Below are 56,076 nucleotides of genomic sequence, written 5' to 3'. Positions count from 1 at the left end.
AGGCCGTCGCCGCCCTGGAGTCCTCGACCGCCCGCGCCGTGCGGCGCGGGCGGATCACCGAGGAGGAGCGGGGCGAGGTCCTCGCCCGGTTCCGTACCTTCGCCGGCCTCCGGGCCGCCGCTGAGGCGGAACTGGTCATCGAGGTCGTTCCCGAGTCGTACGAGATCAAGCAGCAGGTCTTCCGGGAGCTCGACGGGATCGTCTCCCCCACCGCGATCCTGGCGACCGGCACCAACGCCCTGTCGGTGACCCGGCTGGCCGCCGAATCGCTGCACCCCGAGCGCGTGCTCGGTCTGCACTTCTTCAACCCGGCACCGGCGATGAAGCTGGTCGAGGTGGTCTCCTCGGTACTGACCGCGCCGCCGGCCGTCGAGGCCGTCACCGCGCTCGCCCGCAGCCTGGGCAAGGAGCCGGTCGCGGTCGGCGACCGCCCGGGCTTCGTCGCCGACGGACTGCTGTTCGGCTACCTCAACCAGGCCGCCGCGATGTACGAGGCGAACTACGCCTCCCGGGAGGACATCGACGCGGCGATGAAGCTCGGCTGCGGCCTGCCGATGGGCCCGCTCGCCCTGCTCGACCTGATCGGGATCGACACCGCCCGCACCGTCCTGGAGGCCATGTACGCCGAGACGCACGACCGGCTGCACGCCCCGGCCCCGGTGCTCCGGCAGCTCAGCGAGGCGGGGCTGACCGGCCGCAAGTCGGGACGCGGCTTCTACACGTACGTGGCGGCCGGGAGCCAGACCGTGGTGCCGGACGCGCTGACCCCGGGGGACGACGGGTCGGCGGTGGCCGGGCGCACGGTGCGTTCGGTGGGTGTCGCGGGTTCCGGGACGATGGCCTCGGGGATCGCCGAGGTCTTCGCCAAGGCCGGGTACGACGTGGTGCTCGCCGCCCGCGGTCAGGAGAAGGCGGACACCGCGAAGGGCCGGATCGCCAAGTCGCTGGAGCGTTCCGTCACCAAGGGGCGGCTGACGGCCGAGGCCCGGGACGGGGCCCTGGCCCGGATCACCGCGGCCGGTTCGCTGGACGCCTTCGCCGATGTCGATCTCGCGGTGGAGGCCGTCGCCGAGGACCTGGCGGTCAAGCAGCAGCTGTTCGGGACCCTGGACAAGGTGTGCAAGCCGGGTGCCGTCCTCGCCACCACCACCTCGTCGCTGCCGGTCGTGGCGATCGCGCGGGCCACCGCGCGCCCGCAGGACGTGATCGGGATGCACTTCTTCAACCCGGCGCCGGCGATGAAGCTGGTCGAGGTGGTCCGTACGGTACTCACCGCCGACGACGTCCACGCCACCGTCCGCGAGGTGTGCGGCACGGTCCGCAAGCACCCGGTGGACTGCGGCGACCGGGCCGGTTTCATCGTGAACGCGCTGCTGTTCCCGTACCTCAACAACGCGATCAAGATGGTCGAGGAGCACTACGCGACGCTCGACGACATCGACGCCGCGATGAAGCTGGGCGGCGGCTACCCGATGGGCCCGTTCGAGCTGCTCGACGTCGTCGGGCTCGATGTCTCGCTGGCCATCGAGAAGGTGCTGCACAGCGAGTTCCGCGACCCGGGCCTGGCCCCGGCCCCGCTGCTCGAACATCTGGTGGCCGCCGGCTGCCTCGGCCGCAAGACGGGGCGCGGCTTCCGCGAATATGCCCGGCGCTGAGCCGGGAGCCGGCTGGGGAGGGCTGCTCGATCCCTCGGGCGGCCCTCCCCCACGGGCGCACTCCCCCGACCTCATGCAGTACGTTCACACCATGTCCCAGCCCGCCAGGTCCCCCCGTGTCTCCGCCGCGCCCGACGCCCAGGAAAGTGCCGCAGGCACGCGCGCCGCCGCCCAACGGCTCAAAATGCGCCGTGAACTGGCCGCCGCGGCGATGGAACTCTTCGCCACGAAGGGGTACGAGGCGACGACGGTCGACGAGATCGCGGGCGCCGCCGGAGTCGCCCGGCGGACCTTCTTCCGCCACTTCCGCTCCAAGGAGGAGGCGATCTTCCCGGACCACGACGACACCCTCGTCAGGGCCGAGGCCGTCCTCAATGCCGCACCGGCGCACGAGCACCCCCTCGACACCGTCTGCCGCGGCATCAAGGAAGTCATGAAGATGTACGCGGCGAAGCCCGCGGTCTCCGTGGCCCGTTACAAACTGACCCGCGAGGTCCCCACCCTGCGCGAGGCGGAGATCGCCTCGGTGGCCCGCTACGAGCGGCTGTTCACCCGCTATCTGCTGGGCCACTTCGACGAGCGCGACCACCATGTCGGCAACGACGACCCGCTGCTGGCGGAGGTCGCCGCGTCCGCCGTCGTCACCGCGCACAACCATGTGCTGCGCCGCTGGCTGCGGGCGGGCGGCGAGGGCGATGTGGAGACGCAGCTCGACCACGCCTTCGCGATCGTCCGCGACACCTTCGGGACCGGCATCGGGGCCGGCCGCACCGTCGGCGCCGAGCCCGCGAAGCAGCCGGCCGCCTCGGTGTCGTCCCAGGGCGAGGTGCTGGTCGCCGTGGCGCGCACGGACGCACCGCTCGACGAAGTGATGCGGACGATCCAGCAGGCGCTCCAGGACCGCTGACCGGTGGGGGCGTGCCGTCGGCACGCCCCCACCGAAACCTGGTTGCCGCGCCTGCGCACCGGTGCTGTGGTGGGCGGATGAATCATGACCCCGAAGCACTGCTGGCCCTCTTCGACCGCGAGATGCGCGAGCACGCCCGCCCCGACGGTCCCGGCGTCCGGATCGAGCGCACCGGCGACGTCGTACGGCAGGTCGGCGCGGCCGACGACTGGAACGCCGTCGTCTGGTCGGCCCCGGAGCTGGACCCCGCGCGGGCCGACGCCGTGATCGCTGCCCAGGTGGCGCACTACACAGCGCTCGGGCACGGCGAGTTCGAGTGGAAGCTGTACGCGCACGACCGCCCGGCCGATCTGGCGCACCGGCTGCTGGCGGCCGGTTTCGAGGCGGAGGAGCCGGAGACCCTGGTGGTCGCCCCCGTCGAGGAGCTCTCGACGACGGTGGAGCTGCCCGAGGGCGTGCGCCTGCGCACCGTGCGGGACGCGGACGACGTGGAGCTGATGGCCCGTGCCCATGAGCTGGCGTTCGGCTCGGACTGGTCGCGGCTGCGGCATCAGGTGCTGGCCAGGCTGGCCGAGGACCCGGACGGCTTCGTCGGCGTCCTCGCCATGGTGGGCGACGAGCCGGTGAGCTCGGCCCGGATGGAGCTGTACCCGGGCACGGGCTTCGCGGGGCTCTGGGGCGGCGGAACGGTCGAGGCGTGGCGCGGGAAGGGCATCTACCGGGCACTGGTGGCCTTCCGTGCCCGGATCGCGGCGGAGCGCGGATACCGCTACCTTCAGGTCGATGCCTCCGACATGAGCAGCCCCATCCTCCGGCGGCTCGGATTCGTGGCCCTGAGCACCACGACCCCCTATGTGTACCGGTCGCGCTGATCGATCATTCGCGGTTCCTTCCGGGGCATATCCCCATAGAACAGCCCCTGCGCCGCTCATCGGTGCCCCGTGGGTGACAAGTGAGAGAAATTGTTGGCACCGAGTGCCTTGCCAGGTGTCACGGAGTGCCATACGTTGAAGTTGTCCGGGCGGCCGGCGTGCCGAGATCTCACGTACGCCGGCTGTCCCCGCAAGCGATGTGCCTGCGCGCCCGGACGCCTGCGTCACAGGCGAACCCTTCCGCTCCACAGAGCAAGCCGAAGCTTTGACAGCCGAACCGACGGCACCACCTCCACACCACACCGCCCCCTCTTGCTCGCAGGGACTCCCAAGCGATCCCGCAGCGCCCCCATCCGCCGGAGGCACACCGTGAAGGAAATCCTGGACGCGATCCAATCGCCGGACAGCACAGCCGCGGACTTCGCGGCCCTGCCCATTCCCGAGTCGTACCGCGCGGTGACCGTGCACAAGGACGAGACCGAGATGTTCCACGGGCTCGCCACTCGCGACAAGGACCCCCGCAAGTCACTGCACCTCGACGAGGTCCCGGTGCCCGAACTCGGGCCGGGCGAGGCCCTGGTCGCCGTCATGGCGAGCTCGGTGAACTACAACTCGGTCTGGACCTCGATCTTCGAGCCGATGTCCACCTTCGGCTTCCTGGAGCGCTACGGAAAGCTCAGCGAGCTCACCAGGCGCCACGACCTGCCGTACCACGTCATCGGCTCGGACCTGGCGGGCGTCGTCCTGCGCACCGGTCCCGGCGTCAACGCCTGGCACCCCGGCGACGAGGTCGTCGCGCACTGCCTCTCGGTCGAACTGGAGTCCTCGGACGGCCACAACGACACGATGCTCGACCCCGAGCAGCGCATCTGGGGCTTCGAGACCAACTTCGGCGGCCTCGCCGAGATCGCGCTCGTCAAGTCCAACCAGCTGATGCCCAAGCCGCAACACCTCAGCTGGGAGGAGGCCGCCGCCCCGGGCCTGGTCAACTCCACCGCCTACCGCCAGCTCGTCTCGCGCAACGGCGCGGGCATGAAGCAGGGCGACAACGTGCTGATCTGGGGCGCCAGCGGCGGACTCGGCTCCTACGCCACGCAGTTCGCCCTGGCCGGCGGCGCCAACCCGATCTGTGTCGTCTCCAGCGAGCAGAAGGCCGACATCTGCCGGAGGATGGGCGCCGAGGCGATCATCGACCGCAACGCCGAGGGCTACACGTTCTGGAAGGACGAGCACAACCAGGACCCCCGCGAGTGGAAGCGGTTCGGCAAGCGCATCCGTGAACTGACCGACGGCGAGGACGTGGACATCGTCTTCGAGCACCCGGGCCGCGAGACCTTCGGCGCCTCGGTGTACGTGACCCGCAAGGGCGGCACGATCGTCACCTGCGCCTCCACCTCCGGCTACAACCACGAGTACGACAACCGCTACCTGTGGATGTCGCTCAAGAAGATCGTGGGCTCGCACTTCGCCAACTACCGCGAGGCGTGGGAGGCCAACCGGCTGATCGCCAAGGGGCGGATCCACCCCACGCTGTCGAAGGTCTACTCCCTGGAGGAGACCGGCCAGGCCGCGTACGACGTCCATCGCAACCTCCACCAGGGCAAGGTCGGCGTGCTGGCACTGGCACCGCGCGAAGGGCTGGGCGTGCGCAACGAGGAACTGCGCGAGCAGCACATCGACGCCATCAACCTGTTCCGTGACGCGCCGTCGGAGCGGACCGGCAAGCACGGCGGGAACGCCTGACATGAGCGGGCGTCAGAAGGACCGCCCGTGGCTCATGCGGACGTACGCCGGTCATTCGACGGCCGAGGCGTCCAACGAGCTCTACCGGCGCAACCTCGCCAAGGGCCAGACCGGCCTGTCGGTCGCCTTCGACCTGCCGACGCAGACCGGGTACGACCCCGACCACATCCTCGCCCGCGGCGAGGTCGGCCGGGTCGGCGTACCCGTCTCGCACCTCGGTGACATGCGCCGGCTGTTCCAGGACATCCCCCTGGAGCAGATGAACACCTCGATGACGATCAACGCCACCGCGATGTGGCTGCTGGCGCTCTACCAGGTGGTCGCCGAGGAGCAGGGCGCCGATCCCACCAGGCTCCAGGGCACCACGCAGAACGACATCGTCAAGGAGTACCTCTCGCGCGGGACGCACGTGTTCCCGCCCGGTCCCTCGCTGCGGCTGACCACCGACATGATCACGTACACGGTCAACCGCATCCCGAAGTGGAACCCGATCAACATCTGCAGTTACCACCTGCAGGAGGCGGGGGCCACTCCGGTCCAGGAGATCGCGTACGCCATGTCGACGGCGATCGCCGTGCTCGACGCGGTCCGTGACTCGGGACAGGTGCCGGAGGAAAGGTTCGGCGATGTCGTCGCCCGCATCTCCTTCTTCGTGAACGCGGGCGTCCGCTTCATCGAGGAGATGTGCAAGATGCGCGCCTTCGGCCGCATCTGGGACCAGGTCACGCGCGAGCGGTACGGCATCACCGATGCCAAGCAGCGCCGCTTCCGCTACGGCGTCCAGGTCAACTCCCTCGGGCTGACCGAGGCACAGCCGGAGAACAACGTCCAGCGCATCGTCCTGGAGATGCTGGCCGTCACGCTCTCCAAGGACGCCCGCGCCCGCGCCGTGCAGCTGCCGGCCTGGAACGAGGCGCTGGGGCTCCCCCGGCCCTGGGACCAGCAGTGGTCGCTCCGCATCCAGCAGGTACTCGCGCACGAGAGCGACCTGCTGGAGTACGAGGACATCTTCGCCGGGTCGCACGTCATCGAGGCCAAGGTCGACGAGCTGGTCGCCGAGTCGCTCGCCGAGATCGACCGGATCGAGCGGATGGGCGGCGCCATGGCGGCCGTGGAGTCCGGCTATCTGAAGTCCGAGCTGGTCTCCTCGCACGCCGCCCGCCGGGCCCGGATCGAGGGCGGCGAGGAGCGGATCGTCGGCGTCAACATCTACGAGACGACGGAGCCGAACCCGCTCACCGCGGACCTCGACGGGGCGATCATGACGGTCGACCCCGCCAACGAGGCCCGGGTCGTCGCCGCCCTGCACGACTGGCGCGACAACCGCGACGAGGCCCGCGCCACCGAGGCACTGGCGGCGCTGAAGAAGGCCGCCGCGGGCACCGACAACATGATGGAAGCGACCGTGGAGTGCGCCCGCGCGGGCGTCACCACCGGCGAGTGGTCCTGGGCGCTGCGCGACGTCTTCGGCGAGTTCCGGGCCCCGACGGGCGTCTCGTCCGCGCCGGTCGCGGTGACCGCCGAGGCGGGGACCCCGCTGGCCCTGGTCCGCGAGAAGGTCGCCCGCACCGCGGCCGACCTGGGTGCCGGACGGCTGCGGCTGCTGGTCGGCAAGCCGGGCCTGGACGGGCACTCCAACGGCGCCGAGCAGATCGCCGTACGGGCCCGCGACGCCGGCTTCGAGGTCGTCTACCAGGGGATCAGACTGACCCCCGAACAGATCGTCTCCGCCGCCCTCGCCGAGGACGTGCACTGCGTCGGTCTGTCGGTCCTGTCCGGTTCGCACGCCGAACTCGTACCGGACGTGCTCACCCGGCTGCGCGGGGCGGGCGCCGCCGACATCCCGGTCATCGCGGGCGGGATCATTCCGCCCGCCGACGCGTCGGCCCTGGTCGAAGCCGGTGTCGCCGCCGTCTTCACCCCGAAGGATTTCGGTATCACGGAGATCATCGGCCGTATCGTCGACGAGATCCGGAAAGCGAACAAGCTCGACCCTCTGGAGGTCCCCGCATGACTGCCGTCAACCGCCCGCCCGTCTCCCACCACCACCCTCAAGAGACGTCCCTGCGGGACGGCACCTCCCGCCTGCGTCCACGCCGTTCGTGTCTGGCAGTGCCCGGCTCGAACCCGCGGTTCCTGGAGAAGGCCCAGGGCCTCCCCGCCGACCAGGTCTTCCTCGACCTGGAGGACGCCTGCGCGCCGCTCGCCAAGGAGGGCGCCCGGCACACCATCGTCGACGCGCTGAACAACGGTGACTGGACGGGCAAGACCCGGGTCGTGCGGGTCAACGACTGGACCACGCACTGGACGTACCGCGATGTCATCACGGTCGTCGAGGGCGCCGGCCAGAACCTCGACTGCATCATGCTGCCCAAGGTCCAGGACGCCCAGCAGGTCGTCGCCCTCGACCTGCTGCTGACCCAGATCGAGAAGACGATGGGCTTCGAGGTCGGCAGGATCGGCATCGAGGCGCAGATCGAGAACGCCAGGGGCCTGGTGAACATCGACGACATCGCCGCCGCCTCGCCCCGCCTGGAGACGCTGATCTTCGGCCCGGCCGACTTCATGGCGTCGATCAACATGAAGACCCTGGTCGTCGGTCAGCAGCCGCCCGGGTACGGCGCGGACGCGTACCACTACATCCTGATGCGCATTCTGATGGCGGCCCGTACGCACGACCTCCAGGCGATCGACGGCCCCTTCCTGCAGATCCGCGACGTGGACGCGTACCGCGAGGTCGCGGGCCGGGCGGCGGCGCTGGGCTTCGACGGCAAGTGGGTGCTGCACCCGGGCCAGGTGGACGCGGCCAATGAGGTGTTCTCGCCCTCGCAGGAGGACTACGACCACGCGGAGCTGATCCTCGACGCGTACGAGTGGTGCACCTCGGAGGAGGGCGGCAAGAAGGGCTCGGCGATGCTCGGCGACGAGATGATCGACGAGGCGAGCCGCAAGATGGCCCTCGTCATCGCGGGCAAGGGCCGCGCGGCCGGCATGCAGCGCACCTCCAAGTTCGAAGCTCCGGAGGCCTGACCATGCAGTTCGGACGCACATACGAGGAGTTCGAGGTCGGTGCGGTCTACAAGCATTGGCCCGGGAAGACGGTCACCGAGTACGACGACCACCTCTTCTGCCTGCTGACCATGAATCATCACCCGTTGCACATGGACAGCAACTACGCGGAGCGCACGACCGATTTCGGGAAGAACGTTGTCGTCGGCAACTACATCTACTCGCTGCTGCTCGGCATGTCCGTCCCGGACGTCTCCGGAAAGGCGATCGCCAATCTGGAGGTCGAGTCGCTGAAGCATGTCGCCCCGACCTTCCACGGCGACACGGTCTACGGCGAGACGACGGTTCTGGACAAGACCCCGTCAAAGTCCAAGAGCGACCGCGGAATCGTTCACGTGGAGACCAAGGGGTACAAGCAGGACGGAACGCTGGTCTGCGTGTTCCGCCGCAAGGTGATGGTCCCCACCGAGACGTACATCAAGGAGCGCGGCGGCGAGCAGCCCGGCCGTCCCGAGCTGAACCAGCCTTCCCAGAAGAACGCGGAGAAGTAGCCATGACGCGACTCGCCCAGACCGCCGGCCTCAACGACGTCCAGCGGGAAATCCTCTCCACGGTCCGGGATTTCGTCGACAAGGAGATCATTCCGGTCGCGACCCGGCTGGAGCACCGCGACGAGTACCCCACCGAGATCGTCGAGGGACTCAAGGAGCTCGGCCTGTTCGGACTGATGATCCCCGAGGAGTACGGGGGGCTGGGTGAGTCGCTTCTCACATACGCGCTGTGCGTGGAGGAAATCGCCCGCGGCTGGATGAGCGTGTCGGGAATCATCAACACGCACTTCATCGTGGCGTACATGCTCAAGCAGCACGGCACCCAGGAGCAGAAGGACACCTTCCTGCCGCGCATGGCGCTGGGCGAGGTCCGGGGCGCGTTCTCGATGTCGGAGCCGGCGCTGGGTTCGGACGTCTCGGCGATCACCTCCAAGGGCGTCAGGGACGGCGACGAGTACGTCCTGAACGGGCAGAAGATGTGGCTGACGAACGGCGGCACGTCCTCCCTCGTCGCCGTTCTGTGCCGGAGTGACGAAGGCCACCCCGAGGGCACCGCCCCGCACAAGTCGATGACCACATTCCTGGTCGAGAAGAAGCCCGGTTTCGGCGAGGTCCGCCCCGGACTCACCATTCCCGGCAAAATCGACAAAATGGGTTACAAGGGCGTCGACACGACCGAACTCATCATGGACGGGCTGCGAATTCCGGCCAATCGAGTACTGGGCGGCACGACCGGCCGAGGGTTTTACCAAATGATGGACGGAGTCGAGGTCGGCCGGGTGAATGTGGCCGCCCGTGGCTGCGGTGTCGCACAGCGTGCATTCGAGCTGGGTGTTTCCTATGCCCAGCAGCGCCAGACCTTCGGAAAGCCGATCGCTCAGCACCAGGCGATCCAGTTCAAGCTGGCCGAAATGGCCACCAAGGTCGAAGCCGCCCATGCGATGATGGTAAATGCGGCACGCAAAAAGGACTCCGGGGAGCGAAACGACCTGGAGGCAGGGATGGCGAAGTACCTCGCCTCCGAATACTGCAAGGAAGTCGTCGAGGACGCCTTCCGTATCCACGGCGGTTACGGCTTCTCCAAGGAGTACGAGATCGAGCGCCTCTACCGGGAGGCACCGATGCTGCTGATCGGTGAAGGTACCGCCGAGATCCAGAAAATGATCATCGGGCGCCGACTCCTCGAGGAGTACCGGTTCCAGGGGTGATTGTCCCTTTCGAGGCGATTTAGCCGCGAAGAAGATCACACCCTGTCATCCTCGGCCGGTGCCTTCAAGCCGTCCGACTCGGCTGCTGGCTTGCCCAGTTGTTGCTCGCAACCGATAACATCGCCGGAAAAGCCGCCGTCCCCCGTTGCCAGCGCGGCATCATCCGCTACGAAGGTCATCCATGCCCGACAGCCAAACCTCTGCATCACGCGGCGGGGTCCGCCTTGCGCGCGGAGCTTCGCCGTGGCTCCTCCCGACCGTCGCCACCGCGGCGCTCAGCCTCACCCGGGCCCGCAGGTCCGGACGCTGGGCCGCGGTAGCCGTGCCCACCACCGCGCTCGCGGCGGGCATGCTGTGGTTCTTCCGCGACCCAGAGCGCGAGATCACCCAGGGCCGGGTCATTTCGCCGGCCGACGGCGTGGTGCAGAGCATCATGCCGTGGAAGGACGGACGCACCCGCGTCGCGATCTTCATGAGCCCGCTGAATGTCCACGTCAACCGTGCGCCCCTGGCCGGCACGGTGACCTCGGTCGAGCACGTCCCCGGTGGGTTCGTTCCGGCGTTCAACAAGGAGAGCGAGAACAACGAGCGCGTTGTCTGGCACTTCGACACCGAGCTCGGCGACATCGAGATGGTGCAGATCGCGGGTGCGGTCGCCCGGCGCATCGTCCCGTACATCCCGCAGGGCACGAAGGTGGAACAGGGCGAGCGCATCGGTCTGATCCGATTCGGCTCGCGGGTCGACATCTACCTTCCGGAAGGTGTCGAGGTCGCGGTCGAGGTCGGCCAGGCCACCACCGCGGGGGTGACTCGAATTGACCGTGATTGATCCTGATACACAGGCAGGCTGGGTGCCCGAGTCGGAGTCCGAGGAGGACGCCGGCGAGGACATGCCGCTCTCTCTGCGGCTGTCGATAGCGGACACCCTCACTCTCGGTAACGCCACGTGCGGTTTCATGGCGGTGTACTTCACCACCACCGGAATCCTCATCCCGCACCTCACGGGCAGCGACGAGAGCGGCATGGCCCGGCACTCCGCGGCCACCGCCGTGATCCTGATGCTCCTGGCGGCGGTCTTCGACCTGTTCGACGGGCTCGTGGCGCGCAAGCTCCGCTCCTCGCCGATGGGTGCCGAGCTGGACAACCTCTCGGACCTGATCAGCTTCGGGCTCGCCCCGGCGTACTTCGTGCTGGTGTACGGCATGGTCGCGGACGACGCGCACCAGCGAGTGTCGGCGCTGGCGGCGATCGTGGTGCTGCTGGCGGTGGTGCTCAGGCTTGCGAGATTCTCCTGCGTGACCATGAAGGACGGCATGTTCCAGGGCATGCCGAGCCCCTTCGGAGCGCTCACGGTCGTCTCGATCGTGCTCCTGGAGCTGCCCTTCGTGCCGACGCTGCTCGCGATCGTCGGGGTGGCGTGGCTGATGGTCAGCCGGGTCGAGTACCCGAAGCCGCGGGGTGTCCTCGCGGTGGCGATGCTCAGCTGGATCGTGGCCGCGATGGGGCTCCTCGCCGCGTGGGCGTTCGACGCCCCGGGCGGTCAGCTGCTCCTGCAGACCGGCTGTGCGCTTCAGGTGGTCCTGGGGGCGGTCATCCCGCTCTTCGCGACCGCCCGGCGGGTGAACACCTTCCGCGACAACCGGCGCGAGGCACGGACGGCACAGCTTCCGTAGCGGTACGCAGAACACACGAGAAGGACCCGGGTGCTCCCCAGCACCCGGGTCCTTCCGCGTACGGCGGCCTAGGCAGGGAAACGGGCCACCGGGCCACCGCGCGGACGGCCGGTCCCGGGCTCTCGCATGATCTTCATCCGGCGCGGCCTCGTGAGCTTGATCTGCTCCGGCACGGTCCACGACACTGGGTGCTCTTCGGCCCAGTCCATGGGAGCGCCGTCCGCGGACCCGGCCCCGGTCGCGTCCGGCCGTGGACGCGACCGGGGCCGGGTCCACGGCCGGCTCCCGGCCTCGGACGCACCCGGACCAGGGTCCACCGCTCGTGGCCAACTCGCCGACCGGGTAACGGCTTTGGACCGACGGAGACCATGACGACGAAGGACTCGGAACCTCGATGACAGACAACTCGGACATGATCGGCTTCGTTCGGGAACGCCTCGCCGAGGAGGAGCGCATCGCTCAGGCGGCGGGCGGCGACAGCTGGCGGTGTCCGGCCGATGTGCCCGGCGAGGTCCACGACCGGTCGGGGGCCATCGCGTTCAGTGTGCGGAATCTCGGTTTCGACCAGCACATCGTCCTCCAGGACCCCGCGCGCACACTGCGCCGTATCGAGACGAACCGGGTACTCCTCGACGAGTACGCGGAGATCGCGCATCTGGACACCGACCGGCCCGAGCACGACTTCGGGTCCGGCCGGGCCGTGGGGCTGGGGTTCGCCGTACGGCAGCTGGCCGCGGAACACGCCGGCCACCCCGGGTACCGGGCCAGGTGGCTCCCGCGGTTCATCCAGTAGCGGCCCGGTGCGGTCGGTGCCCGCCCGCGTGGGCACCGGCCACACCCCTCAGCGCCGTGCGCCCCGGGAAGTGCCCCGGAGTCCGACCGCCGCGACGGCGGCTCCCAGGAGACAGCGGACGCGGTGACGAGCACGGCGGTGCGCACACCGTTCTGGAATGCCCGGCCGCCGCCCGCCGGGACCGCTTCCCCGAGCCCGGCGGGCATCCCGGACGAGGACGGGTGCCGATGCCCATGGAGGCCCCGTGGGGGACGGCGGTGCGGCACGCTGCCTCTGGGCCGCCCCTCCCGATCCACGCCGAGACGACCGGGGCGGGCGTCCCCGCGGTTGTCGCGGCCGGGCTGGAGCGGTTCCGGGACGCGGTGGGCCGACGACGGCTCCCCGGCCTCCACGGGCGAGAGGCCGCGTGCGTACGCCCTCCTGCGGACGGCGGCAGGAGGCTAAGGTTTCAGAAGGGGCGCATCGGACCGCTCAGGGACGCCATGCACCGACACCACAAGGAACAGGACAACGCCCAGGAACTCCTCCTCACCCTCGGGCGCCTCGTCGATCAGGCCCTGGAGAACATCAGGCGCCAGCGCGCCCGGGCCGAGCTGGGCCTGGCCCTCCAGCGGCACATGCTCCCCGCCGAGCTGCCCGACTTCCCGGGCCTGCGGATCGCGGCCCGCTACTCCCCCTCGCAGGACGGCCTGGCCGTCGGCGGCGACTTCTACGACGCGTTCGCGATGCTGGACGGGGCGGCGGGGATCGCCATCGGCGACGTGCAGGGGCACGGGGTGGAGGCCGCCGCCTTCATGGGTGAGGCCCGCGCCAGCCTCAGGGCGCTCGCCAGCGTCACGGTCGACCCCGGCAGGGTGCTGGCCTGCGCCAACGATCTGCTGATCTCGCTGGGCGGCGATCTGTTCACGACCTGCTGTCTGGTGAGCTTCGTCCCGGAGAGCGGCGAGCTGTCCGTGGCACGGGCCGGGCACGTGCCCATCGTGTGGGGCACCGACGACGGCGACTCAGGCGTCTCCCTCGACGCCGGTGGCGTGCCCCTGGGCATTCTGCGCGACCAGCGGTACCCGGTGACCCGTCGGCGGCTGGGGCGGCCCGGGTACCTGGTCCTGCTGACCGACGGGGTCGTGGAGGGGCCCTCGTACCCGATCGACGAGGGACTCGCAGCAGTGTCGGAGGTGGTCGGCGCGGCGGACGGGGCCGATCCCGGCGAGCTGGCCGCGCGGGTGATCGAGGTGGCGGACCTGACCGGTCACGACGACGACGCCGCCGTGCTCGTCGTCCGTTACGACGGTGCGCCGAAGAGGTTCTGACGCGTTCCGTGCAGCGCAGCCGGTGGCGGGGCGCCACGTACCCCCGTTCGCCGACCTCATCGGCGCGGTCCCGGCGCGCCCGTCCGGACGGCGGGCGGCGGTGTGGTGTCTGATGCTGTGGTGGTGGACAGCGCACGGCTCCGGCAGCAGACGGCCAAGCTCCTGACGGTCCTCGCGGTGGCCGCCTGCTACTACGCGACGGCCCGTCTGGGGCTGCTCCAGCAACTGGTACGCGGTCAGGTCACCCCGCTGTGGCCGCCGACCGGGATCGCGTTGGCGGCGCTGCTCGTGTTCGGGCCACGGATCTGGCCAGGAATCGCTCTCGGTGCCCTAGCGGTGAACATCATGATCGGCCCCTCCGTACTGCCCGTGCTGGTCATCGCCGTCGGAAACACGGTCGCCCCGCTCTGTTCCTACTGGCTGCTGCGGCGCGCGGACTTCCGCAATGAGCTCGACCGGCTGCGGGACGCGCTGGCGCTGGTCTTCCTGGGTGCGCTGGCCGGCATGCTGATCAGCGCGACCGTGGGAACCGGCGCCCTCGTCGTCGCGGACGCGATCCCGGCCGAGGAGTTCTGGCGGACCTGGTCGGTCTGGTGGACGGGCGACGCCATGGGCGTCATGGTCGTGACGCCGTTCCTGCTCGTCGTCCGCCGGTTCCGCCGGCCGTCCGGCATCGGCCCGGCCAGGTGGGCGGAGGCCGTCGCGCTGGGGGTGTGCGCGCTGGCCGTCACCCTGCTGGCGACCGAGGCCGGGGCTTCGCTGCTCTTCCTCGTGTCCCCGTTCCTGATCTGGGCCGCCTTCCGCTTCGAGCGCGCCGGCGCCGCGTGCTGCGCACTGGGCGTGTCCACGCTCGCGATCCTCGCCGCCGGACGGATGGCGGGCCCCTTCGCCCACCACGACCTGCTCACCAACATGGTCACTCTCCAGGCCTTCAACGGCTCCACCGCGCTCACCGCCCTGCTGCTGGCCGCGGTCGTCACCGAGCGGAACAGCACATACCGCGAGATCAGGCGGCTCTGCACGCAACTCTCCGAGAAGGTGACCCGACAGGACCCATGAGTCACTCCATCGGCCCTGCGACGGGTGCGCGGACGGGCGATCCGAAGCAGGCTGATGGGCGACGGCACCGCGACGAGGGCAACCGGAAGCCGGTACTCCGGCGGATGGGTGCCGTAAGAGGTGGAGCCATGCCCCATGTGTCTGCGAATGTCCAGGTATCCCGCCCCGCCGACGAGATCTTCTCGTTCCTCCGGGATCCGCGGAACCTGGCCGAGTGGTCCTCGACCATAGACCGGGTGATCGAGGGCCCGATCGCCACCGAACTGGGTGACGAGTACACCTGCAAGTTCCCGGGCAGACGGCGGGCGCACCGCCTGAGGTGCACCGCGAGCACTCCCGTCGAGTACCTGGCCTTCCGCGGTGCGGGCATGTGGACCCCACTGGGCCGCCACTCGCCGGAGCTGGAGTTCCGGCTGAGCCCGAACCGGGAGGGCACGACGGTCACCGTTTCCGTCAAGCCCCATCTGGACGGCGGCATGATCATTCTCGCGCCGTTCGTGATGATGGCCTGGCGCCGGGACCTGCCGACGGAGCTCGGGTGCCTGGCCGATCTGCTGAGCGGCGAGGGCGGCGTCGAGGCGGATGCGGTCGATCTGGGCACCCTGCGTGACGGACGGGACACAAGGGATGCGCAGGACGCAGGGGGCGGCCAGGATGTACGAGATGTACGGGATGCCCAGGACGCGAGGGACGCCGGGGACGCGAGGGGTACGAAGGATGCGACGGGCACGAAGGATGTGAGGGACGCCCGGGACGTGAGGAACGCAGGGGGCGGGCTGGACGGGACACCCTCCATGGGCCGACCCGGCTGACCAGGGCGACCGGGACATCGGGCGAGCGAGGCGTCGGGCGAGCGAGGCGTCGGGCAGAGGTGGGTTCCGCTGCGCGGAGCCGCCCCCTGCCCACCCGTCCCCTCGACGGGGCCCGCCCCGCGGGCCCCATCGTGTCCTCGACCGCCGGATGGACCTGGTCCCCAGGAGCCGGATACCGCGGGCTACAGCAGGAAGTCGCGCGCGATCGCCTCGGAGGCCCGTTCCAGCAGCGGCCCCGCCTGGGCCATCGAGACCGCGGGATCCGGCTCCAGATCTGCCAGGGCGTACGCGCGACGGATGCCCGCCGCGGTCAGCGCCTCCGGCGGCAGGGCCAGCCGGCCGCAGACCGCCACGACCTCGATCCCCGCGGCGCGGGCCGCAGCCGCCACTCCCGCCGGAGCCTTGCCGTGGAGGGTCTGCTCGTCGAGCGAGCCCTCACCGGTGATCACCAGGGTGGCCCGGGCCAGCGCCGGGGCGAAGCCGAGGACGTCGAGCATGACCTCGATGCCGGGGCGGAAGCGGGCGCCGAGGGCGACCAGCGCCCCGTAGCCGATGCCGCCCGCGGCTCCCGCTCCGGGCAGCGCTGCGTGCTCCGGGCCGAGGACGGACGCGTAGTGGGCGAGCGCCGCGTCGAGGGCCGCGATGTCGTCCTCGGTCGCGCCCTTCTGTCTGCCGTAGACCTCCGGGGCGCCCTTCGGGCCCGTCAGCGGGTTGTCCACGTCGCTGGCGAGGATCAGGTCCACCTCGGCCAGTCGCGGATCGAGTCCGGACAGGTCCGCCTCCGCCAGCTCGGCGAGGCCGCCGCCACCGGGGCCGACCGGCTTGCCGTCCGCGTCCAGGAAGCGGGCGCCGAGCGCGGCCAGCATGCCCGCGCCGCCGTCCGTGGTCGCGCTGCCTCCGACGCCGAACACGATCGTCCGGGCACCCGCGTCGAGCGCGGCGGCGAGCAGCTCGCCGGAACCGTAGGTCGTGGCCGTGAGCGGGGCGAACACCCCCGCGGGCAGATGCTGGAGGCCCGACGCCTCGGCCATCTCCACCACCGCCGTGGTGCCGCGCACCGCGTACGCCGCGGTCACCGGGTCCCCGAGCGGGCCGGTCACCCGCGCCTCGCGGCGCTCGAATCCGGCTGCCACCGCCGCCGCCACCGTGCCGTCGCCGCCGTCCGCCACGGGCAGGGTCTCGACCCGCACGTCGGGGACGACGCGCCGCAGCCCGGCCGTCACCCGCTCCGCGACCTCCACGGCCGTGAGCGAGCCCTTGAACTTGTCCGCCGCGACGAGCACGCGTGCGGTCTCCATCACTGCTCCGTCCGCCACCTTGCATCCCTTGCTCTCGAACAGGCAGTCGCGCCGCCCCCGACCCTATCCGCAGCGGATACCCGCTGCCCAGAGCCGTCGTCGGTCCGCTTGCGCCCTCTGCCACTACGCTGCCCGCGTGACCATCACTGACTACGCCTCGTACATCGCCGGGCTTCCCCGGGTACTGGCCGCCGCGGCCACCGTGTTCCGGGACGACCGGGGCCGCGTGCTGCTCGTCGAGCCGAACTACCGGGAGGGCTGGGCACTGCCCGGCGGAACGATCGAGTCCGACGACGGCGAGGGCCCGCGACAGGCCGCACGACGCGAGACCGCCGAGGAGATCGGCCTCGATCTGCAACCCGGGCGACTGCTCGCCGTCGACTGGGCACGCGGCCCGCGGCGGCCGCCGATCACCGCGTACCTGTACGACGGCGGAGTACTGGACGAGGCCCAGTTGAAGGAGATCCGGCTCCAGGAGGAGGAACTGCTGTCCTGGAAACTGGTCGAGCCCGAGGAGATCGACCGCTATCTGCTCGGGCCTCTCGCGCTGCGCGTGAAGGCGGCGCTGGACGTGCTCGAATCCGGTGGCGGCGCGGTGGAGCTGGAGGACGGGCGCCCCGTGAACGGCTGACATACGGGGCCGGCGCCGGCCCCACGCTCCCCCCGCTCGCCGCATACAGACCGTATTCCCGTTGTGTCCCGTTGTGCTGACCTGTCGTCACCTGGTAGTCCGGTCGACGGCTGCCGGACTCGTGAGTTCATGTGCCATTGGTCCGCAGTGCACGCTCGACCGGCATCATCCGGACTCCACGACAGCGGAGGGATCATGCGTACGCACACGGGACACCTCGGCGGGCTGCCGGCCACGATCGTCGCAGCGTTCGCCTGTACGGCAGTTGTCGCCACGGCATCGACGGCGCTCGCGGAACCGGCATCGGCCCCGGCCGTACACGGCGGGCTGCCACTGTCGGTCGACGGCGGCGCCTGGCAGTCCGGCCACGTCCAGGGCATGGCCATCGACCGCCGCAAGGGCTTCATGTACTTCTCGATGACCAACCTGCTGGTCAAGACCGACCTCCGGGGCAACCCGGTCGGTTCGGTCACCGGATTCACCGGCCACCTCGGCGATCTGGACTTCAACGAGAAGGACGGCCGGGTCTACGGCTCCCTGGAGTACAAGGAGGCGAAGTCCTTCTACATCGCGATCCTCGACGTCGACCGCATCACCCGGATGGACATGGACGCCCAGTCCACGGGTGTCGTCTCGACCGTCTACCTGAAGGAGGTGGTGAAGGACTTCACCGCCGACATGAACGGCGACGGCGTCTTCGACGGCGACACGGGCAACACCCCCGACCACCGCTACGGTTGCAGCGGGATCGACGGTGTCGCGTTCGGTCCGGCCTTCGGCGACCGGCGCGGCAAGCACGCCGGGAGGAAGCTGACGGTCGCGTACGGCGTGTACGCCAACACCGCCCGCACGGACAACGACCACCAGGTGCTGCTCCAGTACGACGTCACCCGGTGGAAGAAGTACGAGCGTCCGCTGACCGAGTCCGCCCCGCACACCAGCGGACCCGCCCATGTCGACGGCAAGTTCTTCGCGTACACCGGGAACACCAACTACGGCGTGCAGAACCTGGAGTACGACGGGCACAGCGGCAACTGGCTGATGGCGGCCTACAAGGGCTCCAAGCCGGGCTTCCCCAACTACTCGGTCTTCGCGCTGGACGGTGCGCGCAAGCCGGTGCGCAGCTGGGTGCGCGGGCAGCAGCGCCCGGAGCGCGGGCTGTTGCTCCCGCTGCTGCGCGAGGGCGCGCACGACAGCACGACCGGTACGTACGGGTGGCCGGCGCCGGGCCAGTACGGGCAGTACGGCCTGGTCTCGCTCGACGACGGGCGGTTCTACGTGGCGAAGAGCGGCACCGTCCAGGACGGCGGCGTGACCAAGCAGACCGCGAGCGCCGTGCTGAACACCTGGACGGGCCTGACCCCGTCGCCGTTCACTCCGGCCGGCCCCGCGGCCTGACGTCCACCACGGGGCGGACGGCTGCCCGAGGCCTAAATGGCCTCGCCCGAGGTGTCCGGCGCTGCGTACGCTCGCGGCATGACTCTCGTCGCGATCCTCAGCGGCGCCGGCATCTCCACGGACTCCGGCATCCCCGACTACCGCGGGCCCAACGGTCTCTGGCGCAAGGACCCGGAGGCCGAGAAGCTCGTCACGTACGACTTCTACATGGCCGATCCGGAGATCCGCCGCCGCTCCTGGCAGATGCGCCGCACCACCGCGGCCCGGGCCGTCGAGCCGAACGCCGCCCACCGCGCGGTGGCGGAGCTGGAGCGGTCCGGCACCCCGGTGCGGGTGATCACGCAGAACGTCGACGGTCTGCACCAGCTCGCCGGCCTCCCCGCCCGCAAGGTCCTGGAACTGCACGGGACCGCGCGCAAAGTGGTCTGCACCCGCTGCCATGCCCGCTCCCCGATGGCCGAGGCGCTGGCCCGGGTGGAGGCGGGAGAGGCCGACCCGCCGTGCACGGTCTGCGGCGGCATCCTGAAATCGGCCACGGTCATGTTCGGTGAGCGGCTCGATCCGGCGGTGCTGGGCCAGGCGGTGTCGATCGCGAAGGCCTGTGAGGTGTTCATCGCGGTGGGTACGACCTTGCAGGTGCAGCCCGCCGCCTCGCTGGCCGGACTCGCGGTGGAGAACGGGGCACGGCTCACCGTGGTGAACGCGGAGCCGACGCCGTACGACGAGCTCGCCGAGGCAGTCGTCCGCGAACCCATCGGCACGGCGCTGCCCGCGCTGCTGCGGCGGCTGGCCGCCGGGGCGAAGTCATGACGGAGCCTTCGCCCCTCGACCTCACCCGCGCCTCGTACGACGCCGTCGCCGCCGACTACGCCGTACTGCTGGCCGACGAGCTGGCGGACAAGCCGTACGACAACGCCATGCTGGCCGCCTTCGCCGGTCTCGTGAGGGCGGGTGACGGCGGGCCGGTGGGCGATCTGGGCTGTGGTCCCGGCCGGGTGACGGCGGTTCTCCGCGACCTGGGGCTGACCGCCTTCGGCATCGATCTCTCGCCGGGCATGATCGCGGTGGCGCGCGAGACGTACCCGGACCTCGACTTCGCCGTGGGGTCGATGACCGCCCTGGACATGGCGGACGACAGTCTGGCCGGTGCGCTCGCCTGGTACTCCCTGGTCCACACCCCGCCGGAGCAACTGCCGCGGTGTTTCGCCGAGTTCCATCGCGTCCTGGCGCCCGGCGGCCATCTGCTCATGGCCTTCAAGGTCGGCGACGGGTGTGTGCGCCTGGAGCGTGCGTACGGACACGCGGTGACGCTCGACGTGCACCGGTTCGCGCCCGACGCGGTGGCCGGCATGCTCGTGAAGGCCGGATTCCGTGTGCAGGCCAGGCTGGTCCGTGAAGCGGACGAGCGGGAGAAGACCCCGCAGGCCTTCTTCCTGATGGTGAAGCCCGGGGCAGCGCGGGACAGCCCTTAGCGTTCGAGTTCCTGCTGCACGCGGCGCGAGGGGCGGAACGTGTACAGGTCGAGGATCTCCGGCGGGTCCACCAGCCCCGGACCGCCCGCCCCGACCCAGGCGACGATGTCCGTCACGGCGTCCGGGTCGTTGACCAGACCGAGCCAGACCGGGCGGCCGCCCGCACGGCGCCCCTCGGGCGAGGGCTGCACGACGATGACATTGGCCTGTTCGCAGGCGTCCAGGCACTCCACGGCGCGGACCGTGGCCGACTCGCCGAGCGAGCGCCGCAGCTCGGCGAGCTGGCCGGCGTGGTCCACGTCCGGGACCTTGGGCGTGCCGCAGCAGCAGCCGCGGCAGACGCTGACGGTGGGCCGCGGCGCCCCCTGGGCGGGGACGGCACGTCGGGTGCGGCGGCTCATGCGGGGACGCTTCCGGTGCGGGCGCGGATGATCACCAGGGGACTGTAACCGTCCCGGCCATCGGATCGAACATCTGCTCTCCCCCGTGAGTGGGTGGGGTACAGTTGATGGCTGCGAAGGGGAGTAGCCCCGCAAACCGGTCGTCGACACACTGGAACCCCCGGGTTCCCGGTGGCCGGGCCCGTGGATGACCTCGGGCGGGCGAGACCTTCGGTCAGGTATGACACGCCCGCACCCCGTGGGCGCTGACGTCATGCCGGGCCGAGTGGTCCTCCGGAAGCCCGAGTGGCACTTCGCGAAGGCCCGGGGCCCGGCTCCTACAGAAAGCCACCCGGAATGCACCTCGACCCCCTGGCGATTCTCACCGCCTTCGGGCTGATCTTCCTCGCGGAACTCCCCGACAAGACGATGTTCGCGTCGCTCGCCATGGGCACCCGCATGCGACCGCTGTACGTCTGGTTCGGCACATCGTCCGCGTTCATCGTGCACGTCGCCATCGCGGTGGGGGCCGGCAGTCTGATCGGGCTGCTGCCCGACTGGATCGTCAAGCTCGTCTCCGCCTCCCTCTTCGCGTTCGGGGCCTTCATGCTGCTGCGCTCCGGCGGCGGCGATGGCGACGACGAGGACGACGCCCCGAAGACGGTGACCGGTTTCTGGCCGGTCTACTCGACCGCGTTCATGGCCGTCTTCATCAGCGAGTGGGGCGACCTCACCCAGATCACCACGGCCAACCTCGCCGCGAGCAACGGCACCTGGTCCACGGCGATCGGCTCCGCGGCCGCCCTGATGTCCGTCTCGGCGCTGGCGCTGCTCGCCGGGCGCTTCATCGCCAAGCGCGTGCCGTTGAAGACGGTCCAGCGGATCGGCGGGCTCTGCATGCTGGGGCTGGCGATCTGGACCCTGGTGGAGATCTTCATCGGCTGACGGCGCAGCCGTACGGCACTTCGGAACGTGGGAACGGGCCGGGACCATTCGAGGTCCCGGCCCGATCTCGCGTCCGGGGGCGCGGGGCGGCGTCAGAAGAGCGCCGGGGTGTCGTTCTCCGTGCCCTTCTCGAAGGCCAGCAGCCGCTGCTTGCGGTCGAGTCCGCCGCCGTAGCCGGTGAGGCTGCCCGAGGCGCCGATGACCCGGTGGCAGGGGACGATGATGCCCACCGGGTTCTTGCCGTTGGCGAGCCCCACGGCACGTGAGGCGCCCGGTTTGCCGAGGTTCTCGGCCAGTTCGCCGTACGAGCGGGTCTCGCCGTACGGAATCAGCCGGAGCTGCGCCCAGACGCCGCGCTGGAACGGGGTGCCGTCCAGGCGCAGCGGCAGATCGAAGGTGCGCAGTTCCCCGGCGAAGTAGGCGTCGAGCTGGCGGACGGCCTCGGTGAAGGGCCGCGGGTCGCGCTCGCCGAAGGTCTCCTCGGGCGGGCGGTGCCGCTGGCCGGTCATGTAGAGGCCGGCGAGGACCCCGTCGCTGGCGACGAGGGTGAGCGGTCCGTACGGGCTGTCGACGACCGTGTGCCGCCTGGTCGTCGTAGGCGGATGTGTGGCTGTCATGGCTGGACTCTTCCCGGGCTTCCTCAGGTGGGCAGGTGGTTGATGGGGTGGTCGTCGACGGTCCACAGGTACTGGACCGCGTACGCCCGCCAGGGGCGCCAGGCGGCCGCGCGGGCGGTGAGCGCCGCCGGTGTCGAGGGGAGGCCGAGTTCCTCGGCCGCGCGCCGGATGCCGAGGTCACCGGGGAGGAAGGCGTCCGGGTCGCCGAGCGCCCGCATCGCGATCACCTCGACGGTCCAGGGGCCGAAGCCGGGGAGGGCGGTCAGTTCGGCCCGTGCCTGCTCCCAGTCGGTGTCGGTGCCCAACCGCAGCGAGCCGTCGGCGAGTGCGCCGACGAGGGTGGTGAGGGTGGTGCGGCGGCTGCGCGGCAGGGCGAGCTGTTCCGGGTCCAGTCCGGCGAGTTCCTCGGGGTCCGGGAAGAGGTGGGTGAGGCCGCCCTCCGGATCGTCGACGGGCAGGCCGTGCGCGGTGACCAGACGGGCCGCGTGGGTGCGGGCGGCGGCCGTCGAGACCTGCTGGCCGAGCACCGCCCGTACGGCGAACTCGGCGCCGTCGACGGTACGCGGCACCCGTCTGCCCGGCTCCTTGCGGACCAGGGGCGCGAGGAGCGGGTCGGCGGACAGCTGCTCGTCGACGGCCACCGGGTCGGCGTCCAGGTCGAGCAGCCAGCGGCAGCGGCTGATGGCGAGGGTGAGATCGCGTGGATCGGTGAGGGAGAGGCGGCAGGCGATGTGGTCGGGGTGCGGGGTGAGCGCGACGATGCCGTGTCCGTGCCGCAGGGAGAGCGTGCGGCGGTAGGCGCCGTCGCGCCACTCCTCGACGCCGGGGACGGCGGTCGCGGCGAGGTGGCCGAAGAGGTTGCTGGGGTTGAGCGGGGCCCGGTACGGCAGCCGCAGCGCTATCACTCCCGGCGTGACCGGCGGTTTCGCGGACCGGGCGGCGCGGCTGCGCAGCTCGCCGGGGGCGAGCGCGAAGACCGTGCGGACGGTGTCGTTGAAGGTACGGATCGAGGAGAACCCGGCGGCGAACGCGACCTCCGCCATGGGGAGTGCGGTGGTCTCGATGAGCAGCCGCGCGGTCTGGGCGCGCTGTGCGCGGGCCAGGGCGAGCGGTCCGGCGCCGAGCTCGGCGAGGAGCTGGCGCTCGATCTGCCGGGCGGAGTAGCCGAGCCGGGCGGCGAGCCCGGGGACGCCCTCGCGGTCGACGACGCCGTCCCGGATGAGCCGCATCGCTCGGGCGACGGAGTCGGCTCGGGCATTCCACTCCGGGGAGCCGGGGCTGGTGTCGGGCCGGCATCGTTTGCAGGCCCGGAATCCGGCCTGCTGACAGGCGGCGGCGCTGGGGTAGAAGGTCATGTTCTCGACCTTGGGCGGTACGGCCGGGCAGCTGGGGCGGCAGTAGATCCTGGTGGTCAGGACCGCCGTGAAGAACCAGCCGTCGAAGCGGGCGTCCTTGGACTGGACGGCCCGTACGCAGCGCTCGGTGTCGGTGTACATGGCTCAAGCATCCGCCACCCGGGGCGCGGGGGCTGGCGAGAATCCGACATGGACGTCGCGCTGCCAGGACTTCTCCCGGCCTCTGAACGGCGGGGCCCCGGTGACCGGCGGGGCCCGGTGACCGGTACGGCCACCGGGGCTCCGCCGGGTCACGTCGGCGCCGGGGTCACCAGGAGGACTTGGTGACCCCCGGCAGGAATCCGGCATGGGCCTGCTCGCGTGCACGGACGCGGGACAGACCGAACTTCCGCAGGTGACCGCGGGGCCGCCCGTCCACGCTGTCCCGATTGCGTACCCGGGTCGCACTGGCGTCGCGCGGCTGGCGCCGGAGCTCGTCCGAGGCGGCCCGGCGTTCGGCGTCCGTGGCGGAGGGCCGGCGGATGACCTCCTTCAACTCGGCACGACGGGCGGCGTACCGCTCGACGGTCGCCCGGCGCTTCTCGTTCTGCGCGATCTTGCTCCTCTTGGCCATCAGACCGTCACTCCCCTGGCGCGGATGCGGGCGACGGCCGCCTCGATCCCGATGCTGTCGACGGTCCTGATCGCCCTGGCGCTGAGCGTCAGCCGGACATGCCGGCCCTCGCTCGCCAGCCAGTACCTCTTGCGCTGGATGTTGGGGTCGAAGCGGCGCGAGGTGCGCCGGTGCGAGTGGGAGATGTTGTTGCCGAAACCCGGCCGGGCGCCGGTCAGTTGGCAATGGGCGGACATGGAGCTACCTGCTTCCCACGGAGAACCACTTGTTGGAAATGGAAATCATTGCCATATAGTAGCGGTCATGGCTCGCAACGAACTGCGCCCGGTCGTCAGGCTCCGCTCCACCGCCGGCACCGGCTACACCTACGTCACCCGCAAGAACCGCCGGAACGACCCGGAGCGGATGGTGCTGCGCAAGTACGACCCGGTCGCCCGCAGACACGTCGGCTTCCGCGAAGAACGCTGACCCGCCCCCACTTCCTCCGATCGAGAAGGAGACCTTCATGAAGCCAGGAACCCGCGCCGCGTGCGGCCCCGCCGCTCCCCGGGACGGGGCGAACTGATGCGGGGCGAGCACCGGTTGCCCGTCGTGATCGTCGGCGGGCTGCACTCCGGCGCCCGCAAGGAGGTCGTGGACCGGCTGCTGTGCACCGTCGCCGGCAGCGTCGCGCTCCACCACGATCTGACCACCGCCGCCCAGGAGGGCACCGTGCGGCGCCTCGTACGGGACGCCTCGGGCGAGCTGTCGCGCGCAAAGACCCCGCTCGTCGACGACTGCGCCTGCTGCGCGCTGCGCGAGGACCTGGTTCCGGAGCTGGTGCGGCTGGCCGCCGGCGGGACGGTCCGGCTCGCGGTCGTCGAACTGTGGGACTCCGTGGAACCCCGGTCGATGGCCGAGGTCGTCGTCGCGCACGGCGGCGACGTACTCGAACTCACCAATGTGATCACGGCCGTCGACCCCGCTCTCGTGCTGCCCTGCCTCGGGAACGGCGACGATCTGGCCGAGGCGGGCCTCGCGGCGGCCGCCACGGACCGGAGGACCGTCGGCGACACCTGGGCGCGACAGCTGGAGTACGCGCCCGTGCTCGCCGTCGTCGACGGCGGGGCGGCCGACGACGAGGACCGCGCACTGCTCGCCCAGCTCCACCCGACGGCCCGTCAGGTCCCGGCCGAATCGGCCGAACTGGGCCGGCTCGCCTTCGCCGGCTTCGACGTGGAAGCGGCGGCGGCCGCCCAGCACCCCGCGTGCGCGCTGCTGCCGCAGGAGGCGGACGAGGCGGGGGTCGCCACGCTCGTCTGGCAGCGCCGCCGTCCCTTCCACCCGGGGCGGCTCTTCCGGGCGCTGGAGGACCTGTGCTGTGCGGCCGCTCGCAGCCGGGGCCGCTTCTGGCTCGCCGACCGCCCCGACACCCTGCTGGCCTGGGACGCCGCGGGCGGTGCGCTCTGCGTGGAGAGCGCTGGCCCGTGGCTGGCCTCGCTGCCGGACGCGGCCTGGGACCTGGTGCCTCCCGTCCGCAGGGCGGCGGCCGCCCTGGACTGGGATCCCGAGCACGGCGACCGCGGCCAGCACCTCGTCTTCACCTCCCCCGGCCTCGACCGGGACGGGCTGACCGGACTTCTCGAATCCTGTCTGCTCACCGACGCCGAGTACGCCGCGGGAGCCGAGGCGTGGAAACGGCTCCCGGCCCCCTTCGGCTCGTTCCTCGACCCGATCCGCTGAACCCGGGTCAGTCGCAGTGCAGCCAGGCCAGGGCCGCGACGGCCAGAGCCTGCACTCCCGTGCTCAGAGTGGGTTCGACGAGCGGGGCGAAATACGGGGAGTGGTTGCTCGGCAAGGTGTCGATGCGGTCCTCGGCCAGGGCGGTGAGGACCGTTTCGGGTTCCAGGCCGCCCCAGAACCAGAACACGGTGGGTACGCCGATCGCCTCCCCGAACACACCCACGTCCTCGCTCGCGTTGACCTGCGGCATCGGCATGATCCGCTGCGCCCCGAAATGCTCGGTGAACGCGGCCACCGTGGTCTTCGTCGCCTCCGGTTCGCTGACGAGTGCCGGGGCCGCGCTGAACCAGGTGAGTTCGGGGTCCTCCCGCGCACCGCTCGCCCGCGCCTCGGCGGTGACCACGCGTTCGATCGCGGCACGGACCAGGGCGCGTACGGCCGGGGAGTAGGTGCGGATGTTGATGCCCAGTTCCGCGGTGTCGGGGATGATGTTGTCCTTGGTGCCGGCCTGCAGGCGGCCCACCGTCACCACCGCGGACTCGGCGGGCGGCACCTCCCGGGCGACGACGCCCTGGAGCCGGGTGACGACATTGGCCGCCATCAGCACCGGGTCGATCGAGGCCTCGGGGCGGGAGCCGTGGGCGCCGCGTCCGTGCAGCGTCACGTCGAGGGAGTCCGCGGCGGCCATCACCGTTCCGGTGCCGTAGCCGATGAACCCCGCGGGCAGCGGGGCCACATGCTGCCCCAGGACGATCCGCGGCCTGGGGAAACGCTCGAACAGTCCGTCGTCGACCATCGCCCGTGCGCCGAGCGCGAGTTCTTCGGCGGGCTGGAAGACCACCAGCAGGGTGCCGCTCCATCGGTCGCGGGTACCGGCGAGCAGGGTGGCGGCGCCCACCAGGCACGTGGCGTGCATGTCGTGCCCGCAGGCATGCATCACCGGCATCTCCCTGCCCTCGTGGTCCACCGCGCGCGCCGTGGAGGCGTAGGGCAGGCCGGTCTTCTCCTCGACCGGAAGCGCGTCGAAGTCCGCCCGGACCATCACGACCGGACCGTCCCCGTTGCGCAGCACCCCCACCACACCGGTGCCGCCGACCTGTTCGGCGACCGTGTCGAAGCCGGCGTCCCGAAGGCGTTGTGCCAGCACTCCGGCCGTCCGGGTCTCCTGCAGGGACAGCTCCGGGTGCCGGTGCAGATCCCGGTACAGACCGGCCAGGTCATCGGCCATGTCCTGCGCCGTCCTGGCGACGAACTCGATCATCAGGGGCCCTCTCCGTCCGTTGTGCTCCGCAGCCTTCGGGCATGGGACACGTACAGACTCCCCCCGGCTCCGCCCCGCCGCAAATACAGGGTGATCACCCCGCCTGTCGGCCGAGCTGCGCGACGAACGCCTCGTAGGCCCGCTCGTCGAAGAGGACGAACCTGACTTCCTCGACGGCCGTGCGGGCCGCGCGCACCGTCTCCACGGCGATGCGCGCGGCGTCGTCCAGCGGCCAGCCGTACGCACCGGCCGAGATCGCGGGGAAGGCCACGGTCCTCGCGCCGAGTTCGTCGGCGACGCGCAGGGACTCGCGGTAGCAGGACGCCAGGAGGGCGGGATCGCCGGCGGAACTCCCGTACACCGGGCCGACGGTGTGGACCACCCATCGCGCGTCCAACTGCCCGGCCGTCGTGGCGACCGCCTGGCCGGTGCGCAGGCCCTTTCCGTAGTGCGAGGCGCGCAGCTTCCGGCACTCGGCCAGGATGTCCGGGCCGCCGCGCCGGTGGATGGCGCCGTCGACGCCACCCCCGCCGAGCAGGGAGGAGTTCGCGGCGTTGACGATGACATCGGCGGACTGCCGGGTGATGTCGCCCCGGACCAGGGTGACGGTGACGCCCTCGGGTGTACGCATGACGGACATCATGCCCCGTGCCGTCTCAGGCCGCCCGCAGACGCCGCCAGACCGCCTTCGCCGCGTGGTGGCCCGACATGCCGTGCACCCCGGGGCCGGGCGGGGTGGCCGAGGAACACAGGAACACCGCCGGATGCGCCGTCGCGTACGGCACGCGGGCGAGCTTGGGCCTGAGCACCGTCTGCAGACCGGAGAACGCGCCGCAGGCGATGTCACCACCGACGTAGTTGGCGTTGCGCCTCGCGAGCTCGGGCGGTCCGGCCACCGCGCGGGCGAGCACCAGGTCGCGGAACCCGGGGGCGAAGCGCTCCAGTTGGCGCTCGATGACGTCGGTGGCGTCGCCCTCCCATCCCGACGGGACATGTCCGTACACCCAGAAGACATGACGGCCCTCGGGCGCGCGGGACGGGTCGACCAGGCTGGGCTGCGCGGCGATCAGGAACGGCACGCTCGGGTCGCGTCCCGTCACCGCGGCCGTCAGCGCGGCGTCGATCTCGCCGGCCGTGGGACCGATGTGGACCGTGCCGGCCCGGCGGGCGTCCTCGGCGGTCCAGGGGACGGGGCCCGACAGGGCGTAGTCGATCTTGAAGCAGGACGCGCCGTACCGGTAGCCGCGGTAGGCGTGGCCCAGACCGGCGATACGGGCGAGGGCGGTGGGCGAGGTGTCGAAGACGTAGGCGCGGGCGGGCGGGAGCTCGTCGAGCCGCTTGACCTCCGTGCCGGTGCGGATCGCGCCGCCCTGTTCGCGTATGTACGAGGCGAGGGCGTCGGAGATGGCCTGCGAGCCGCCGCGCGGCACGGGCCACCCCTTCTCGTGCGCCGCCAGGGCGAACAGCAGGGCGACCCCGCCGGTCGCCGGACCGCTGGTGGGTGCGATGGCGTGGGCGGCGAGCCCGGCGAACAGGCCGCGCGCCTTCGCGCCGCCGAAGCGGCGGGAGAGCAGCGAGGCGGGCTGGAGCGCGTCGAGACCGAAGCGCACCCAGCGGTAGGGGTCACGGGGCAGCCCGTCCCACGGGGTGCGCAGGAAGTCCTGGGCGAGGGTGTCCCAGTGGCCGAGGTAGGGGGCGACGAGCCTGCGGTACGCCCCCGCGTCGCGGGCGCCCAGCGACATGGCGCTCTCCCCCACCGAGCCGGTGAGCACGGCGGCCGTGCCGTCCGGGAACGGGTGGGCGAGCGCCAGCTCGGGCTGGAGCCACTCCAGACCGTGCCGGGCGAGCGGCATCGCGTCGAACGCGGGCGAGCCGATGCCCAGCGGGTGGACGGCGGAACAGGGGTCGTGGCGGAAGCCGGGAAGGGTGAGCTCCTCGGTACGGGCGCCCCCTCCGACGGTCTCCTGCGCTTCGAAGACCTCCACGGCGAAGCCCCGGCGGGCCAGTTCGGCCGCGGCGGTCAGCCCGTTGGGGCCCGCCCCCACGACGACTGCATCGAGCATCGACGGCACCTTCGGACTCCTTCGTCAGCCGGCGGCCAGGACACCCAGGATATTCCGCGGCACCGACAGCACGGTCGCGGGTAGGGTCACCCGGCGATGAACACACCGAACTCCCGCACCGCGCCGCTGACGGCCCGGGGTGCCGCCGTCCCCGCCCACATCGCCGGCATGGCGTCCCGGCTCACCGCCCTGCCCGGCGTCCGGGCCGTCGCACTCGGCGGCAGCCGGGCCCGTGGCACCCACCGCCCGGACTCCGACTGGGATCTGGGCGTGTACTACCGGGGCGCCGTCGACGTGGCCGCGCTGACCGCACTGGCGGCCGGGGTACAGGGTTCCCCCGTCGAGGTCGCCGGTCCCGGCGGGTGGGGGCCCTGGGTCGACGGCGGGGCCTGGCTGCGGGTGGACGGTGTCCCGGTGGACTGGATCCTGCGCGATCTGGATCGGGTGGAGGCGGTCTGGGCGGACTGCCGCGAGGGGCGCTTCGAGGTGGGCGTACAGCCCGGCCATCCGCTCGGCTTCTGGTCCCCCGCCTACCCCGGCGAGGTGGCGCTGGGGCGCGTTCTCTCCGACCCTCAAGGGGAGTTGACGGCACTTCGGAACGAGACCCGGACCTATCCGGAGCCGCTGCGCACCGCGCTGGTCGAGGCCGCGTGGGAGGCGGAGTTCTCGGTGGCGGCCGCCCGCAAGTCCGCTCCCGGCGGTGACACGCTCCATGTCTCCCTGTGCCTGTCACGGGCATTCGGCATCCTCGCCCAGTCCCTCCACGCCCATCACCGCACCTGGTGTCTGAACGAGAAGGGCGCGTCGGCCGCGGCGGCCGCACTGCCGGACACCCCGGCGCACTTCCTCGAACGGATCGGCGAGGCGCTGCGGGGGCTGGACGAGGAGGCGGTGGAGCTGGCCGCGGAGATCGTCCGGGACGTGAGGACGGCCTGCGGCGGGTGAGGTGAGCCTGCGGGAGGCGCGGCGGGACCCGGCGCCGCTCAGTCCCGCCCGATGGCGGTGACGCAGCGGGCGAGCAGGGCCCGCAGGGCGTCCCGCTCCTTTGGCGCGAACTCCTCGGCGAGCCGTCGCTCGATCCGTACCGCCTGCTCGTCGGCGAGCCGGAGCGTTTCGCGGCCCGCCTCGGTGAGCCGGGTCTCCAGCATCTTCCGGTGCCAGGGATGCGCCGTGCGGACGACCAGACCGCGCTCTTCGAGGTGTTTGAGTACCGACGCCATCGCCTGCGGGGTGACCAGGCAGGCCCGCGCCAACGCGGCACCCGGTATGCCGGGGTTGTCGGCGAGGGCGAACAGCGCCGCGTACTGGGCGACCGTGACCCCCGCCGCTTCCCTCAGCGCGGCGCTCTTGGCCGCCATGAGGGCCTGTTCCGTGCGCTTGATGTCCGCGCCCAGGCGTTCGTCCTCGGTCATTCCCGATCCCATGGCGGCGAGCGTACAGGCAGGGACCGGCCATCGATCAGGCGTGGATGCCATATCAAGCCCTTGATATAACTCAGTCCATGGAGACTCGACGGGATGCCGTCTTCGACAAGACCGTACTGATCACCGGTGCGACCCGGGGCATGGGCCGCCGTCTCGCACTCGACCTGGCCGGCCGGGGTGCGACGCTGCTGCTGCACGGCCGGGACCGGGCCCGCCTGGAGGAAGCCGCCGCCGAGGCCCGTGCGGCCGGGCCCGGAACCGCCGTGCGCACCTTCCTCGCGGACCTGGCGGACCTGGACCAGGTCCGGGCCATGGCCGCACGGATCAGCGAGCGGGAGCCCCGGCTCGACGTCCTGGTCAACAATGCCGTGGTGGGTGGTGGTGCCACCCCGCTCCGGCGCGAGCTGAGCCGTCAGGGCCATGAACTCCGGTTCGCGGTCAACTGCCTGGCGCCCTGTCTGCTGACCCGTGAGCTGCTGCCGCTGCTGACCGCGTCCGCGCCCGCGCGGGTGGTCAATGTGGCCTCGATGGGCCAGGCGCCCGTCGATTTCGAGGACGTCATGATGGAGCGCGGCTACGAGGGGCTGGAGGCGTACTGCCGCAGCAAGCTCGCGCTGATCATGTCGACCTTCGATCTCGCCGGCAGGACGGCGGGCAGCGGGGTCACGGTCAACGCCCTGCACCCGGCGCACCTGATGGACACCCCCGGTGTGCGGGAGTACGGACTCACGCCGGCCGTTCCGGTCGAGGAGGGCGTCCGCCCGACCGTCCGGCTGATCACCGATCCGGCCCTGTCCGGTGTCACCGGCAGATATTTCGACCGCTTCACGGACACGGCCGCCCATGAGCAGGCGTACGACCCGCGGGCCCGCGCCCGGCTGCGGGCACTGACCCGTGAGCTGCTCGCCTGATCGGGGTCCGGTCCGGTCAGGCCCCGTCGCGGAGCGCGTGCAGGACGCGTTCGGCGGTCGCCTCGTCGCGGGCCGCCGTGAACGGCAGGACGTTGCCGCCGGTGATGCGGAACGGCTCGCCGGAGAGGGTGGCCTGGGCGCCGCCCGCCTCGGTGACCAGCAGCAGGCCCGCCGCGTGGTCCCAGGCGTACTCCCAGTTGAAGGCGATCGCGTCCTGGTCGCCGCGGGCGACGCCGAGGTATTCGAGGCCCGCCGATCCGCAGGGGCGGGCCTCGATCCCCTCGGTGCGCAGGCCGAGCAGGGCGCGCTTCTGGGCGTCGGTGGTGTAGTCGGGGTGCGACATCGCCACGCTCAGGACGGACCCGGGTGCGGGCGAGCCGGAGCGTATCGGTCTGCCGTCGAGGGTGGCGCCGTGGCCGCGCACCGCGACCGCCATCTCGTCCAGGGCCGCGGCGTACGTCCATGAGGCGAGGAGTTCGCCGTGGTGGGCGAGGGCGACCAGGGTGCAGAAGCCCGGTTCGCCCCGGACGAACTGCCGGGTGCCGTCGACCGGGTCGACGATCCACACGGGCGCGTCGCCGCCCAGGGCGTCGTACACCGCCGGGTCGGCGTGGACCGCCTCCTCGCCGACGACGACCGAGCCGGGCAGGAGCGCGGTCAGGGACGCGGTGAGGTGTTCTTCGGCGAGGCGGTCGGCGGTGGTGACGAGGTCGTGCGGGCCGCTCTTCTCGACGATCTCGTGCGCGGCGAGCTGCCGGAAGCGCGGCATGATCTCGGCGGCGGCCGCTGCGCGTACCGCCGCCTCGACCTCGGTCAGGTCCCCGGTGAGGAATTCATCGGTCATGCCTCCAGCCAATCACGTCGCTCCGGGGACCCGACGACCTGGTCATGTCGGGAAAGTGGCCGCTCAGCGTCCTACGGCGTACCCCTGCATGCCCCGCGGGTTGGCGGCCGCGGACAGCACCCCGGTCTCCGGGTCGCGGGCCACGGCACACAGCCGGCCCTCGGACCACGGGTCGCCTACGGTGACGTCATGGCCTCGGCGGCGCAGTTCCGCGATGGTCTCCGGGTCCATGCCCGCCTCGACGGTGACGCTGCCGGGGCGCATCCCGCGCGGGAAGAAGGAGCCCGGGAAGCTGTCGTTGTGCCAGTTCGGGGCGTCGATGGCGCCCTGGAGGTCGAGTCCGCCGCGCACCTCGGCGCGCAGTGCCACCGCCAGGAAGAAGTGCACCTGCCACTGGTCCTGCTGGTCGCCCCCGGGCGTTCCGAACGCCATGACGGGGACGCCGTCGCGCAGGGCGAGGGACGGGGTGAGGGTGGTGCGGGGGCGGCGGCCGGGGGTGAGGGAGTTCGGCAGGCCCTCGTCCAGCCAGGCCATCTGGAGCCGGCTGCCGAGCGGGAATCCGAGCTCGGGCACGACCGGGTTGGACTGGAGCCATCCGCCGCTGGGCGTGGCGGAGACCATGTTGCCCCAGCGGTCGACCACATCGACATGGCAGGTGTCCCCACGGGTGGCGCCGTCGTCGGCCACGGTCGGCTCGCCGGCGCCCGGTGCCGGGATGTCCCTGGCGTCGGGGCCCTTCCCGCCGGAGGCGACCGCGTGGGCGTGTCCGCTGAGCACGGGGGTGCGGCCGTCCGGGCTGCCGGGGCGCAGCTCGTGCGAGGCCTCGGCGGTGATGAGGGCGCGGCGCCCGGCGTTGTACGGCCCGGAGAGCAGGGTGTCGAGTGGTACGTCCGCGGCGTCGCCGTACCAGGCCTCGCGGTCGGCCATGGCGAGCTTGCAGCCCTCGATGAGCAGATGCACGTAGTCGGCGCTGCCGTAGGGCGGCAGTTCGGCGGGGAGCAGGGCGAGCTGCTGCAGGAAGGCGGGCCCCTGGCTCCAGCCGGCCGCCTTGGCGAGCGTCCAGCCGTTCCAGTCGTACGTGGCGGGCGCCTCGTAGGACGCGGACCAGCCGGCCAGGTCGGCGGCGGTGAGGGTGCCGGTGTGGCGGGAGCCGCTGGTGTCCATGGTGGGGCGGGCGGCCTGGCGTACCAGGGCCTCGGCGATGAAGCCCTCGCGCCAGATCCGGCGGGCGGCCTCGATCTGGGCGACCCGGTCCGCGCCGCCGGTCTCCTCCGCCTCGGCGATCAGCCGGCGCCAGGTGGCGGCGAGCGCGGGGTTGCGGAACAGCCGGCCGGGCCCGGGCGATGTGCCGCCCGGCAGGTACACGTCGGCGGAGGACTGCCACTCGGTCTCGAAGAGTTCACGGACGGTCTCCACGGTCCGGCCGACCCGCTCGACGGGTGCGTGGCCGTCCTCGGCGTAACCGATCGCGTACCGCAGCACCTCGGCGAGGGTCCTGGTGCCGTGGTCGCGCAGCAGCATCATCCAGGCGTCGAAGGCGCCCGGCACGGCCGCGGCGAGCGGTCCGGTGCCGGGGACCAGGTCCAGGCCGAGGGAGCGGTAGTGGGAGATGGCCGCACCGGCGGGGGCCGGGCCCTGACCGCACAGCACCCGCACCTCGCCGTCCTTCGGCGCCAGGATCATCGGCACCTCGCCGGCCGGGCCGTTGAGGTGCGGTTCGACGACATGCAGGACGAATCCGGCGGCGACGACCGCGTCGTAGGCGTTGCCGCCGCCTTCCAGGACGGCCATCGCGGACTGCGAGGCGAGCCAGTGGGTGGAGGAGACCATCCCGAAGGTGCCCTGGAGAGTGGGACGAGTGGTGAACATGCCCTGATTCCTTGTCACTTGAAAGGATGCGGAGGCACAGCCGACGTCAGCGGCCGGCCCGGAGCAGATCCGGTCGGTCCAAAGCCGCTCCTCCGCCGCCCCGGCCATCGGGCAGACTACCGATCACCCGGCGCCGCTCCGGGCCCGCCTGCGGCACGAACCGGATGCGCGCGAACGGGCCTTGTCAGGGGCTCGGGCTGTCGGCGGGCAGGTAGCCCCGTTGTGCCGCGTGGACACCCGCCTGGAACCGGCTGCGGGCTCCCAGGTGGGACAGGAGGCTGGTGGCGATGCGACGGGCGGTCCGGGGGGAGACGCCGAGACGTTTGGCTATGGCCTCGTCCGTGTAACCGCGTGCCAGGAGCCGCAGGCTCTCGTGCTGCTGGCCGGTCAGCCGGTGGTCCTCGTCCTCCTCGGCCCGGCTGAACGGTTCGGCCCGCTCCCAGATGGTTTCGAAGAAGGCCCCCAGCGCCGTGATGAGCCACCGTCCGGTCACGACGAGCGCCCCGAGCGAGCGGTCCTGGTCGTCCAGGGCGGTCACCAGGGCGCGTCGGCGATCGGCCAGGATCATGCGGATGCCGAGGGAGGGCACCGTACGGATCTCGCCGCCGATCGAGACCAGCCAGGACATGTGCGCCACCGTGGGCGGGTCGCTGTGGATGCTGTCGAGGTGGACCGTGCGCATCCGCACCCCGCGGGCCAGCAACCGCTGACTGAGCGGACGGCCGGCGTCCAGGTCCTCCTCGGGCCGCCCGCCGCCCGCCGCGAAGGCGACGATCTCCTCCTCCGCCTCCCCGTACAGCCGGGCCGCGTAGTCCCGGATGTGGTCCACGCCGTCGAGGTGCGTGACCGGTGACTCGCCGCCGGCCGGCGGTGTGGGGGTGAGCCGGCAGAGCAGTTCGGCCACCGCGGCCTCGCCCTGCTCCAACTGCTGCCAGCGTGCGGCGAGTTCGGCTCGCTGGCGGGCCAGCAGCATCTCCAGGCCGAGCCGGGGGTTGACCACGTGCACCCGCTGCGGATCAGCGCCCTCGGCCGGGCGGATCAGCTCCATCTCCGACAACTTCGCGATGGCACGGTCCAACTGATCGGCGCTCAGCCGAAGCCGTGCGGAATGCTCCACCCGGCTCGCACAAGGGTCGCCGAGCATCGCCTGATACACGGCTTCCGTCGTGGAGTCCAGTCCCAAGGGGTCGAGCATCGTCCCTCCTCGCCCGGGGCCGTGCGCCCCGCTCAGGCCATCGCCGCAGGAAATGAAGTCCGTTCCACGACCGCTTGGTTAAGGTTCGGCAAAGATCATGGCACGGCTCGACGCCCTGGGACAGAGGGCCTTTCGGTAGCGATCATTTCGGTCCCGGCCAGGAGTTCGGAGACTGGACGGAAAGGGCCATGGCCTAATCCGTCCACGCGCCTGACCTTCACCGAAGCATCACTTCCGTACAAACTCGCCATCGTCGACTGCTCCCCAACAGTGACCGAAAAGGGCTCCCCACATGCCGCATCGTCCTGCCCGCCCCCGTCAGCCCCTCGGGACCCCGGCGCCGGCGGGGACCCTCCTCACCATCCTCACCGGGACCGCCGCGAGGACCGCACCCGCCATGCGCACGGCGGCCTCCTGCCCTGCGCCCGCCGGCGGCCCGGTCGCACCCGTGGCATCCGTCCGGACTTCGGCACCCCACGCACCGCCCGGCCGCCTCCGGCCGGCAGCAAGTGGCACGGAAGGCGCGGTACCGGGCCACCGACGGCTCGACGGACCGCGGCGGGCACACGGGGGGGGCAGACGACAGTGCGTTTTCAACTGCTCGGCCCGCTGAGCATCACGGACGGACGGAGCGTCGTGGTTCTGCCGCCCTCCAAGCCGACCGCACTGCTGGCCGCGCTGCTCATCCGCCCCGGAGCCGTGGTCTCCACCGATCACCTGCGCACCGTCGTCTGGGGCGAGAAGCAGCCCACGACCGCCAAGGCGGCGCTCCAGAGCTGTGTCCTGCGACTGCGCCGGATCTTCGCCAAGTACGGGATCGAGGACCAGGCCGTCACGGCGGTCGCCAGCGGCTATCGCATCCAGGCCGACGCCGAGACCCTCGACCTGCTGCACTTCCGGCAGCTCGTCGACCGGGCCGCCGCGTCCGGCGAGGAGTCCGAGCTGTACTCCCTGCGGGCCGCGCTCGCCCTCTGGCAGGGGCCGTTGCTCGCCAACGTCCCCTCCGACCTGCTGCACCGGGACGAGGTGCCGCGGCTGGCGGAGGAACGCCTGAGGGTTCTGGAGCGGGTCTGCGACATCGAGCTGAAGTACGGCCGTTGTCGCGAAACACTCGTTGATCTATGGGAAGTTACGCGCGTATACCCGGCACATGAACGGTTCGCTGCGCAACTGATGCTGGCGCTCTACCGGACGGGACGGCAGAGCGAGGCGCTCGCGGAGTACCGCAGGATCAAGGAACATCTGCGGGAGGAACTCGGCGTCGATCCCCGGGCCGAACTCCAGTGCCTGGAGCTGGCCATGCTGCGCGGCGACGACATCGGGCCCCCGGACACGGGCCGCGCCCCCGTCTCGCTCGCACCGGCCGCGCCGCGTACCTCCCCGGACGTCGCAGAGCCTGAGCCGGACCACCGTCCCGGAGGACCCGGAGGCCCCGGAGGCGCGGCGGCATCCGTGGCCGCGTTCCCCACCGTGCCCTCCTTCACCGGCCGGAAGCACGAAGTCGATTCACTGACAGGCCTGTTGACCTCCGGGCGGGAGTCCGGCGTACCGGATCGCGCCACGGTGGCGATGCTCTCCGGAGCGCCCGGCATCGGCAAGACGGCCCTGGCCCTGCACGTCGCGCACCTGGTGGGCAGCCACTATCCGGGCGGCTGCCTGCTGCTGCCGCTGACCCGTCCCGACGGCACCCCACGCCCGGCGCAGGAGGCCGCCGACGAGCTCCGTCGTTCCCTGCCCGCCGAATCCGGCGCAGGGCACCACCCCGCGCTTCTCGTCCTCGACGACGCCGTCCACCCCGATCAGGTTCGTCCACTGCTGACCGCCAACGCCGGCGGTGCCGCGATCGTCACCAGCCGGATGGGCCTGGCCGCGCTCGTCGCCACGCACGGCGGCACCGTCCACCGGCTCGGCGCCCTCGAACCGGAGGAGTCGCACGCCCTGCTCACCGCGGTGCTCGGCCGGGAACGGGTCGAGGCCGAGCCCTCGGCGGCGGCCCGGCTGGCCTCCGTGTGCGGGCACCATCCGCTCGCCCTGCGGATCGCCGCCGCCCGGCTGCTCACCCGGCCCCGGCTGCGGCTGGCCGACTGCACCGACTCGCTGCGACGGGACCTGCCCGCCCGGCTCAGCCTGGCCGACGATCCCCACATGTCCGTGCCGCTGACGCTGGACGAGGCCCTGACGCGACTGCCTCCGGAGCTGGCGGACGCCCATCTGCGCCTCGGGGCGACGGCTCACGGGCCCCTCACCCCCGGCCTGGCCACGGACGTACTCGGCATCCCGCCGGAGACGGCGGAAGAGGTGCTGGAACGGCTCCTGGACGCGGGCCTCCTGGAGGAGGAACGGCCGGGCGTCTTCTGGATGCACGACCTGCTGCGGGCCCACGCCAGGCGGGCGACGGCCCACCGCACCGGCCGCGGCCACGCCCTTCCGCGCCCGCCACGACATACGGAGATCCCTCCGGTGGACAGCACCAGGCCGGCCGCACTGCGGTGACGTCGAGCCGGCGGCCTCCCGGCCCGCCCGGCCTCGTCCCGATCCGGACCTTCCACCGGACACCCCGAACCGGCCCGATCCCCCGGGCCACCCGCCCCCGGAACCAGAGGTGTGAGCACGCATGACAACCACGCCGTACGCAGAGATCGCCCGAACCCGGCCGCGGGTCCGTCGCGACGTCCTGTTCACCGAGACGCCCACCGGCGTGATCTTCCACAACGCCGACGGCGGCTTCCAGCTCACCGCCAAGTCCGGCTACAGGTTCGCCACGCTCCTCGTACCCCACCTCGACGGCAGCAGATCCGTCGAGGAAATATGCGAGGGCTTCGGGGAACGCCAGAAGGCCATGGTGGGCGAACTCGTCAAGGCGCTCTACGCGCGTGACTTCGCCCGCCCGGTGCCGGATCCGCGGGAGTCGGCCGCCGCCCCGGCGACCGCTCCGGCCGCCGCCACCCGCTTCGCCCAGCAGATCGCCTACCTCGACCACTACGCCGACGACGCCGACGCCCGGTTCGCCCGCTTCCGCGCCACCCGGGTCGCCGTACTCGGCGACGGCCCGCTGGCGCGCTGGTGCGCGCTCTCCCTGATCCGGAACGGCTGCGCCACGGTCGCCGTCGACGCCGCCCTCGCGGACGGCTCCGGGAGCAGCACGGCGGAAGAGTTCGCGACGGTCCATCAGGAGGCGGCCGAACTGGCCGGGCAGGACTGCCCCGTCGAGCTGTCGGTGCTGCCGGAGCCGGGCAGCGGTCCGACGGGCTGGGCCGCTTACGAGAGGTACGACGTCGTCGTGGCCGCCGGCGGCCCCGGCGTCCCGGGCACGGTGCTGCCGCTGCTGCGGGAGGGTCTGCCGGAGGGCCGTACTCTGCTTCCGGCCTGGACGTTCGGCCGCCGGGCCGTCGTCGGTCCGGCGATGACCCCGGAATCGACGTCCTGCTGGTCCTGCGCCGCGCTGCGGCTGGGCGCCGCCGGCGGCCGGGCCGACGCGGCGGCCGCGGACCTGTGGAGCGGGCTGGCCCTGGGCACCGGCACCCCTGGTGCCCAGCCCTCGGGACCGCTCGCCGCGATGCTCGGCAATCTGCTCGGATACGAGGTGTTCCGCCTGGTCACCGGCGCACTGCCGGCCGAGACGACGGGGCGGTTGCTCATCCAGGACATGGCGTCCTTCGACGTCGGCTCCGAGCCGCTGCTCCCGCACCCCCGCTGTCCGTTCTGCACCGCCCCCGCCGGTACGCCGGAACCGGTCGACCTGGCGTCGGTCCCGCCGCGTCCGGCCTTCCTCCCGACGGTCGCCACGGCCCCCGACGACGACGCCTCCCGCGGCCCGCTCGCCGAACTCGAGCGCCGTTCCGCGCTCGTCCACCCGCACGCGGGCGTCTTCACCCGGTACGCGGACGAGCCCCTGACCCAGACCCCGCTGAAGGTGGGCTCCGTCGTGCTCGGCCTGGGGCCGGCGGGCTCGCGGACCATCACCGCCTTCGACGTCCACCACACCGCCGGGGCCCGGCTGCGGGCGCTGAACGCCGCCGCCACGGTGTACGCCGAGCACGTGGTGCCCGCCGTTCCCTCGGAGGCCTCCCTCGACGAGCTGCCCGCCGTGGTCCCGGACGCGCTCACCATCGCGTCCGGCACCGGCGGCGGCGCGGTCACCGCCTGGACCCCCGCCACCTCGCTCGTCACCAAGGAGGCGGTGCGGGTGCCCGCGGGCGCCGTTCGTCCCTTCGGGGCGGACAACGCCGACCGGCGTTTCGAACCGACGCGGGCCGGAGCGGGAGCGGGAGCGAACCTGCCGGAGGCCGCGGCCTGCGGCCTGCTGTCGGCGCTCTCCCACGCCGCCCTGCGACGGGCGGTCCGGGGCGCCGGGGACGTGACGGTCATCGGGCCCTCGGCCTTCGGTGACGACCCCGAGATGACGTTCCTGCTGCGGTCCACCACCCACCTCGGCCTCTCGGTCGAACTGCTCGACCTCGGTGAGCGGGCGCACTCCGGCGCGTCTGTCGTCCTGGCGAGGACCGTGTCCCCCGCCGCACCCGCCCGCTGGTCCGTCGGGGCCGCCCTGGACCTGGCGGCGGCCGCCGTGGACGCCGTACGGGACCTGCTCGGCGAGGCGCAGGCGTTGGCCGGGTCCGACGCGGAGACGGGCGCCCCCGACACGGGCGACCCGCTGCTGCGGGACCTGGACGCCTCGCTGATCCCGGTCACCCGCGACGAACCGGCGCAAGCGCCCGGGGAGGCCGTGGAGTGGACCCGGATCCTCGAACGGCTCGCCGCCGACGGCCGGGACGCCCTGGTGGTGCCCACGCACGCCGCCGACCTGCCCACCGCGGGCATCCACACGGCGCGCGTCCTGCTCACCCGGACGGTCACCGATGCCGGCTGAGCCCACGGCCGGGTCCGGGCGGACCGCCCGGACCGGGTGCTCCCGCCGGTTCGCCGACGCCCTGCGCCAGGCGCTCGACGAGCTCGGGTCCCTCACGGGCGGCCCGGCCCCGGCCGTGGCGGTGGCGCCGCTCGGCGTCCGGGACGCGTACACCGCCACACCCGGACACGGCGCCGGGGACACCGGGGCCGCGCGCGTGCCCGTGCACCTGTACGGGCGTCAGGTGCTGGTCGGGCCGTGGCCCGCCGCCGGCCGGGCCCCCGGGTGCGGGACCTGCCTGGAGCGCCGGTGGCAGGGCGTGCGCTCCGTGCCCCTGCGCGAGGGACTCGAACTCGGCTCGGACACCCGGGCGGTGGCCGAGTGGCCGTACGGCATCCCGTTCGCGGCCACCGCGGCGGCGGCGCTGGTGGCGGGCCTGGCCGGCGCGGAGCCGTCCCCCGGACCGTATCCGCGGGTGCACCTGCTGGACCTGGAGGCCATGACCGTACGCAGCCATCCCCTCGTACCCGACCCGGAATGCCCCGCCTGCGGTGCGCCGGAGCCGGACTCCGCCGAGGCGGCCGCGTTCGTCCCGCGGCCCGCGCCGAAGTACCGGCCGGGCGCCTTCCGGGTGCGCCGGATCGAGGACTACCGGCTGCCCGTGGACGCCTTCGCCAACCCGCACTGGGGCGCACTGGGCTCGTCGGTGATCTGCGACGTGGCCTCCACCACCACCTCGGCCACCATCGGCTGCTTCTCCACCCGCTCCGGGGAGTACCTGCGGGAGACCTTCTGGGGCGGTCACGCCGACACCTACGCGCGCAGTCAGCGCATCGGGGTCCTGGAGGGGCTGGAGCGCTACGCCGGGATGCGCGCCCGGGCCAGGACCACCCGCCTCGTCGCCTCGTACGAGGACCTCGGCCCGGACGCCGTCGACCCGCGCGAAACCGGTCTGTACGCCGAGGAGTTCTACCGGGCGAACCCGCGGGTGCGGCCGTTCACCCCGGACCGGGAGATCCCCTGGGTGTGGGGCTGGTCCCTGCGGGACGGCAAGCCGCGCCCGGTCCCCGAGATCCTCGCCTACTACCACGCGCCGGGCCTGGAGAACCGGTTCGTGCAGGAGAGCTCCAACGGCTGCGCCTCGGGCGGCAGTCCGGAGGAGGCCGTGTACTTCGGGCTGATGGAGGTCATCGAGCGGGACGCCTTCCTGCTCGCCTGGTACGGGCAGGCGCCGCTGCGCGAGATCGACCCGTCGACCAGCACCCGCCGCAGCACCCGGCACATGGTGGACCGACTGGCCATGTACGGCTACCGGGCCCGCTTCTTCGACACCCGGATCACCTTCCCCGTGCCGGTGGTCACCGCCTGCGCCGAACGCTTCGACGGCGGCGTCGGCCGCATGTGCTTCGGGGCGGGCGCCGGGCTCGACCCGGAGTCGGCCCTGGACTCCGCGCTCTGCGAGATCGCCACCGACTCGGTCAACCTGGTCGGCCGGACCCGGCGCGACGAGTCCCGGCTGCGCGCCATGGCCGCCGACTTCGACCGGGTCACCACCCTCCACGACCACCCCCTGGTCTACGGCGTCCCGGAGATGGGCCGGCACGCCGACTTCCTGCTGCGGCAGCCCGACCCCCGGCGGCCGCTCGCCGTCGCCGACCTGGCGTGGCCGGACGACGACGGCGCCCCGGTGGCCGCCGACCTCCGCGAGGACCTGATGCGCGCGGTGGGCGCCGTCGCGGCCGCCGGGTTCGACGTGGTGGTGGTCGACCAGACCCTGCCCGAGCAGCGCGCCCTCGGCCTGCACACCGTGAAGGTCCTGGTGCCCGGCCTGGTGCCCATCGACTTCGGCTGGTCCCGCCAGCGCGTCCGCCACATGCCCCGGACGGTGTCCACGCTGCGCAACACCGGCCTCAACCCCGCACCCCACCCGTTTCCGTGACGGCCCGCCAGTACCGCACGCCACATCGAAAGGGGGGCCGACCCCATGGGGTTCGCCCATGAGTACGCCGACGCCGTCCTGCACCGCGGCCGCATCCCGATGGAACCCGCCGACTTCGTCCCCGACTGGGCCGACGGCCCGCGCAAGGGCAAGTTCTTCCCGGGCGTGGAGCCCTGTGCCCTGCCCGACGGCGACGACCTGGCCGACGCCCCGGCCGGGCGCGGCCTGCTCCCGCGGCCCGGCGAGCCCGCCGGCGCGGGCGGCTTCACACTGCCGCTGCTGTCCGCGATGCTCAAGGACTCCTACGGGCTGACCGGCCGCCGCCTGGGCGTCCAGGCCAACAGCGACCTGTCCGGCCTGCCGTTCTACACCCACGCCAACTGGTCCCGGGGCACCGCGGGCGGCGGCGGCCTGTACCCCGTCAGCATCTACTGGGCGTCGGGCCCGTCCGGCCCGCTCACCCCCGGCATCCACTACTACGACACCCAACGGCACGCCGTGCAGCGGCTGTTGACCGGTGACGTATCGGCCCGGGTGCGCGAGGCGCTCGGACCCGACGCGCCCGCCGAGGCACGGGAGACCGACCAGTACCTGATCCTGGGCGTCAAGTACTGGCAGAACGCGTTCAAGTACAACAGTTTCTCGTACCATGTGGTCTCCACCGACGTGGGGACCCTCGTCCAGACCTGGCGGATCTGGGCCGGTGCCCGTGGCCTGCGCACCGCACCGGTGATGTGGTTCGACGAGCCCCGGCTGAACGGACTGCTCGGCACCGTGGGCGAGGAGGAAGCCGTCTTCGCCGTCGTCCCGCTGCGCTGGGAGGGCTCCGGCGCGGTACCGCGCACTGCCCCCGGTCCGGACCCCGTGGTCCGGCACCGGGACGTCGAACGCTCGCACACCGTGCTGGAATTCCCGACGGTGCTCGCCATGCATGCGGCGGCCGTGGCGGACCCCACGAGCCGCCCCGCTCCCGGCGCCCTCGCCGCGGCAGCCGCCCTGCCCGCCCCCGCCGACGGCACCCGGGTCGCCCTGCCCGCCCCCGCTTTCCCCGAGATGCCCGTGCGCCGGGCCCTGCGCACCCGGCGCAGCAGCTTCGGCCGTTTCGACGCGGCCCGCCCCGTCACCCCCGCGCAGCTGTCCGCCGTCCTGGCGGCCTGTGCGGCGACGTCCCTGGACAGCGACGCGGACCCGGACGGCACCGTACGGACGGCCCGGATGTACGCCTTCGTCAACCATGTCGCGGGCATCGAGCCGGGTGCGTACGTGTACGACGCCGAGGCGGGCGACCTGGTGCTCGTCGAACCCGGCCCGCAGGGGGCGTTCCTCCAGGACACCTACTTCCTGGCCAACTACAACCTGGAGCAGGCGGGCGCCGTCCTCGTGCCGACGGTGCGGACGACGGCCGTCCTGGACGCGGTCGGCGACCGCGGCTACCGGCTGGCCGTCGGCACCGCGGGCGCCGTGGCCCAGACGTTCTACGTGGCGGCGGCCGCGCTGGAGCTGGGCGCGGGCGTGGCACTGGGCTTCGACAACATCGCGTTCATCGAGAAGCTCGGTCTGGGGGACGGCGACGAGGCCCCGCTGTTGATCATGCCGCTGGGCAACGAACGCCCCCGGCCCGCCGACTTCCGCCACGAGATCGCCTGACGGGAAGACCCGAGATGACACTCATGACGTCCGATACCGCTCCCCGGCGCCCCGCCGGCTGGGAGCCGGGCCGGCGCTTCCTGCTGCGCGCCGCGGGCCTGCCCGTGGAGACCGTCCACGGCCTGCGCTGTGCCGGCACCCGCCGCTGGGCCGACCGGGTCCTGGCCCAGGAGGACCGCCTGACCGAGGGCGGCGCCGCCCTCAGCGATCTGCTGCACGGTCTGGTCGAGTCGGCCGACGCGGAGGGCAGCGATGCCCGTCGCGCCCTGCTGGGGCTGCGCCGCCAGGTGTTCAACAACCGGCTGCCCGCCGACCCCGAGGCGGCCGTACGCCTGGTGACCCGGCTGGACGGGGCCGCCGGCGCACGGGTCTCCGGATGGCTGGACGACCGTCTCCGGTACGCGGAACTCCTCGGCGAGGGGGCCGGGTTGCTGGACGGCGAGCTGCGTGCGGCGCGCACGGAGCTGCGCGGCGCGCTGTCCCGGGACCGGCTCCGGCTGGGGCTGCTGCTGGCCTCGCCGACCCTCGACAGCCGGCTCGACGCGTATCTGCGCGACACGAGCGCCGTGCCCGGCAAGCGGATGCGGAAGATCGAGCGCTCCGCGCTCACCTACCTCTACCGCACGGCCTGCAAGACCAGCCCGTTCAGCACCCTCACCGCCGTCGCGGCCGGCACCTTCGACGGCGCCCGGGACGACGGCGACGCGGCCCTGCGTATCGGCGGGACGTGGCGCAGCCATGTGCGGCTCAATGTCGTCGCCCTGGGGCGGCTGGCCGAGCTGATCCTGGACGACCCCGTACGACGCCAGGACCTTCCGGTCGTCCTGTCCCCGGGCTGGCGGCACGACGAGGACCGCATCCGCTACGTACGGCAGTCGGTGACGACGGGCGACGACAGCGCCTCCGTCACCTTCGACGCGGTCCGCGACCGGCTGTTCTACCTCCGCAGGAGCGGCACCCTGGAACGCCTGATCGCCCTCTTCGGCAGCCGCGAAGGTCTGCGCCACCGCGACCTCGTCGACTGGCTGCGGGCCGAGCACGACGCCGCCCCGGACGAGTGCGAGCGGTACGCCACCGCTCTGCTCCAGCTCGGCATGGTGCAGGTACCGTGTCTGCGCACCGATGTCCACAGCCCGGACCCGCTGCGCTCCTTCCAGCAGGCCCTGCGCGCCCTGGGGGCCCCGTGGGCGGACTCGGTGGCCGCCGGCCTGGACGGCCCGGCCGCCTGCCTGGCCGCGTACCCGGCCGCCGGGCTCACCGAGCGGCGGACCCTGCTGCACTCCCTGCGTGATCAACTCCTGTGTGTGCAAAAGGAACTGGGTGCCACGGAACCGGCGCTCCCGCAGACCCTGCTGTACGAGGACGTCAGCGCCGGCGACGACCCGGTCCGCGGGGGCGGACTGCTGACCGGTGCGACGGGCCGGGCGCTGCGGGAGGTCGAGGGCATCCTGCCGATGTTCGACATCACGCTGCCCCAGCGCCTCACCCTGCGCGGCTTCTTCGCAGCCCGCTACGGACGCGGCGGGCGCTGCGACGACCTGCTCGGTCTCGTCCACGACTTCCACGAGGACCTGTTCGACCAGTACGTCTCCTTCACCGGCAAGCGCAGCACGTTCGACGAGAACGGCGAGTACGTTCCCGAGGAGAACTGGCTCGGTCAGACTTCGCTGCGGACCCTGGACGGCGCCCGCCGCCGCTTCGTGGCGGGCATGCGCGAGCAGTGGCAGGAGAACGGCGCATCCGACGAGATCCGGCTGCCCCGGGAACTGCTCACCGCCGTCGGCGACGAACTCGCGCCTCTGGTGGGCGACTTCGTTCCGCAGAGCCATCACATCCAGGTCGCCGCCCCCGGCCCGGAACACCCCGGCGGCCCGCTGGTCGTGCTGAACCGCTCGTACGGCGGGCTCGCCTTCCCCTTCAGCCGCTTCACCCATGTCCACGACGGGGCCGGTGAGGCCGGTCCGCCCGCCGGACCGGGGCTGTCGGACCGGCTGCGTGCCGAGCACCGCGCGCGGCAGCCCGACGGTGCGGTGTTCGCCGAGCTGACCGGGGGTCCGGTCACCAGCAACCTCAATCTCCACGGCCGGCTGACGGACTACCAGATCGTGTGCCCCGGCGAGACCGCGACCGTCCCGGAGGCCGACCGGCTGCACCTGGACGACCTGTACCTGGAGCACGACGAGGGGACCGACCGTCTCGTCCTGCGTTCGCACCGGCTGGGGTGCGAAGTCGTCCCCGTCTACCTCGGCTACCTGGTCCCGGTGGCCCTGCCGGAGATCCCCCGCACGCTGCTGCTGCTCTCGCCGAGCACCATGACGCCGCTCGACATCTGGGGCGGTGTTCCCGAGGCCGAGGCGGTGGACGGCGTCACCCGCAGGCCGCGCGTGGTCCACGGCGACATCGTGATCGGGCGCCGCAGCTGGACGGCGGACGCCACCACGCTCCCCGTCCGCAGCCCCGGGACGGACGAGGCGCGGTGGTACCTGGACTGGCAGCGCTGGCGCCGCACCCATGGCCTGCCGGACCAGGTGTTCGCGACGGTGCTCCGGGACGGAAGCCGGGCCCTGGGCGCCAAACCCCTCTATCTGGACTTCGACAGCCCCCTGTCGCTGACCGCGTTCGAGGCCCTGGTGGAACGCGAACCGGGTGTCGCCGTGGTCCTGCGCGAGATGCTCCCGGCCGAGGACGGACTGCACCTGACGTCCGAGCAGGGCCGCCACGTGGCCGAGCTGGCCGTAGAGACCTTCACCTCCCGCCCCCGTACCGAGGACGACGCGACATGCCGGAACTGATATCGCCCCGCCCCGCCCTTTCCGGATCCGAGCCGACGGAACCGGGCGAGTGGATCGCGCTGCACATCTTCTACGCCGCCAGCCCCCAGCCGATGCTCGTCCACTGCATCCGCCCCCTGGTGGCCCGGCTCACCGAGGAGGGGCTGCTGAGCGGCCACTTCTTCATCAACTACTGGCTGGAGGGCCCGCACGTCCGGCTGCGGCTCCGCCCGTCCGGCCCGGGCGTCGCCGCCGAGGTGAGACGCCGCGCCGAGGAGGCGCTCACCGAGTTCCTCCGTACCCGCCCCGCCCTGTACGAGGTGGACTCCGGCTTCCTCAAGGACTTCTACAATGCCCTGTTCGACATCGAGTTCCCCGGCGAGGACCGGAACCGGTACATGGGCGAGGACGGCCGGATGAACCTGCGGCAGAACAACTCGTTCAGCGAGGAGCCCTACGCCCCCGAGTTCGCCAAGTACGGCGGGCCGGTGGGTGTCGAGCTCGCCGAGTGGCACTTCCGGCACTCCAGCGACCTGGTCATGGACGCCTTCCGCACCATGAACCTGCATCTGCGCACCGTGCTGCTCGGCACCTCCGCACAACTGATGATGGTGATGGCAAGCTGCTTCCTGCCGGAGAAGGACCGCCTCGCCGGCTATCTGGACGGCTACTACGAGTTCTGGCACCGCGCCTTCCCCGGCACGGGGTTCATCGGCTCGAAGGAGTACGAGCGCACCTACGCGGAGATGGCACCCCCGCTGGGCCGCCGGTTCGCCGAGATCCGTGCCGCGGTCACGGCGGGCGAACTGGAGCGGCTCCCCTCGTTCCTGCGGGGCTGGGCGTCCCACTGCCTCGAACTGCGGGACCGCATCGTGGACCTCACCACCCGTGGCGAACTTCTCTTCCCCGTCTCGGAGGGCCCCGCGCGGGAGGACACCGGCCAGGAGCGGACGGAGCCTGCGGACGCAGCCCCGCTGGAGAGGCTCACCCAGGTGCAGGCGGTGCTGCCGCGCCTGCTCTCCCCGTACATGCACATGACCAACAACCGGCTCCATGTGACGATCCGCGACGAGGCGTATCTGTCCTTCATGCTCGGCCAGGTGCTGCGGGAGCCGGGCGCGGCACCCGTGAAGGCGGCGGACGCATGACCCCCGTCCCCGACAAGGCCGCGCCGCCGGCCGCTCCCGTACCGGCGGCAGCCGCCCACGCGGCGGCACGGGCCTACCGCCCCGCGCTCCGGGACGGCGTCCTGCTCAGCCCGCCCCTGCTGCGCGGTCCCCGCACCGTGCACCTGATCAGACACCCCGTCACCGGTGCCGCGTTCGAGGCCGGGGTCAAGGAGCACTTCGTCATCTCCCGGCTCGACGGGACCCGGAACCTCGACGACCTCGCGCCCGACTACGCGGCCCGCTTCGGCCGCCGCCTCGCCGAGGACAACTGGAACCTGCTGCTCGGGCTCCTCGGCACCCGCGGCCTGCTGGACGGCGCCCCCGATCCACCGCCCCCGGCACCGGCCCCGCAGCGCGCCAACACCTTCTGGCGCGGCACCCGCCGGCTGATCGCCGACGCCGACGCGACGACCTCACGGCTGCACCGCGTGCTGCGCCCCCTGCTCCACCGGGCCGTCCAGCTCCCCCTGTTGGCCGCCGTCCTCGTGATGGTGCTGACGCTCACCCTGCATGCCGGTGAACTCCTGGACGGTACAGCCGAGTTGATCAGGCGACCGGTGGTCCTGGCGGCCGTCGCCCTGTTCCTCTGGTTCAGCATCACCGTCCACGAACTGGCCCACGGAGTCGCTGCCCAGCAGTACGGCGGCCACGTCGGCGAGATCGGGCTGCGCTGGCGGTTCCCCGCCGCGATGCTGTACTGCTCCGTCGACGACTACCTCTTCCTCCCCGGCCTGCGCGCCAAGCTGGTGGTCGCCGGAGCGGGTGCGTACATCAACATGCTCCTGCTCCTGCCGTTCGGGGTCTGGTGGTTCGTGCTCCCCGCGGACGACACGGCACGCTCCCTCCTCGCCGGCCTGCTGCTGCTCGGCAGCGTCCAGGGGCTCAGCAACCTCGTCCCGCTGCCCCCGCTCGACGGCTACCGCATGCTCGGCCACGCCCTGGGCACCGCCCACCTCGCCCCCGAGACCCGGGCCTATCTGGCGCTGCGCCGCAGCCGCGGGAAGGCCGGGGCCACCGCCGCCTACCCCGCCCGGGCGCGACGGATCTACACGGCGTACGGCATCGGATCGGCGGTCCTGCTCCTGCTCGCCCTGGCCGGCACCTGCACGGTGGTGCTCCTGCTGCTCAGATGACCCGGCCCCCGCGAACACCACCCGACCACAAGGATCCAGGCACCACATGAGTGAGGTACAGGCCATGCCATCCACACCCGCCGAAGACAACCCCCCGACCACCGCCGTGCAAGTACAGGGGGTCTCCAAGCGGTACGGAGACCGTCAGGCCGTGGACGACGTGTCCCTGGAGATCCACCGGGGCGAGTTCTTCGGCCTCCTGGGCCCCAACGGCGCGGGCAAGTCCACCCTGGTGGAGATCATGGAGGGGCTGCGCCGGGCCGACACCGGCTCGGTCGCCCTCTTCGGAGAGTCTCCCTGGCCGCGCAACACCGCGCTGCTCCCCCGCATCGGCGTACAGACCCAGTCCTCGGCGTTCTTCGTACGGCAGACCGCGCACGAACACCTGCGCACCGTGGCCGCTCTGTTCGGCGCCTCGCGGGAGTCCGTCGAAGCCACCCTGGACTCCGTGGGGCTCACCGAGCAGCGCGACGTACAGGTGGAGAGCCTCTCCGGTGGCCAGCGCCAGCGCCTGGCCATCGCCTCCGCCCTCGTCCACGGCCCCGAGCTGATCTTCCTCGACGAGCCGACCGCCGCCCTCGACCCGCAGGCCCGCCGCGCCCTGTGGGAGGTGCTGCGCGGGCTGAAGGCCGAGGGCCGCACCATCGTCTACACCACGCACCATCTCGACGAGGCGGAGGCGCTCTGCGACCGCATCGCCATCCTCGTGAACGGTTCGATCGCCGTGACCGACTCCCCGCACAACCTCGTCGGCGCCTCCGAGGTCCCCAGCCGGCTGATGCTGCCGCTGGGGCGGCTGGACGAACACGAGGCGGCGGCCATCTCCGGTGTCGACCGGGTCACCGTCCAGGGCGGCTCCCTCGTCCTGGAGACACGCGCGGCCGGGCGGGTGCTCAGCGCGGTCGACCGGATCACCGGTCTCGACGGCGTACAGACCCGCACCGCCAGTCTCGAGGACGTCTACCTCGATCTGACCGCCCGGCTCACCGGTGCCCCGCAGGGCGCCCGCCGGAACACCGAGAACACGGAGCAGCAGCCATGAGCGCCTACGCCGCACTGACCGGAGCGGGATACCGCGCCCAGGTCCGCGACAAGACCACCCTCTTCTTCACCTTCGCCTTCCCGCTCCTCTTCCTGGTCGTCTTCGGTCTGATCTTCCGCGGTCAGGACGTCGAGGAGAGCGGCCTGTCCTACCTCTCGTACACCGCCGCCGGCGTCCTGTCCTGGGGTGTGGCGAACGCCGCCGTGTTCGGCATCGCGTTCACGCTCATGCAGTGGCGCACCGACGACATCCTGCGGCTGATCCGGATGTCCCCGGCCCCGCTGTCCGCCGTCATCGGCTCCCGCTACGTCATCGCCCTGGTCGTGGGCGCCGTCCAGTCGGTGCTCTTCGTCGGCGTCGCGATGCTGCCGCTGTTCGGTCTCGAACCCGCCTCCGGCTGGCCGCTGCTGATCCCGGTGCTGATCCTCGGCATCACCACCTTCCTGCTGCTCGGCGTGATCATCGGCTCGTTCGCCAACACCCCCGAGTCCGTCGCGGCCGTCGCCAACTTCCTGATGCTGCCCATGGCGTTCCTCTCCGGGTCCTTCTTCCCGCTCGACGCCATGCCCGAATGGCTCCAGAAGCTCTCCCTGGTCATGCCGCTGCGCTACCTCAACGACGCGGTGTCCCACGCGCTGGCCGGACGCGGTGACGCCTCCGACGTCGCGGTGGGCTGCGCCGGACTCGCCGTGTTCGCCCTCGTCTTCGGCGCGATCGCCGTCAAGACCTTCCGCTGGACGAGGACGTCATGACCACCGCCGCACGGCACCTGCCACAGCCGATGGAACTGGCGCGGGCCCAGCTCCGCTCCGCGCTCGCCGGCCGCCTCGGCCACGACGCCCCCGTCGTCCCCGTCGGCACCACCGACGCCGCCCCCGGCGACCGAGGAGCCCCGGACCCCTGGGCCTCCGTCCGCGCCGAGGCGCGCATCCACCTCACCGCGTCCGCCGTACTCGTCGGGCCGTGGGGCGGCGACGGCACCGCCCCCGCCTGTGGGCGTTGCCTGGCGATGCGCTGGCAACGGCTGCGCAGCCGCAGCGAACGCGACGCACTGGAGACCGGGGGCCCCGACGGCCCACGCCCGGCCGGGGCATGGCCGCTTCTCACCGATCACGTCTACGACGCCGTCGCCGCCCTCTGCCGGGCGGTGCTGGACGGGCCGGGCGCCGAATCCCCCGCCCCCGGGCCTGCCGACCGCAGCCTGCCCCAGGTCTCCCGACTCGACCTGAGGTCCCTCCGGACACGGACGTACCCCCTCCTCGCCGACCCGCTCTGTCCCGACTGCGCCCCGCCCCGCCCCCCTGCCGGCCCCCGCCCGCTGACCCTCGCCACGCGGCCCAAGCCCGACCCGGGCCGCTACCGGCTGCGCCACGCCTCCTCGTACGCCATTCCGGAGGAGGCCCTCGCCAACCCGGTCTGCGGCGCGCTCGGTGGCGGCACCTGGCTCGACGTCACGTCCCCGACCACCGCACCGGTCGCCGGCAGCGTCTTCGTACGCGGCTACGCCGGGCTCAACGACGTCACCTGGAGCGGCCAGGAGAACTCCTTCTCCACCAGCCGCACCCTCGCCTTCCTGGAAGGCCTGGAGCGCTACGCCGGAACCCACCGGCGCGGCCGGTCCACCCCCGTCATGGGCTCGTGGAACGAGCTGAAGGCGGACGCCGTCGACCCCGCCGTCTGCGGCTTCTACGACCCGCGGACCTACCGCGACGACCCGCTGGTCGACCCGTTCGACCCGGACCGTGCCATCCCCTGGGAGTGGGGCTGGTCCCTGCGCGACGACCGGCCGGTCCTGGTCCCCTCCCGTCTCGTCTACTACAGCGCCGGCCTGGCGGCCGACAACTTCGTCTTCGAGTGCTCCAACGGCTGCGCCATCGGCGGCTGTCTGGAGGAAGCGGTCCTCGGCGGCCTCCTCGAACTCGTCGAGCGCGACGCCTTCCTCAACGCCTGGTACGGCAATGCCCGCCTCACCGAGATCGATCTGAGGACGGTCGGCAGCCGTACCGCCGCCGTGATGGCGGAACGGGCCTCGCTCCAGGGCTACGACGTACACGCGCTGGACAACCGCATCGACCTGGCCGTCCCCGTGGTCACCGCGGTGGCCGTACGCCGCGACGGCGGCCCCGGCATCCTGTCCTTCGCGGCGGCCGCCTCGCTGGATCCGCTGGGCGCGGTCGAGGGCGCCCTGTCGGAGGTGCTCACCTACATCCCGCATCTCTCCCGCCAGACCGAGGAACGCCGGGACGAACTGGAGGCGATGGCGGACGACTTCCACCGGGTCCGTCACCTCAAGGACCACGCCCAGCTCTACGGGCTGCCGAGGATGGCCGAGCACGCCCGCAGCTATCTGGAGCCCCTGGCCGTGCGCCCCTTCGGCGAGGTCTACGGGGGCTGGGAGTCGGCGGGCCGGCCCCGCACCGGCGACCTGCGTGACGACGCCGGCGCCGTCATCGGCGAACTCGTCCGGGCCGGCCATGACGTGATCGTCGTCGACCAGACCACCCCGGAGCAGGAACGCGTGGGCCTGCGCACCGTCAGCACCCTGGTGCCGGGGCTCCTGCCGATCGACTTCGGCTGGAACCGGCAGCGCGCGCCCCTGATGCCCCGCCTGCGCACCGCCCTGCGACGCGGCGGGCACCGCGCCACGGACCTGACCGACGCCGAGATCCGGATGGTCCCGCACCCGTTCCCGTAGACGGAGGCGGTCCTGGAGACGAGGGACGCCCGGTACCCGTGCGAACGGATACCGGGCGCGAACCCTGCGGTTGCCGACTACTGATGTCCGGTCAGGCGGAGCAGGAGGTGGTGCTGGTGGTGGAGCTGCAGGTCGAGGTCGAGCTGGTGCTGGTGGAACCGGCCAGCACGACCTCGCTGGCGTCCGAGTAGTCGGAGATCTCGAAGGTCTCGGCCTCGAGCTCGAGGATCTCGTCGGCGAGGGTGCTCAGGTCCTTGTTCATGATGTCTCCTCCTGATCGGGGCCCCGGGCCGGGGTGGCCGGCTGCCGGTGTGTGCCACTCATTCCACCGGTCGTCGCTCACCGTTCGGCATGCCTCCCGCACACACATCGCTGGCACGCCGCGCCAGCGCCCGACAGTGACAGCCGCACACATCCGCCGAGGAGCCCCGTCATGTCCCGGACCCACCCCGCCCTCGCCCGTGCCGGTGAGGCGGTCCGCCCGGCCCTCACCCTCTACCTGGACGTCCACCGCAACCCGGAGCTCTCCGGCGAGGAGCGCCGTACGGCCGCACTGTTCGCCGACCGGCTCGCCGCCATCGGCTGCGAGGTGACCCGCGGTGTCGGGGGCCATGGCGTGGTGGGCGAACTCCGCAACGGCGAGGGCCCGCGCGTGTACGTGCGCGCCGAGCTCGACGCCCTGCCCCTGGAAGAGCTCACCGGCCTCCCGTACGCGAGCGACAACGGCGCCATGCACGCCTGCGGCCACGACCTGCACCTGGCCGCCGCGATCGGCACGGCGCAGCTGCTGGCCCGCACCACCGCGCACTGGCGCGGCACCCTCGTCGTCCTCGGCCAGCCGGCCGAGGAGACCCTGACGGGAGCCCGCGCGATGCTGGACGACGGCCTGTACGAACGTTTCGGCAGACCGGACGTCGTCCTGGCCCAGCACACGGCACCGCTGCCCGCCGGAATGGTCGCGCACGGCAACGGCCACGGCCCGGTCGCCGCGGCGAGCGCCGCCCTGGACGTCGTACTGCACGGCCGGGGCGGCCACGCCGCCACCCCCCACCTCACCGTCGACCCCGTGGTCACGGCGGCGGCCGTGATCAGCCGCCTGCAGACCGTCGTCTCGCGCGAGAGCGCCCCCGCCGAACACGTCACCCTGACCGTCGGCACCGTGCGGGCGGGCACAGCGGTGAACGTGGTCCCGGACACCGCCGACCTCGGCATCGGCCTGAGGGCGCTCACCGACGAGTCGCTGAACCGCGCCCTGACTGCGGTGGAGCGCATCGTACGGGCCGAATGCAGCGCCTCGGCCTGCCCGCGCGAACCGGACCTCACGACGGTCTCCCGCTCACCCGCGCTGTGGGGCGACCCCACCGCGACCCGGGAGATCCGCGAAGTCCACACCGCCCTCTACGGCCCGCAACGGGTCGGCACCTGGCCGCCGTCGATGGCGGCCGAGGACTTCTCCCTGTACGGCGATGCGGGTCTCGCCGTGCACGGTGAGGCCCGCATCCCCCTGGTCTACTGGATGTTCGGGGTCGTCGGCCCCAAGCAGTGGGCCGTCTCCCCCGGGCATGTCCCGCCCAACCATTCCCCGCATTTCGCCCCCGCCGTCCGCACGGCCCTGCCCCCGGCGATCAGCGCGCTGACGGCAGCGGCCCTCGACCGGCTCGGGGCTCTCCCCCCGCAGCCGTCGGGGCCGGACTCCGGGACGACGCGGACAGCCGCACCGTCGAAACCGTCGACGGGGCCCGCGCGTTGAGGCGGCCCCGGGCCGCGCGTGGCTGCCGCATCGGCTTCCCGTCCGGTGCGGTGCCGTCCCGACCGGGGCCGGAAGGAACCCGGCCGCGTTCAGAACCACTCGTCACGCACGGGTGGTTCGCAGAGCTCGAAGACCACCTCGCCCGCATCGGCGTCGCCACCGGCGACCGGACGGACCCGGGCGCCGGCCACCACCAGGTGCGGCGCGGCGCCGACGACTCGGCAGCGGAACACGAAGCCCTCGGGAAGCCGGACGAGGGACTCGTTGCGCGCCGCTTCCGTGTAGCGGTGCACGACCCCCGACCTCACCACGACGCCCAGCCCGGCGCTGTGTTCGGGCTTCAGGTCGCTCGACGCGCACACCGGGCACAGCAGCCTCCGGAAGGAGGCCGTGCCGCACCAGCGGCACCGGTGGTAGTTCAGGCCGGCTTCCTCATGCACCGCCTGCACGGTGCCATTCGATGACTGGGACACGTTCGACCCCCTGCGCTCGGCTCGGATGCGCCGCGCCTGCGCGTCGGCGCGTCCGCACCATAGGGCACTGAGTGTCGAAACGTAAAGACACTCAGTGCCAGATCGGGCCGTACCGAGGGGTCAGTCCTGCCCGATGACCGACTCGATCTGCTGCACCACCCGCCACATCGGAGCCCCCTTCGCGGCGACCATCACCACCACGTCACCTTCGGCCGAGGACGTGGCCGCACTCCCGGCCGCCCCGCTCCCCCACACCCGGCGCACCATCCCGAGCGCATGGTCGACGGCGGCCTCCGCGTCCCCCTCGCCGCCCGAACGCAGCCATGTCCGCAGCCCGTTGTTGTGCGCGGCGACCACGGACGCGGCGATCACCTCGGCGCGCAGCGCCCCGTCGTCCGACTCGCCGTACCTGCCGCGCAGATAACCGGCCAGCGTCTGCTCGTACCGCCGCACCACGGACAGTTCGTAGGTGCGCAGTCCGGGCACCTCCCGGGTGAGCCGGTAGCGCTGGACGGAGAACTCCGGATTGGCGGAGTACATGCGCAGCACCAGCCGGGCCGCGTCGCTCACCGCCTCCACCGGCTCCAGGTCGTCGGCCTCCGCCAGGAACGCGACCATGTCGGCGAGGCACCGCTCGTGGTCCGGGAAGACCGCGTCCTCCTTGGAGGGGAAGTACCGGAAGAACGACCGGCGCCCGACCCCGGCCCGCGCCACGATGTCGTCCACCGTGGTCTGCTCGAAGCCCCGCTCCAGGAAGAGCTGAAAGGCCGCCTCGGCGAGAACCTCCCGCATGGGGGCCTTCTTCGCTGGTCTGCGCGCGTCAGTCATGCCGGGAACGTAGCACCGGAAGGCCCGTTCTGGCACCAGGTTCCTTTACAGAGGGTACTGAGTGCCATATCGTCAATCCTACGAACCACACCCAGGTAGGAGAGCCGGCGTGAGCTTGAGGATCGTTGTCTGTGTGAAGTACGTGCCCGACGCCACCGGCGACCGGCATTTCGCCGATGACCTGACGGTG

Annotated in this window: 50 protein-coding genes and 1 pseudogene (1 of these 51 only partly in view); 35 read left to right on the top strand and 16 right to left on the bottom strand. The window is 72.1% G+C overall.

Going from position 1 to position 56,076, the window contains the following annotated elements:
• The 14 genes from AB0D53_RS34980 to AB0D53_RS34915 form a co-directional block, all read left to right on the top strand.
• Positions 1-1,655 carry the 3' portion of a 3-hydroxybutyryl-CoA dehydrogenase gene (locus tag AB0D53_RS34980; protein ID WP_362453308.1) on the top strand. Its footprint begins 127 nt before the window's first position, so 1,655 of the gene's 1,782 nt are visible here — the last part of the coding sequence; its start codon lies beyond the left edge, outside the window; it ends in the stop codon at positions 1,653-1,655.
• Positions 1,656-1,746: 91 nt separating this feature from the next.
• Complete coding sequence (locus AB0D53_RS34975) at positions 1,747-2,562, top strand: TetR family transcriptional regulator (RefSeq protein ID WP_362453307.1); 816 nt, start codon at positions 1,747-1,749, stop codon at positions 2,560-2,562.
• 77 nt (positions 2,563-2,639) lie between these two features.
• Positions 2,640-3,434 carry a GNAT family N-acetyltransferase gene (locus AB0D53_RS34970; protein WP_362453306.1) on the top strand — a complete coding sequence of 265 codons (795 nt, stop codon included), beginning with the start codon at positions 2,640-2,642 and terminating at the stop codon, positions 3,432-3,434.
• A gap of 369 nt (positions 3,435-3,803) precedes the next feature.
• Positions 3,804-5,177 carry a crotonyl-CoA carboxylase/reductase gene (ccrA, locus tag AB0D53_RS34965; RefSeq protein ID WP_362453304.1) on the top strand — a complete coding sequence of 458 codons (1,374 nt, stop codon included), beginning with the start codon at positions 3,804-3,806 and terminating at the stop codon, positions 5,175-5,177.
• Position 5,178: 1 nt separating this feature from the next.
• Entirely contained in the window at positions 5,179-7,191 is a 2,013-nt protein-coding gene (locus AB0D53_RS34960) for a protein meaA (RefSeq protein ID WP_362453303.1), read from the top strand.
• The gene (locus tag AB0D53_RS34955) at positions 7,188-8,207 is read left to right on the top strand and encodes a CoA ester lyase (protein ID WP_362453302.1); all 1,020 of its coding nucleotides are present in this window, start codon (positions 7,188-7,190) and stop codon (positions 8,205-8,207) included. Before AB0D53_RS34960 ends, AB0D53_RS34955 begins: the two co-directional genes overlap by 4 nt.
• 2 nt (positions 8,208-8,209) lie before the next feature.
• A complete protein-coding gene (locus AB0D53_RS34950; protein ID WP_362453300.1) occupies positions 8,210-8,737 on the top strand; it encodes a MaoC family dehydratase in 528 nt (175 codons plus the stop codon).
• Between the two features lie 2 nt (positions 8,738-8,739).
• On the top strand, positions 8,740-9,945 hold the full coding sequence (locus tag AB0D53_RS34945; RefSeq protein ID WP_362453299.1) for an acyl-CoA dehydrogenase family protein: 1,206 nt from the start codon (positions 8,740-8,742) through the stop codon (positions 9,943-9,945).
• Positions 9,946-10,126: 181 nt separating this feature from the next.
• Positions 10,127-10,774 carry a phosphatidylserine decarboxylase gene (locus AB0D53_RS34940; protein WP_329817593.1) on the top strand — a complete coding sequence of 216 codons (648 nt, stop codon included), beginning with the start codon at positions 10,127-10,129 and terminating at the stop codon, positions 10,772-10,774.
• A 22-nt stretch (positions 10,775-10,796) separates the two neighbouring features.
• On the top strand, positions 10,797-11,618 hold the full coding sequence (pssA, locus tag AB0D53_RS34935) for a CDP-diacylglycerol--serine O-phosphatidyltransferase (RefSeq protein WP_176729170.1): 822 nt from the start codon (positions 10,797-10,799) through the stop codon (positions 11,616-11,618).
• Positions 11,619-12,012: 394 nt separating this feature from the next.
• The gene (locus AB0D53_RS34930; RefSeq protein WP_362453297.1) at positions 12,013-12,411 is read left to right on the top strand and encodes a DUF6221 family protein; all 399 of its coding nucleotides are present in this window, start codon (positions 12,013-12,015) and stop codon (positions 12,409-12,411) included.
• A gap of 482 nt (positions 12,412-12,893) precedes the next feature.
• Complete coding sequence (locus AB0D53_RS34925) at positions 12,894-13,721, top strand: PP2C family protein-serine/threonine phosphatase (protein ID WP_362453295.1); 828 nt, start codon at positions 12,894-12,896, stop codon at positions 13,719-13,721.
• 123 nt (positions 13,722-13,844) lie between these two features.
• Positions 13,845-14,780 carry an MASE1 domain-containing protein gene (locus AB0D53_RS34920; protein WP_362453364.1) on the top strand — a complete coding sequence of 312 codons (936 nt, stop codon included), beginning with the start codon at positions 13,845-13,847 and terminating at the stop codon, positions 14,778-14,780.
• A 128-nt stretch (positions 14,781-14,908) separates the two neighbouring features.
• The gene (locus tag AB0D53_RS34915; RefSeq protein ID WP_362453294.1) at positions 14,909-15,592 is read left to right on the top strand and encodes an SRPBCC family protein; all 684 of its coding nucleotides are present in this window, start codon (positions 14,909-14,911) and stop codon (positions 15,590-15,592) included.
• Positions 15,593-15,774: 182 nt separating this feature from the next.
• Here AB0D53_RS34915 and AB0D53_RS34910 read toward each other — a convergent pair whose 3' ends face one another.
• Positions 15,775-16,890: a glycerate kinase gene (locus tag AB0D53_RS34910; protein WP_362453292.1), complete on the bottom strand. Its 1,116-nt coding sequence runs from the start codon at positions 16,888-16,890 to the stop codon at positions 15,775-15,777.
• 136 nt (positions 16,891-17,026) lie between these two features.
• On the opposite strand from AB0D53_RS34910, the gene AB0D53_RS34905 reads away from it, so the two are divergent.
• The 4 genes from AB0D53_RS34905 (at position 17,027) to AB0D53_RS34890 (ending at position 20,391) form a co-directional block, all read left to right on the top strand.
• The gene (locus AB0D53_RS34905; protein WP_362453291.1) at positions 17,027-17,521 is read left to right on the top strand and encodes an NUDIX hydrolase; all 495 of its coding nucleotides are present in this window, start codon (positions 17,027-17,029) and stop codon (positions 17,519-17,521) included.
• Between the two features lie 195 nt (positions 17,522-17,716).
• Positions 17,717-18,919 (top strand): hypothetical protein, encoded by a 1,203-nt coding sequence (locus tag AB0D53_RS34900; protein ID WP_362453290.1) that lies wholly within the window; start codon positions 17,717-17,719, stop codon positions 18,917-18,919.
• A 78-nt stretch (positions 18,920-18,997) separates the two neighbouring features.
• Complete coding sequence (locus AB0D53_RS34895; RefSeq protein WP_362453289.1) at positions 18,998-19,729, top strand: Sir2 family NAD-dependent protein deacetylase; 732 nt, start codon at positions 18,998-19,000, stop codon at positions 19,727-19,729.
• Complete coding sequence (locus AB0D53_RS34890) at positions 19,726-20,391, top strand: class I SAM-dependent methyltransferase (RefSeq protein ID WP_362453288.1); 666 nt, start codon at positions 19,726-19,728, stop codon at positions 20,389-20,391. The genes AB0D53_RS34895 and AB0D53_RS34890 overlap by 4 nt, the downstream gene beginning before the upstream one ends.
• On the opposite strand, the gene AB0D53_RS34885 is transcribed toward AB0D53_RS34890, so the two are convergent.
• Positions 20,388-20,792, bottom strand: coding sequence for a (2Fe-2S) ferredoxin domain-containing protein (locus AB0D53_RS34885; protein WP_329817609.1), 405 nt, complete (start codon positions 20,790-20,792; stop codon positions 20,388-20,390). The genes AB0D53_RS34890 and AB0D53_RS34885 overlap by 4 nt on opposite strands.
• 336 nt (positions 20,793-21,128) lie before the next feature.
• Between AB0D53_RS34885 and AB0D53_RS34880 the strand changes: the two genes are divergently transcribed.
• The gene (locus AB0D53_RS34880) at positions 21,129-21,716 is read left to right on the top strand and encodes a TMEM165/GDT1 family protein (RefSeq protein WP_362453287.1); all 588 of its coding nucleotides are present in this window, start codon (positions 21,129-21,131) and stop codon (positions 21,714-21,716) included.
• 92 nt (positions 21,717-21,808) lie between these two features.
• Here the strand turns inward: AB0D53_RS34880 and AB0D53_RS34875 are convergent, their stop codons facing one another.
• The 4 genes from AB0D53_RS34875 to rpmB form a co-directional block, all read right to left on the bottom strand.
• Positions 21,809-22,333 carry a methylated-DNA--[protein]-cysteine S-methyltransferase gene (locus tag AB0D53_RS34875; RefSeq protein ID WP_362453285.1) on the bottom strand — a complete coding sequence of 175 codons (525 nt, stop codon included), beginning with the start codon at positions 22,331-22,333 and terminating at the stop codon, positions 21,809-21,811.
• A 23-nt stretch (positions 22,334-22,356) separates the two neighbouring features.
• Positions 22,357-23,829, bottom strand: a complete 1,473-nt coding sequence (locus AB0D53_RS34870) for an AlkA N-terminal domain-containing protein (protein ID WP_362453283.1) — start codon at positions 23,827-23,829, stop codon at positions 22,357-22,359.
• Positions 23,830-23,995: 166 nt separating this feature from the next.
• Positions 23,996-24,301: a 30S ribosomal protein S14 gene (gene rpsN, locus AB0D53_RS34865; protein ID WP_362453281.1), complete on the bottom strand. Its 306-nt coding sequence runs from the start codon at positions 24,299-24,301 to the stop codon at positions 23,996-23,998.
• Positions 24,301-24,537, bottom strand: coding sequence for a 50S ribosomal protein L28 (gene rpmB / locus AB0D53_RS34860; protein ID WP_362453280.1), 237 nt, complete (start codon positions 24,535-24,537; stop codon positions 24,301-24,303). The genes rpsN and rpmB overlap by 1 nt, the downstream gene beginning before the upstream one ends.
• A gap of 67 nt (positions 24,538-24,604) precedes the next feature.
• Between rpmB and rpmG the strand changes: the two genes are divergently transcribed.
• Together rpmG and AB0D53_RS34850 are read left to right on the top strand one after the other, a co-directional pair.
• Entirely contained in the window at positions 24,605-24,769 is a 165-nt protein-coding gene (gene rpmG / locus AB0D53_RS34855) for a 50S ribosomal protein L33 (RefSeq protein WP_329817619.1), read from the top strand.
• 96 nt (positions 24,770-24,865) lie between these two features.
• On the top strand, positions 24,866-26,023 hold the full coding sequence (locus AB0D53_RS34850; RefSeq protein WP_362453363.1) for a GTP-binding protein: 1,158 nt from the start codon (positions 24,866-24,868) through the stop codon (positions 26,021-26,023).
• Positions 26,024-26,030: 7 nt separating this feature from the next.
• Here AB0D53_RS34850 and AB0D53_RS34845 read toward each other — a convergent pair whose 3' ends face one another.
• The 3 genes from AB0D53_RS34845 to AB0D53_RS34835 all read right to left on the bottom strand — a co-directional run bounded on the left by AB0D53_RS34845 (position 26,031) and on the right by AB0D53_RS34835 (position 29,356).
• A complete protein-coding gene (locus AB0D53_RS34845) occupies positions 26,031-27,284 on the bottom strand; it encodes an amidohydrolase (RefSeq protein WP_362453279.1) in 1,254 nt (417 codons plus the stop codon).
• A 94-nt stretch (positions 27,285-27,378) separates the two neighbouring features.
• On the bottom strand, positions 27,379-27,915 hold the full coding sequence (locus AB0D53_RS34840) for an O-acetyl-ADP-ribose deacetylase (protein WP_362453277.1): 537 nt from the start codon (positions 27,913-27,915) through the stop codon (positions 27,379-27,381).
• A 25-nt stretch (positions 27,916-27,940) separates the two neighbouring features.
• Positions 27,941-29,356: an NAD(P)/FAD-dependent oxidoreductase gene (locus AB0D53_RS34835; RefSeq protein WP_362453276.1), complete on the bottom strand. Its 1,416-nt coding sequence runs from the start codon at positions 29,354-29,356 to the stop codon at positions 27,941-27,943.
• 159 nt (positions 29,357-29,515) lie between these two features.
• Here AB0D53_RS34835 and AB0D53_RS34830 point away from each other — a divergent pair, with 159 nt between their 5' ends.
• Complete coding sequence (locus tag AB0D53_RS34830; RefSeq protein WP_362453362.1) at positions 29,516-30,292, top strand: nucleotidyltransferase domain-containing protein; 777 nt, start codon at positions 29,516-29,518, stop codon at positions 30,290-30,292.
• 38 nt (positions 30,293-30,330) lie between these two features.
• Here AB0D53_RS34830 and AB0D53_RS34825 read toward each other — a convergent pair whose 3' ends face one another.
• Positions 30,331-30,771: a MarR family transcriptional regulator gene (locus AB0D53_RS34825; protein ID WP_362453275.1), complete on the bottom strand. Its 441-nt coding sequence runs from the start codon at positions 30,769-30,771 to the stop codon at positions 30,331-30,333.
• Positions 30,772-30,848: 77 nt separating this feature from the next.
• Here AB0D53_RS34825 and AB0D53_RS34820 point away from each other — a divergent pair, with 77 nt between their 5' ends.
• Positions 30,849-31,682: an SDR family NAD(P)-dependent oxidoreductase gene (locus AB0D53_RS34820; protein WP_362453274.1), complete on the top strand. Its 834-nt coding sequence runs from the start codon at positions 30,849-30,851 to the stop codon at positions 31,680-31,682.
• A gap of 16 nt (positions 31,683-31,698) precedes the next feature.
• On the opposite strand, the gene AB0D53_RS34815 is transcribed toward AB0D53_RS34820, so the two are convergent.
• The 3 genes from AB0D53_RS34815 to AB0D53_RS34805 all read right to left on the bottom strand — a co-directional run bounded on the left by AB0D53_RS34815 (position 31,699) and on the right by AB0D53_RS34805 (position 35,590).
• Positions 31,699-32,526: an inositol monophosphatase family protein gene (locus AB0D53_RS34815; protein WP_362453273.1), complete on the bottom strand. Its 828-nt coding sequence runs from the start codon at positions 32,524-32,526 to the stop codon at positions 31,699-31,701.
• A 63-nt stretch (positions 32,527-32,589) separates the two neighbouring features.
• The gene (locus AB0D53_RS34810; protein ID WP_362453271.1) at positions 32,590-34,395 is read right to left on the bottom strand and encodes a gamma-glutamyltransferase; all 1,806 of its coding nucleotides are present in this window, start codon (positions 34,393-34,395) and stop codon (positions 32,590-32,592) included.
• Positions 34,396-34,579: 184 nt separating this feature from the next.
• Positions 34,580-35,590, bottom strand: coding sequence for a DUF6879 family protein (locus AB0D53_RS34805; protein WP_362453269.1), 1,011 nt, complete (start codon positions 35,588-35,590; stop codon positions 34,580-34,582).
• A gap of 585 nt (positions 35,591-36,175) precedes the next feature.
• Between AB0D53_RS34805 and AB0D53_RS34800 the strand changes: the two genes are divergently transcribed.
• The 10 genes from AB0D53_RS34800 to AB0D53_RS34755 all read left to right on the top strand — a co-directional run bounded on the left by AB0D53_RS34800 (position 36,176) and on the right by AB0D53_RS34755 (position 52,835).
• Positions 36,176-38,083 carry a BTAD domain-containing putative transcriptional regulator gene (locus AB0D53_RS34800; RefSeq protein WP_362453267.1) on the top strand — a complete coding sequence of 636 codons (1,908 nt, stop codon included), beginning with the start codon at positions 36,176-36,178 and terminating at the stop codon, positions 38,081-38,083.
• Between the two features lie 121 nt (positions 38,084-38,204).
• Positions 38,205-40,460, top strand: a complete 2,256-nt coding sequence (locus AB0D53_RS34795; protein ID WP_362453265.1) for a TOMM precursor leader peptide-binding protein — start codon at positions 38,205-38,207, stop codon at positions 40,458-40,460.
• Entirely contained in the window at positions 40,450-42,378 is a 1,929-nt protein-coding gene (locus tag AB0D53_RS34790) for a TOMM precursor leader peptide-binding protein (protein ID WP_362453264.1), read from the top strand. The genes AB0D53_RS34795 and AB0D53_RS34790 overlap by 11 nt, the downstream gene beginning before the upstream one ends.
• 45 nt (positions 42,379-42,423) lie before the next feature.
• A complete protein-coding gene (locus AB0D53_RS34785) occupies positions 42,424-44,025 on the top strand; it encodes a nitroreductase family protein (RefSeq protein ID WP_362453263.1) in 1,602 nt (533 codons plus the stop codon).
• A 23-nt stretch (positions 44,026-44,048) separates the two neighbouring features.
• Positions 44,049-46,817, top strand: a complete 2,769-nt coding sequence (locus AB0D53_RS34780) for a lantibiotic dehydratase (protein WP_362453261.1) — start codon at positions 44,049-44,051, stop codon at positions 46,815-46,817.
• Complete coding sequence (locus AB0D53_RS34775) at positions 46,805-47,944, top strand: lantibiotic dehydratase C-terminal domain-containing protein (protein WP_362453260.1); 1,140 nt, start codon at positions 46,805-46,807, stop codon at positions 47,942-47,944. Before AB0D53_RS34780 ends, AB0D53_RS34775 begins: the two co-directional genes overlap by 13 nt.
• On the top strand, positions 47,941-49,098 hold the full coding sequence (locus tag AB0D53_RS34770) for a M50 family metallopeptidase (protein ID WP_362453259.1): 1,158 nt from the start codon (positions 47,941-47,943) through the stop codon (positions 49,096-49,098). Before AB0D53_RS34775 ends, AB0D53_RS34770 begins: the two co-directional genes overlap by 4 nt.
• A 46-nt stretch (positions 49,099-49,144) precedes the next feature.
• Complete coding sequence (locus AB0D53_RS34765; protein WP_362453258.1) at positions 49,145-50,140, top strand: ABC transporter ATP-binding protein; 996 nt, start codon at positions 49,145-49,147, stop codon at positions 50,138-50,140.
• A complete protein-coding gene (locus AB0D53_RS34760; protein ID WP_362453257.1) occupies positions 50,137-50,892 on the top strand; it encodes an ABC transporter permease in 756 nt (251 codons plus the stop codon). Before AB0D53_RS34765 ends, AB0D53_RS34760 begins: the two co-directional genes overlap by 4 nt.
• Complete coding sequence (locus AB0D53_RS34755; RefSeq protein ID WP_362453256.1) at positions 50,889-52,835, top strand: TOMM precursor leader peptide-binding protein; 1,947 nt, start codon at positions 50,889-50,891, stop codon at positions 52,833-52,835. Before AB0D53_RS34760 ends, AB0D53_RS34755 begins: the two co-directional genes overlap by 4 nt.
• A gap of 91 nt (positions 52,836-52,926) precedes the next feature.
• Here AB0D53_RS34755 and AB0D53_RS34750 read toward each other — a convergent pair whose 3' ends face one another.
• Positions 52,927-53,097: a thiazolylpeptide-type bacteriocin gene (locus tag AB0D53_RS34750; RefSeq protein ID WP_030757923.1), complete on the bottom strand. Its 171-nt coding sequence runs from the start codon at positions 53,095-53,097 to the stop codon at positions 52,927-52,929.
• Between the two features lie 171 nt (positions 53,098-53,268).
• Between AB0D53_RS34750 and AB0D53_RS34745 the strand changes: the two genes are divergently transcribed.
• Positions 53,269-54,585: an amidohydrolase gene (locus tag AB0D53_RS34745; RefSeq protein ID WP_362453255.1), complete on the top strand. Its 1,317-nt coding sequence runs from the start codon at positions 53,269-53,271 to the stop codon at positions 54,583-54,585.
• Positions 54,586-54,674: 89 nt separating this feature from the next.
• On the opposite strand, the gene AB0D53_RS34740 is transcribed toward AB0D53_RS34745, so the two are convergent.
• Both AB0D53_RS34740 and AB0D53_RS34735 read right to left on the bottom strand, forming a co-directional pair.
• Positions 54,675-55,025 (bottom strand): hypothetical protein, encoded by a 351-nt coding sequence (locus AB0D53_RS34740; protein WP_362453253.1) that lies wholly within the window; start codon positions 55,023-55,025, stop codon positions 54,675-54,677.
• A 153-nt stretch (positions 55,026-55,178) separates the two neighbouring features.
• Positions 55,179-55,886, bottom strand: a complete 708-nt coding sequence (locus AB0D53_RS34735) for a TetR family transcriptional regulator (RefSeq protein ID WP_362453251.1) — start codon at positions 55,884-55,886, stop codon at positions 55,179-55,181.
• Between the two features lie 109 nt (positions 55,887-55,995).
• Here AB0D53_RS34735 and AB0D53_RS34730 point away from each other — a divergent pair.
• Positions 55,996-56,076 (top strand): annotated as a pseudogene (locus AB0D53_RS34730) (electron transfer flavoprotein subunit beta); the annotation flags it as partial.

This window comes from Streptomyces sp. NPDC048295, assembly GCF_040652135.1.
Lineage (GTDB): Bacteria > Actinomycetota > Actinomycetes > Streptomycetales > Streptomycetaceae > Streptomyces.
This window is presented reverse-complemented; position numbering and strand designations above follow the sequence as displayed.

What these genes read in the sequence shown, in the direction of transcription:
- AB0D53_RS34955 (WP_362453302.1), top strand. Translation starts at nt 7,188, where the DNA reads ATGACTGCCGTCAACCGCCCGCCCGTCTCCCACCACCACCCTCAAGAG.
- AB0D53_RS34830 (WP_362453362.1), top strand. Translation starts at nt 29,516, where the DNA reads ATGGCGTCCCGGCTCACCGCCCTGCCCGGCGTCCGGGCCGTCGCACTC.
- AB0D53_RS34970 (WP_362453306.1), top strand. Translation starts at nt 2,640, where the DNA reads ATGAATCATGACCCCGAAGCACTGCTGGCCCTCTTCGACCGCGAGATG.
- AB0D53_RS34755 (WP_362453256.1), top strand. Translation starts at nt 50,889, where the DNA reads ATGACCACCGCCGCACGGCACCTGCCACAGCCGATGGAACTGGCGCGG.
- AB0D53_RS34850 (WP_362453363.1), top strand. Translation starts at nt 24,866, where the DNA reads ATGCGGGGCGAGCACCGGTTGCCCGTCGTGATCGTCGGCGGGCTGCAC.
- AB0D53_RS34885 (WP_329817609.1), bottom strand. Translation starts at nt 20,792, where the DNA reads ATGAGCCGCCGCACCCGACGTGCCGTCCCCGCCCAGGGGGCGCCGCGG.
- AB0D53_RS34875 (WP_362453285.1), bottom strand. Translation starts at nt 22,333, where the DNA reads ATGACAGCCACACATCCGCCTACGACGACCAGGCGGCACACGGTCGTC.
- AB0D53_RS34805 (WP_362453269.1), bottom strand. Translation starts at nt 35,590, where the DNA reads ATGCTCGACCCCTTGGGACTGGACTCCACGACGGAAGCCGTGTATCAG.
- AB0D53_RS34940 (WP_329817593.1), top strand. Translation starts at nt 10,127, where the DNA reads ATGCCCGACAGCCAAACCTCTGCATCACGCGGCGGGGTCCGCCTTGCG.
- AB0D53_RS34760 (WP_362453257.1), top strand. Translation starts at nt 50,137, where the DNA reads ATGAGCGCCTACGCCGCACTGACCGGAGCGGGATACCGCGCCCAGGTC.
- AB0D53_RS34820 (WP_362453274.1), top strand. Translation starts at nt 30,849, where the DNA reads ATGGAGACTCGACGGGATGCCGTCTTCGACAAGACCGTACTGATCACC.
- AB0D53_RS34950 (WP_362453300.1), top strand. Translation starts at nt 8,210, where the DNA reads ATGCAGTTCGGACGCACATACGAGGAGTTCGAGGTCGGTGCGGTCTAC.
- rpmB (WP_362453280.1), bottom strand. Translation starts at nt 24,537, where the DNA reads ATGTCCGCCCATTGCCAACTGACCGGCGCCCGGCCGGGTTTCGGCAAC.
- AB0D53_RS34780 (WP_362453261.1), top strand. Translation starts at nt 44,049, where the DNA reads ATGACGTCCGATACCGCTCCCCGGCGCCCCGCCGGCTGGGAGCCGGGC.
- AB0D53_RS34810 (WP_362453271.1), bottom strand. Translation starts at nt 34,395, where the DNA reads ATGTTCACCACTCGTCCCACTCTCCAGGGCACCTTCGGGATGGTCTCC.
- AB0D53_RS34925 (WP_362453295.1), top strand. Translation starts at nt 12,894, where the DNA reads ATGCACCGACACCACAAGGAACAGGACAACGCCCAGGAACTCCTCCTC.
- rpmG (WP_329817619.1), top strand. Translation starts at nt 24,605, where the DNA reads ATGGCTCGCAACGAACTGCGCCCGGTCGTCAGGCTCCGCTCCACCGCC.
- AB0D53_RS34815 (WP_362453273.1), bottom strand. Translation starts at nt 32,526, where the DNA reads ATGACCGATGAATTCCTCACCGGGGACCTGACCGAGGTCGAGGCGGCG.
- AB0D53_RS34785 (WP_362453263.1), top strand. Translation starts at nt 42,424, where the DNA reads ATGGGGTTCGCCCATGAGTACGCCGACGCCGTCCTGCACCGCGGCCGC.
- AB0D53_RS34825 (WP_362453275.1), bottom strand. Translation starts at nt 30,771, where the DNA reads ATGGGATCGGGAATGACCGAGGACGAACGCCTGGGCGCGGACATCAAG.
- AB0D53_RS34915 (WP_362453294.1), top strand. Translation starts at nt 14,909, where the DNA reads ATGCCCCATGTGTCTGCGAATGTCCAGGTATCCCGCCCCGCCGACGAG.
- AB0D53_RS34930 (WP_362453297.1), top strand. Translation starts at nt 12,013, where the DNA reads ATGACAGACAACTCGGACATGATCGGCTTCGTTCGGGAACGCCTCGCC.
- AB0D53_RS34895 (WP_362453289.1), top strand. Translation starts at nt 18,998, where the DNA reads ATGACTCTCGTCGCGATCCTCAGCGGCGCCGGCATCTCCACGGACTCC.
- rpsN (WP_362453281.1), bottom strand. Translation starts at nt 24,301, where the DNA reads ATGGCCAAGAGGAGCAAGATCGCGCAGAACGAGAAGCGCCGGGCGACC.
- AB0D53_RS34870 (WP_362453283.1), bottom strand. Translation starts at nt 23,829, where the DNA reads ATGTACACCGACACCGAGCGCTGCGTACGGGCCGTCCAGTCCAAGGAC.
- AB0D53_RS34960 (WP_362453303.1), top strand. Translation starts at nt 5,179, where the DNA reads ATGAGCGGGCGTCAGAAGGACCGCCCGTGGCTCATGCGGACGTACGCC.
- AB0D53_RS34790 (WP_362453264.1), top strand. Translation starts at nt 40,450, where the DNA reads ATGCCGGCTGAGCCCACGGCCGGGTCCGGGCGGACCGCCCGGACCGGG.
- AB0D53_RS34880 (WP_362453287.1), top strand. Translation starts at nt 21,129, where the DNA reads ATGCACCTCGACCCCCTGGCGATTCTCACCGCCTTCGGGCTGATCTTC.
- AB0D53_RS34945 (WP_362453299.1), top strand. Translation starts at nt 8,740, where the DNA reads ATGACGCGACTCGCCCAGACCGCCGGCCTCAACGACGTCCAGCGGGAA.
- AB0D53_RS34910 (WP_362453292.1), bottom strand. Translation starts at nt 16,890, where the DNA reads ATGGAGACCGCACGCGTGCTCGTCGCGGCGGACAAGTTCAAGGGCTCG.
- AB0D53_RS34770 (WP_362453259.1), top strand. Translation starts at nt 47,941, where the DNA reads ATGACCCCCGTCCCCGACAAGGCCGCGCCGCCGGCCGCTCCCGTACCG.
- AB0D53_RS34735 (WP_362453251.1), bottom strand. Translation starts at nt 55,886, where the DNA reads ATGACTGACGCGCGCAGACCAGCGAAGAAGGCCCCCATGCGGGAGGTT.
- AB0D53_RS34840 (WP_362453277.1), bottom strand. Translation starts at nt 27,915, where the DNA reads ATGCGTACACCCGAGGGCGTCACCGTCACCCTGGTCCGGGGCGACATC.
- AB0D53_RS34845 (WP_362453279.1), bottom strand. Translation starts at nt 27,284, where the DNA reads ATGATCGAGTTCGTCGCCAGGACGGCGCAGGACATGGCCGATGACCTG.
- AB0D53_RS34975 (WP_362453307.1), top strand. Translation starts at nt 1,747, where the DNA reads ATGTCCCAGCCCGCCAGGTCCCCCCGTGTCTCCGCCGCGCCCGACGCC.
- AB0D53_RS34795 (WP_362453265.1), top strand. Translation starts at nt 38,205, where the DNA reads ATGACAACCACGCCGTACGCAGAGATCGCCCGAACCCGGCCGCGGGTC.
- AB0D53_RS34750 (WP_030757923.1), bottom strand. Translation starts at nt 53,097, where the DNA reads ATGAACAAGGACCTGAGCACCCTCGCCGACGAGATCCTCGAGCTCGAG.
- AB0D53_RS34900 (WP_362453290.1), top strand. Translation starts at nt 17,717, where the DNA reads ATGCGTACGCACACGGGACACCTCGGCGGGCTGCCGGCCACGATCGTC.
- AB0D53_RS34890 (WP_362453288.1), top strand. Translation starts at nt 19,726, where the DNA reads ATGACGGAGCCTTCGCCCCTCGACCTCACCCGCGCCTCGTACGACGCC.
- AB0D53_RS34745 (WP_362453255.1), top strand. Translation starts at nt 53,269, where the DNA reads ATGTCCCGGACCCACCCCGCCCTCGCCCGTGCCGGTGAGGCGGTCCGC.
- AB0D53_RS34775 (WP_362453260.1), top strand. Translation starts at nt 46,805, where the DNA reads ATGCCGGAACTGATATCGCCCCGCCCCGCCCTTTCCGGATCCGAGCCG.
- AB0D53_RS34765 (WP_362453258.1), top strand. Translation starts at nt 49,145, where the DNA reads ATGAGTGAGGTACAGGCCATGCCATCCACACCCGCCGAAGACAACCCC.